The organism is Promicromonospora umidemergens (assembly GCF_024171995.1).
In the GTDB taxonomy this organism is placed as follows: Bacteria; Actinomycetota; Actinomycetes; order Actinomycetales; family Cellulomonadaceae; genus Promicromonospora; species Promicromonospora umidemergens.
Map to the genome: position 1 here is coordinate 113,732 of NZ_JAMTCT010000015.1, position 56,777 is coordinate 170,508.

50 protein-coding genes (1 of these 50 cut by a window edge) are annotated in these 56,777 nt (G+C 71.7%); 24 read left to right on the forward strand and 26 right to left on the reverse strand.

The window, feature by feature from the left end; genetic code table 11:
- The 3 genes from APR04_RS20885 to lplB form a co-directional block, all read right to left on the reverse strand.
- Positions 1–170 carry the 5' portion of a carbohydrate ABC transporter permease gene (locus tag APR04_RS20885; protein ID WP_253873975.1) on the reverse strand. 751 nt of this gene lie to the left of the window's left edge, so only the first 170 of its 921 coding nucleotides appear in the window; its start codon is at positions 168–170; the stop codon falls past the left edge of the window.
- 23 nt (positions 171–193) lie between these two features.
- Positions 194–1,489 carry a sugar ABC transporter substrate-binding protein gene (locus tag APR04_RS20890; protein ID WP_372496149.1) on the reverse strand — a complete coding sequence of 432 codons (1,296 nt, stop codon included), beginning with the start codon at positions 1,487–1,489 and terminating at the stop codon, positions 194–196.
- 180 nt (positions 1,490–1,669) lie between these two features.
- A complete protein-coding gene (gene lplB, locus APR04_RS20895; protein WP_253873873.1) occupies positions 1,670–2,731 on the reverse strand; it encodes a lipoate-protein ligase small subunit in 1,062 nt (353 codons plus the stop codon).
- A gap of 177 nt (positions 2,732–2,908) precedes the next feature.
- Between lplB and APR04_RS20900 the strand changes: the two genes are divergently transcribed.
- Positions 2,909–4,039, forward strand: coding sequence for an N-acetylglucosamine kinase (locus tag APR04_RS20900; protein WP_253873875.1), 1,131 nt, complete (start codon positions 2,909–2,911; stop codon positions 4,037–4,039).
- A 111-nt stretch (positions 4,040–4,150) separates the two neighbouring features.
- On the forward strand, positions 4,151–5,059 hold the full coding sequence (locus tag APR04_RS20905) for a MurR/RpiR family transcriptional regulator (protein ID WP_301312771.1): 909 nt from the start codon (positions 4,151–4,153) through the stop codon (positions 5,057–5,059).
- Positions 5,060–5,110: 51 nt separating this feature from the next.
- On the opposite strand, the gene cimA is transcribed toward APR04_RS20905, so the two are convergent.
- The gene (gene cimA, locus APR04_RS20910; RefSeq protein WP_253873879.1) at positions 5,111–6,742 is read right to left on the reverse strand and encodes a citramalate synthase; all 1,632 of its coding nucleotides are present in this window, start codon (positions 6,740–6,742) and stop codon (positions 5,111–5,113) included.
- A 301-nt stretch (positions 6,743–7,043) separates the two neighbouring features.
- Between cimA and APR04_RS20915 the strand changes: the two genes are divergently transcribed.
- From APR04_RS20915 to APR04_RS20965, 11 genes are all read left to right on the forward strand, one after another.
- Entirely contained in the window at positions 7,044–7,643 is a 600-nt protein-coding gene (locus APR04_RS20915; RefSeq protein ID WP_253873881.1) for a PadR family transcriptional regulator, read from the forward strand.
- Positions 7,640–8,362, forward strand: coding sequence for an ABC transporter ATP-binding protein (locus APR04_RS20920; protein ID WP_253873883.1), 723 nt, complete (start codon positions 7,640–7,642; stop codon positions 8,360–8,362). The genes APR04_RS20915 and APR04_RS20920 overlap by 4 nt, the downstream gene beginning before the upstream one ends.
- Positions 8,359–11,154, forward strand: a complete 2,796-nt coding sequence (locus APR04_RS20925) for an FtsX-like permease family protein (protein WP_253873885.1) — start codon at positions 8,359–8,361, stop codon at positions 11,152–11,154. The genes APR04_RS20920 and APR04_RS20925 overlap by 4 nt, the downstream gene beginning before the upstream one ends.
- 327 nt (positions 11,155–11,481) lie before the next feature.
- Complete coding sequence (locus tag APR04_RS20930; RefSeq protein ID WP_253873887.1) at positions 11,482–12,681, forward strand: inositol-3-phosphate synthase; 1,200 nt, start codon at positions 11,482–11,484, stop codon at positions 12,679–12,681.
- Complete coding sequence (locus tag APR04_RS20935; RefSeq protein WP_253873890.1) at positions 12,678–13,682, forward strand: SCO3242 family prenyltransferase; 1,005 nt, start codon at positions 12,678–12,680, stop codon at positions 13,680–13,682. The genes APR04_RS20930 and APR04_RS20935 overlap by 4 nt, the downstream gene beginning before the upstream one ends.
- Positions 13,679–14,560, forward strand: a complete 882-nt coding sequence (locus APR04_RS20940; RefSeq protein ID WP_253873893.1) for a sugar phosphate isomerase/epimerase family protein — start codon at positions 13,679–13,681, stop codon at positions 14,558–14,560. The genes APR04_RS20935 and APR04_RS20940 overlap by 4 nt, the downstream gene beginning before the upstream one ends.
- Before the next feature lie 3 nt (positions 14,561–14,563).
- On the forward strand, positions 14,564–15,283 hold the full coding sequence (locus APR04_RS20945; RefSeq protein ID WP_253873895.1) for an EboA domain-containing protein: 720 nt from the start codon (positions 14,564–14,566) through the stop codon (positions 15,281–15,283).
- A 2-nt stretch (positions 15,284–15,285) separates the two neighbouring features.
- Positions 15,286–16,164, forward strand: a complete 879-nt coding sequence (locus tag APR04_RS20950; protein ID WP_253873898.1) for a TatD family hydrolase — start codon at positions 15,286–15,288, stop codon at positions 16,162–16,164.
- A gap of 12 nt (positions 16,165–16,176) precedes the next feature.
- Positions 16,177–17,418, forward strand: coding sequence for a metabolite traffic protein EboE (gene eboE, locus APR04_RS20955; RefSeq protein WP_253873900.1), 1,242 nt, complete (start codon positions 16,177–16,179; stop codon positions 17,416–17,418).
- On the forward strand, positions 17,415–18,815 hold the full coding sequence (locus APR04_RS20960; RefSeq protein WP_253873902.1) for an alkaline phosphatase family protein: 1,401 nt from the start codon (positions 17,415–17,417) through the stop codon (positions 18,813–18,815). Before eboE ends, APR04_RS20960 begins: the two co-directional genes overlap by 4 nt.
- 138 nt (positions 18,816–18,953) lie before the next feature.
- Complete coding sequence (locus tag APR04_RS20965; RefSeq protein WP_253873904.1) at positions 18,954–19,535, forward strand: DUF6069 family protein; 582 nt, start codon at positions 18,954–18,956, stop codon at positions 19,533–19,535.
- A gap of 92 nt (positions 19,536–19,627) precedes the next feature.
- On the opposite strand, the gene APR04_RS20970 is transcribed toward APR04_RS20965, so the two are convergent.
- On the reverse strand, positions 19,628–21,397 hold the full coding sequence (locus APR04_RS20970; RefSeq protein WP_253873906.1) for a cellulase family glycosylhydrolase: 1,770 nt from the start codon (positions 21,395–21,397) through the stop codon (positions 19,628–19,630).
- Between the two features lie 278 nt (positions 21,398–21,675).
- Here APR04_RS20970 and APR04_RS20975 point away from each other — a divergent pair, with 278 nt between their 5' ends.
- Positions 21,676–23,538, forward strand: a complete 1,863-nt coding sequence (locus APR04_RS20975; RefSeq protein ID WP_253873908.1) for an HNH endonuclease signature motif containing protein — start codon at positions 21,676–21,678, stop codon at positions 23,536–23,538.
- Here APR04_RS20975 and APR04_RS20980 read toward each other — a convergent pair.
- Positions 23,535–24,194, reverse strand: coding sequence for a response regulator (locus APR04_RS20980; RefSeq protein WP_253873910.1), 660 nt, complete (start codon positions 24,192–24,194; stop codon positions 23,535–23,537). The genes APR04_RS20975 and APR04_RS20980 overlap by 4 nt on opposite strands.
- Positions 24,191–25,594 carry a sensor histidine kinase gene (locus APR04_RS20985; protein WP_253873912.1) on the reverse strand — a complete coding sequence of 468 codons (1,404 nt, stop codon included), beginning with the start codon at positions 25,592–25,594 and terminating at the stop codon, positions 24,191–24,193. The genes APR04_RS20980 and APR04_RS20985 overlap by 4 nt, the downstream gene beginning before the upstream one ends.
- Before the next feature lie 106 nt (positions 25,595–25,700).
- On the opposite strand from APR04_RS20985, the gene APR04_RS20990 reads away from it, so the two are divergent.
- Positions 25,701–26,525, forward strand: coding sequence for a GAP family protein (locus tag APR04_RS20990; protein ID WP_253873914.1), 825 nt, complete (start codon positions 25,701–25,703; stop codon positions 26,523–26,525).
- Between the two features lie 29 nt (positions 26,526–26,554).
- On the opposite strand, the gene APR04_RS20995 is transcribed toward APR04_RS20990, so the two are convergent.
- The 3 genes from APR04_RS20995 to APR04_RS21005 form a co-directional block, all read right to left on the reverse strand.
- Positions 26,555–27,685 carry a branched-chain amino acid aminotransferase gene (locus APR04_RS20995; RefSeq protein WP_253873916.1) on the reverse strand — a complete coding sequence of 377 codons (1,131 nt, stop codon included), beginning with the start codon at positions 27,683–27,685 and terminating at the stop codon, positions 26,555–26,557.
- 158 nt (positions 27,686–27,843) lie between these two features.
- Positions 27,844–28,917, reverse strand: coding sequence for a 3-isopropylmalate dehydrogenase (locus tag APR04_RS21000; RefSeq protein WP_253873918.1), 1,074 nt, complete (start codon positions 28,915–28,917; stop codon positions 27,844–27,846).
- Between the two features lie 65 nt (positions 28,918–28,982).
- The gene (locus APR04_RS21005; protein WP_253873920.1) at positions 28,983–29,381 is read right to left on the reverse strand and encodes a VOC family protein; all 399 of its coding nucleotides are present in this window, start codon (positions 29,379–29,381) and stop codon (positions 28,983–28,985) included.
- Between the two features lie 114 nt (positions 29,382–29,495).
- On the opposite strand from APR04_RS21005, the gene APR04_RS21010 reads away from it, so the two are divergent.
- Together APR04_RS21010 and APR04_RS21015 are read left to right on the forward strand one after the other, a co-directional pair.
- Entirely contained in the window at positions 29,496–29,981 is a 486-nt protein-coding gene (locus APR04_RS21010; protein WP_253873921.1) for a pyridoxamine 5'-phosphate oxidase family protein, read from the forward strand.
- A gap of 50 nt (positions 29,982–30,031) precedes the next feature.
- A complete protein-coding gene (locus APR04_RS21015; RefSeq protein WP_253873922.1) occupies positions 30,032–30,751 on the forward strand; it encodes an SAM-dependent methyltransferase in 720 nt (239 codons plus the stop codon).
- A gap of 52 nt (positions 30,752–30,803) precedes the next feature.
- Here APR04_RS21015 and APR04_RS21020 read toward each other — a convergent pair whose 3' ends face one another.
- A complete protein-coding gene (locus tag APR04_RS21020) occupies positions 30,804–31,433 on the reverse strand; it encodes an ASCH domain-containing protein (RefSeq protein WP_253873923.1) in 630 nt (209 codons plus the stop codon).
- 186 nt (positions 31,434–31,619) lie between these two features.
- Between APR04_RS21020 and APR04_RS21025 the strand changes: the two genes are divergently transcribed.
- The 4 genes from APR04_RS21025 to APR04_RS21040 all read left to right on the forward strand — a co-directional run bounded on the left by APR04_RS21025 (position 31,620) and on the right by APR04_RS21040 (position 35,887).
- The gene (locus APR04_RS21025) at positions 31,620–32,876 is read left to right on the forward strand and encodes a quaternary amine ABC transporter ATP-binding protein (RefSeq protein WP_253873924.1); all 1,257 of its coding nucleotides are present in this window, start codon (positions 31,620–31,622) and stop codon (positions 32,874–32,876) included.
- Positions 32,869–33,786: an ABC transporter permease gene (locus APR04_RS21030; RefSeq protein ID WP_253873925.1), complete on the forward strand. Its 918-nt coding sequence runs from the start codon at positions 32,869–32,871 to the stop codon at positions 33,784–33,786. Before APR04_RS21025 ends, APR04_RS21030 begins: the two co-directional genes overlap by 8 nt.
- Before the next feature lie 70 nt (positions 33,787–33,856).
- Complete coding sequence (locus APR04_RS21035; RefSeq protein ID WP_253873926.1) at positions 33,857–34,765, forward strand: glycine betaine ABC transporter substrate-binding protein; 909 nt, start codon at positions 33,857–33,859, stop codon at positions 34,763–34,765.
- A gap of 120 nt (positions 34,766–34,885) precedes the next feature.
- Positions 34,886–35,887 carry a DMT family transporter gene (locus APR04_RS21040; protein WP_253873927.1) on the forward strand — a complete coding sequence of 334 codons (1,002 nt, stop codon included), beginning with the start codon at positions 34,886–34,888 and terminating at the stop codon, positions 35,885–35,887.
- Positions 35,888–35,992: 105 nt separating this feature from the next.
- Here APR04_RS21040 and ilvC read toward each other — a convergent pair whose 3' ends face one another.
- From ilvC to APR04_RS21090, 10 genes are all read right to left on the reverse strand, one after another.
- The gene (gene ilvC / locus APR04_RS21045) at positions 35,993–37,021 is read right to left on the reverse strand and encodes a ketol-acid reductoisomerase (RefSeq protein WP_253873928.1); all 1,029 of its coding nucleotides are present in this window, start codon (positions 37,019–37,021) and stop codon (positions 35,993–35,995) included.
- A gap of 68 nt (positions 37,022–37,089) precedes the next feature.
- Positions 37,090–37,614, reverse strand: a complete 525-nt coding sequence (ilvN, locus tag APR04_RS21050; RefSeq protein WP_253873929.1) for an acetolactate synthase small subunit — start codon at positions 37,612–37,614, stop codon at positions 37,090–37,092.
- A 15-nt stretch (positions 37,615–37,629) separates the two neighbouring features.
- Positions 37,630–39,510 carry an acetolactate synthase large subunit gene (locus tag APR04_RS21055; protein WP_253873930.1) on the reverse strand — a complete coding sequence of 627 codons (1,881 nt, stop codon included), beginning with the start codon at positions 39,508–39,510 and terminating at the stop codon, positions 37,630–37,632.
- A gap of 292 nt (positions 39,511–39,802) precedes the next feature.
- Positions 39,803–40,561: a hypothetical protein gene (locus tag APR04_RS21060; RefSeq protein WP_253873931.1), complete on the reverse strand. Its 759-nt coding sequence runs from the start codon at positions 40,559–40,561 to the stop codon at positions 39,803–39,805.
- On the reverse strand, positions 40,558–41,922 hold the full coding sequence (locus APR04_RS21065) for an ATP-binding cassette domain-containing protein (protein WP_253873933.1): 1,365 nt from the start codon (positions 41,920–41,922) through the stop codon (positions 40,558–40,560). Before APR04_RS21065 ends, APR04_RS21060 begins: the two co-directional genes overlap by 4 nt.
- Positions 41,923–41,989: 67 nt before the next feature.
- Entirely contained in the window at positions 41,990–42,964 is a 975-nt protein-coding gene (locus APR04_RS21070; protein WP_253873935.1) for an NAD-dependent epimerase/dehydratase family protein, read from the reverse strand.
- Entirely contained in the window at positions 42,961–44,667 is a 1,707-nt protein-coding gene (locus tag APR04_RS21075) for a class I adenylate-forming enzyme family protein (protein ID WP_253873937.1), read from the reverse strand. The genes APR04_RS21070 and APR04_RS21075 overlap by 4 nt, the downstream gene beginning before the upstream one ends.
- Positions 44,664–45,938, reverse strand: a complete 1,275-nt coding sequence (locus APR04_RS21080; protein WP_253873939.1) for a cytochrome P450 — start codon at positions 45,936–45,938, stop codon at positions 44,664–44,666. Before APR04_RS21080 ends, APR04_RS21075 begins: the two co-directional genes overlap by 4 nt.
- On the reverse strand, positions 45,935–46,723 hold the full coding sequence (locus APR04_RS21085; protein ID WP_253873941.1) for a glycosyltransferase family 2 protein: 789 nt from the start codon (positions 46,721–46,723) through the stop codon (positions 45,935–45,937). The genes APR04_RS21080 and APR04_RS21085 overlap by 4 nt, the downstream gene beginning before the upstream one ends.
- Complete coding sequence (locus APR04_RS21090; RefSeq protein ID WP_253873943.1) at positions 46,720–47,904, reverse strand: 3-oxoacyl-ACP synthase III family protein; 1,185 nt, start codon at positions 47,902–47,904, stop codon at positions 46,720–46,722. The genes APR04_RS21085 and APR04_RS21090 overlap by 4 nt, the downstream gene beginning before the upstream one ends.
- Before the next feature lie 127 nt (positions 47,905–48,031).
- Here APR04_RS21090 and APR04_RS21095 point away from each other — a divergent pair, with 127 nt between their 5' ends.
- Positions 48,032–48,607, forward strand: a complete 576-nt coding sequence (locus APR04_RS21095) for a Uma2 family endonuclease (RefSeq protein WP_253873945.1) — start codon at positions 48,032–48,034, stop codon at positions 48,605–48,607.
- A gap of 50 nt (positions 48,608–48,657) precedes the next feature.
- Entirely contained in the window at positions 48,658–49,971 is a 1,314-nt protein-coding gene (locus APR04_RS30655; protein WP_308292378.1) for a cytochrome P450, read from the forward strand.
- 16 nt (positions 49,972–49,987) lie between these two features.
- Here the strand turns inward: APR04_RS30655 and APR04_RS21105 are convergent, their stop codons facing one another.
- From APR04_RS21105 to ilvD, 5 genes are all read right to left on the reverse strand, one after another.
- Positions 49,988–50,953 carry an ABC transporter ATP-binding protein gene (locus tag APR04_RS21105; protein ID WP_253873947.1) on the reverse strand — a complete coding sequence of 322 codons (966 nt, stop codon included), beginning with the start codon at positions 50,951–50,953 and terminating at the stop codon, positions 49,988–49,990.
- Positions 50,950–51,807, reverse strand: coding sequence for an ABC transporter permease (locus APR04_RS21110; protein ID WP_253873949.1), 858 nt, complete (start codon positions 51,805–51,807; stop codon positions 50,950–50,952). Before APR04_RS21110 ends, APR04_RS21105 begins: the two co-directional genes overlap by 4 nt.
- Entirely contained in the window at positions 51,800–52,531 is a 732-nt protein-coding gene (locus tag APR04_RS21115; RefSeq protein ID WP_253873951.1) for an ABC transporter permease, read from the reverse strand. Before APR04_RS21115 ends, APR04_RS21110 begins: the two co-directional genes overlap by 8 nt.
- A gap of 158 nt (positions 52,532–52,689) precedes the next feature.
- Positions 52,690–53,361, reverse strand: coding sequence for a 4a-hydroxytetrahydrobiopterin dehydratase (locus APR04_RS21120; RefSeq protein ID WP_253873953.1), 672 nt, complete (start codon positions 53,359–53,361; stop codon positions 52,690–52,692).
- 144 nt (positions 53,362–53,505) lie between these two features.
- On the reverse strand, positions 53,506–55,368 hold the full coding sequence (gene ilvD, locus APR04_RS21125; protein ID WP_253873955.1) for a dihydroxy-acid dehydratase: 1,863 nt from the start codon (positions 55,366–55,368) through the stop codon (positions 53,506–53,508).
- Between the two features lie 409 nt (positions 55,369–55,777).
- Here ilvD and APR04_RS21130 point away from each other — a divergent pair, with 409 nt between their 5' ends.
- A complete protein-coding gene (locus APR04_RS21130; protein WP_301312773.1) occupies positions 55,778–56,677 on the forward strand; it encodes a glycoside hydrolase family 11 protein in 900 nt (299 codons plus the stop codon).
- Positions 56,678–56,777: the final 100 nt, after the last annotated feature.

Consider the following 56,777-nt stretch of genomic DNA (forward strand, 5'->3'; position numbering starts at 1 on the left):
TCGCCCGTCGTGATCTCCCGCAGCCCGTAGTCCTGCAGGGAGAAGAGGAACACCCGCACCAGCGGCCACAGCAGCAGCACCGCCAGGACCGCCAGCGCGGGGGCGAGCAGCAGCCAGGGCCGCACGGTGGCGGCCCTGGCCCGGCTGAGCCGCGGCAGTGTCTTTCGCAGACGGGTCTCCGTCAGCTGCTGAGTCACTCAGACCCGTTCAGCACGCTGGTCATCTCCTCGGCGGCGGCCTTGCTCGCTTCCGCGACGGTCGCGTCCCCAGAGAGGATCGACTGCATCATGGTGCTCGTCGTGAGCTTGGCCTGCACGTTCCCGTAGGTGGGCGCCGCGGGCACCGAGGCGCCGCCCTCGACGAACTGCCTCGCGAACGGCGCCACGAGCGGGTCGGTGCTCTCGAGCGTCTCGTCCAGCAGCGAGACCTGGCCGGGGAAGTACCCGGACTGCTCGCTCCACTGCTGCGCGAACTCACCGGTGGTCATCATCTCGATGAACGTGAAGGCCAGGTCCTTGTCCTCGGCCGTCTCGAACATGCTCAGGTGCGAGCCGCCCAGGACCGACGGGGCGATGCCGCCGTCCTGGCCCGGGATCGGCACGGCGGCGAACTTGCCCTCCATGTCCGCGTTCGCGTCGACGATCGCACCGGGCGTCCAGGAGCCCATGACCGCCATGCCGACGTCGCCGGCGGCGAACGCGTCGAGCACGTCGGTCTCGCGCCAGGTGGTGGCACCGGTCGACGAGTAGCCGCCCTCGGTGGCCAGGCCGGTCCAGAACTCGAGGCCCTCCTGCGACTCGGGGCTGTCGAGGCCGGAGGTCCAGGTGTCGCCCTCGAGCGTGGCGACCTCGCCGCCCGCTCCCCACACCCACGGGTAGACCGTGAACTCGGCGTCGCCGGGGACCGCTACCGCGATCTTGTCCGGGTACTCCTCCTTGAGCCCCGCTGCGGCCTCCTCGAGCTCCTCCCACGTGGTGGGCGGCTCGACGCCGGCCTTCTCGAACATCTCCGTGTTGTAGACCAGCGAGCGCACCCCGGCGTACCAGGGCATGCCGTAGAGCTGCTCGTCGTAGGTCCCTGCCTCGACCAGCCCCTCGACCAGGTCGTCGCCGATCCCTGCGCCCTCCACGTGCTCGTCGAGCGACGCGAGCGCGCCGGCGTCGGCGAACTCGGGGGTCCAGGTGGTGCCGGTCTCCGCGACGTCGGGGGTGGTGCCGCCGGCGATCGAGGTGACGAACCGGTCGTGGGCGTCGCCCCACTCGACGAACTCGACGTTGAGCGTCGCGCCGGTCTCCTCCTCGAACGCCGTCGAGACGTCGGCGAAGAAGCCGTCGGCGTCGGGGTTCGTTCCCTGCATGATCCAGACGTCGAGGGTGCCGTCACCCTCGCTGTCGCCGCCGTCGCCCCCGCCGCCGCAGGCGGCCGTCGTGGCAGCGAGAAGCAGTGCACCGGTGGCCGCAGCTATGGGCCGTCGCATCGCTCGAGTCATCGTTCGGCTTCCTTCCGCTCGGTGCCGCGAGAGGAGCCAGGTGGTATTCCTGAGAAATGAAATTTCCTATACGCGGCATTGCGTGGAGATTACTAACGGGATGGACTATCTGCTAGGGGTGTTACCAAACCGTGATTGCCCATGATGGCACGCGATCCGGAGCGGGGCCCGTGCCTCGTTCTACAGAACGCGCGCGGTCCATTTCGGCGTGCCGAACTTCGACTCCACCAGCTCGCCGGCGAGCCCCCACTCCGTGGGGGTGATCTCGCCGGTCACGGTGCGGTACCGCCCACGGAAGGACGCCTCGAGCGCGTCGATCACCGCTGCCCTGCCGAGCCCGGTCTGGGAGCGCAGCGGGTCGACCCGCTTGTTCGCGCTGCGCGTGCCCTTGTCGCTGAGCTTCTCGCGCCCGATCCGCAGGACGTCGGTCATCTTGTCCGCGTTCAGGTCGTAGGCCATCGTCGCGTGGTGCAGGACGGCGCCCCCGGCGAGCCGCTTCTGGGCGGCGCCGGCGATCTTCCCCGCGGGCGAGGCGATGTCGTTGAGCGGCACGTAGGCGGCGTCGATGCCGAGATCGTGCAGGGCGCCGATCACCCAGTCGTCCAGGAAGGCGTAGGACCGTTCGAAGCTCAGGCCGTCCACGAGCGAGCCCGGCACGTACAGGGAGTACGAGATCGTGTTGCCGGGCTCCATGAACATGGCGCCGCCCCCGGTGATCCGCCGGATCACGCGGGCCCCGTGCCGCGCGGCACCCTCGACGTCGACCTCGTTGCGCAGGGACTGGAACGATCCGATGATCACCGCGGACTCGTCCCACTCCCAGAAGCGGAGGGTCGGCCCACGCCGCCCCGCGCCGAGCTCCTCGGTCAGGACCTGGTCGAGCGCGACGTTGAGCAGCGGCGACACCGCCGGGGTGCGGACCACCTGGAACTCGTGGTCCTCCCAGGCGGTCGCGTGGCCCAGCGCGCGCCGGGCGGCCACGGCCACGGCGTCGGCGTCGAAACCGACGGCGGTGGCGTCCTTCAGCGCTCCCCGCACCGCCTCGGCGAGCTGGGTCTTCGAGGAGTCGGCGGGCATGCCGTCGAGGGCCTCCCCCATCGCCTCCAGCGCCTCGTCGGGCTCGAGGAAGAAGTCCCCGCTCACCCTCGTACCCACCAGCCGCCCCGGGGGTTCACCCGCCTCGACCACGTCGGTCTCGACACGAACCAGCTTTCCGAGTGGAACCTTGTACTCTCCGCGCACGTGTTCACAGTAGGCGACGGTGCCTGCGGTGTCCGACGTCGGGCCGCGCCTCAGGTACGGAAGGTGCGGCCCGACGTCGGGCACATCCGCTATTTGGCGAGAAGGCGTGTCAGAACAGACCAGAATTTCCTCCTTTCTTTAGACAACCTTGCCCTGGTTTCGTGTCAGAATGACCGGGTGTCCGAACTCGCACAGGGTATTGATGAAGCGGCGGTCGACGCCTGGGTCGTCGCTCTCGACGTAGGCGGCAGTGGCTCGCGCCTTGTCGCCGAATTCGGCAGTTCCACACACCCTGAGCGCATCAGCCTGAGTGGTCGCGCCGTCAAGGTGAACCACCACGGCAGCGACGCTCCCGCGGTCGTCGCCTCGCTCTGCCAGTCCTTCAACGCGTGGGCCGCACGCATGGGCCACGACGGGATGAGCGACGGCAGCACCGCACCGGTCGCCTCCGCCGCCGTCGGCATCACCGGCCTGACGTCGCTGGTCGAGAAGCCGACCGACGTACACGACATCCTGGCGCGCGAGCTGCGGACCAACCGCACCGCCGTCGCCGGTGACGCGCTCACCGCCCACCTCGGCGCCCTCAAGGGGCGTGCCGGGGCAGTGCTCTCCGTGGGTACCGGCGCCGTCGCGTTCGGCTACGACGGCGTGAGCCGCTGGCGTCGCGCGGACGGCTGGGGCCACCTGCTCGGTGACCTCGGAGCCGGCGTCTGGGTCGGTGGCGAGGCGCTGCGCGCCGCCGGTCGCTACCACGACGGCGCATCTCGCGGCGCCTCGAAGCGCCTTCTGGACGCGGCGGTCGCCAAGTTCGGCCTGATCGAGAGCTGGCCCAACCAGTTCTACAAGAACGCGGAGCGCGCCCGGCAGCTCGCCTCGATGGCCCCCGAGGTCATCATCGCGGCGGCCGAGGGCGACTCCACCTCGATCCGCATCCTCGACGAAGCCGGCCGGCACCTCGCCGACACGCTCTCCAGCGCGCTCGGGCGCGGCATCCCACCGCTCGCCTCCACGACCGGCCGCCTGGTGCAGGAGGAGTCGCCGCTCACGGTGTCGCTCACCAAGCACCTCTCCGAGGACCGGCCCGACGTCTCGCTCGTGCCGAGCGACGGATCGCCGCTCGACGGCGCACTCCGCCTGGCCCAGCGCCTGCGTGACGCACCACAGTCCGTCGCCGGTTTCCGCCCGTGGCTCACCATCCGCGCGGACGGCCACCACACCCTCCCCGAGGCCGTCGAGGACGTGGGCGCCGCGGACACCCTTGCCGCGAAGCTCTCGGCCACCGACCTGCCCGGTGACGAGCTTCAGTGACCGGCTGTCGTTCACTGACACGTTCCTTCACTACTGCGTCACGCCCGGATCCCCGGTACGGGTGTATGTTCTCGACCCCTAGACCCCCCACCACATCCCGGGAGATGCGACATGACAGGTGACGTCCTCGTCCGACTCAGGCGCGCACTACCAACGCTGCGACCAGCGGAGGCGAGGGTGGCGCAGACGGTCCTCGACGACCCGAACACTGTCGTCCAGTCCACCATCACTGAGCTCGCAGGCCACGCGGACACGTCACAGGCCACGGTCGTGCGCTTCTGCCGCGCCGTGGGCTATGCGGGCTACCCCGAGTTCCGGATCGATCTCGCCCAGGCGACCAGCCGGCGCGAGGTCGAGATGGAACGCTCCGGCATCGCCGAGGGCGAGATCAACCAGACCGACGACATCGAGGCCGTCGTCTCGAAGATCGCCTTCCACGAGGCTCGCACCATCGAAGAGACCGCCCGCATGATCGACACCGATGCGATCGAGCAGGTCGCCACGGCCATCTCCGAGGCCAAGCGGGTCGACGTCTACGGTGTCGGCTCGTCCAACCTCGCTGCCGCCGACCTCGCGATGAAGCTGCAGCGCATCGGTGTGTTCGTGTTCACCTCCCCCGACCCGCACCAGCAGCTCGCCTCGTCGGCCCTGCTCGAGCCGGGCAACGTCGCGATCGCCGTCTCGCACTCCGGCCAGACACGGGAGACGAACCAGGCTCTGGAGAACGCCCGCAAGCGCGGCGCGCTCACCGCGGCGATCACGAACTTCCCGGACGCTCCGATCGGCCTCGTGTCCGACGTCGTCCTGGCGACCACGGCACGCGAGACCCAGTTCCGGGTCGGGGCCATGTCGAGCCGCATCGCTCAGCTCACGGTCGTGGACTACCTGTTCGTCCGCGTCGCCCAGCGCACGTACGACCGCTCGTCCATCGCCATCAAGGCGACGTACGAAGCCGTCCGCGACCAGCGCCTCGACCTCGGCAGCCCGAGGCCGGACCGGTCGGCGGCACCGGTCGTCTGACCCAGGCAGCTGGGCCGGGACGGACCTCTGGCGAGGTCCGTCCCGGCGCCCTCAGGGGCGGGGTTCCACGCCCGACTTCAGGAGGCCGTACACGTACGCCTCGGTAACCGCCTCCCAGGCCGCCTCGACGACGTTGGGGCCCACGCCGACCGTGGACCAGGAGTGCTCCCCGTCGGAGGTGTCGATAAGGACCCGGGTGATCGCGTCGGTGCCGAGCTCCGTGTCGAGGATGCGCACCTTGAAGTCGATGAGCTCGAACCGGGCGAGCTCCGGGTAGACCCGGGACAGGGCCGTGCGCAAGGCCTGGTCCAGCGCGTTGACCGGGCCGTTCCCCTCCCCCGTCGTCACGATGCGCTCGCCGCCCGCCCGGATCTTGACGGTCGCCTCGGCCACGGCGACCGCGTCGGGCGCGTGGACCGACGGCGGCGCCGCGCCCGCTGGGACGGTCTCGATGATGGTCCGCCACGACTCGACCGTGTAGAACTCCGGCCGGCGACCCAGCTCGGACCGCAGCAGGAGCTCGAACGACGCGTCGGCCGCCTCGTAGGTGTAGCCGGCGGCCTCGTCGTCCTTCACCCGGTTCGTGACCCGCGACAGCAGCTCGCCCTGGCCGGCGAGGTCGAAGCCCAGCTCCCGGCCCTTGAGCTCGATCGAGGCGCGGCCCGCCATGTCCGAGACCAGCATCCGCATGTCGTTGCCGACCAGGGTGGGGTCGGTGTGCTGGTACATGTCCGGGTCCACGCGGATGGCGCTGGCGTGCAGCCCGCCCTTGTGCGCGAACGCGCTCGCCCCGACGTACGGCTGGCGCGCGAACGGCGAGATGTTCGTGATCTCGCTGATCGCGTGCGAGATCCGCGCGGCTTCCCGCAGGCCGCCGTCGGCCAGGAGGGACATGCCGCCCTTCAGCTCGAGGTTGGCGACGACCGTGACGAGGTCGGCGTTGCCGGTGCGCTCGCCGTACCCGTTGATCGTGCCCTGCACGTGCGTGGCGCCCGCCTCGACGGCGGCGAGCGAGTTCGCGACGGCGCAGCCGCTGTCGTTGTGCGCGTGCACGCCGAGCAGCTGTCCTGACCCGACCGGGACCGCGGCCCGCAGCTCGTGCACGATCTCGCCGACCCACGCCGGCAGCATGCCCCCGTTGGTGTCGCAGAGCGTGACCACCTCTGCGCCCGCGTCGAACGCGGCGGTGACGGCGCTCCGCGCGTACTCGGCGTCGTGCCGGTAGCCGTCGAAGAAGTGCTCGGCGTCGAGGACGACGCGACGGCCCTCCGCGACGAGGAAGCCGACGGTGTCGGCGATCATCGCGAGGTTCTCGGCGCGGGTCGTCTTCAGCGCGCGCTCCACGTGCCGCGCGTCCGACTTGGCCACGAGCGTCACGACGGGTGTCGCGGCGTCGAGCAGGGCGCGCACCTGCGGGTCGTCGCCCGCGCGGACGCCCGCACGCCGGGTCGCCCCGAACGCGGTGAGCACCGCGTTCTTGAGGGTGAGCTCGGTGGCGGCGCGGGCGAAGAAGTCGGTGTCCTTGGGGACCGCGCCCGGCCAGCCGCCCTCGATGTAGCCGACGCCGAGCTCGTCGAGGAGAGCCGCGATCGCGAGCTTGTCGGAGACGGAGAGGCTCATGCCCTCCTGCTGCGCGCCGTCGCGCAACGTCGTGTCGTACACCTGGAACGAGGCGGTGGTCATCGATGCTCCCAACGATGTGTCTGGCGATGTGGCCGAGGCCGGGGCTTCAGCCAACAAAAAAAGACCTTCCGAGTGTGGAAGGTCTGCGCGTCCGGTGGGGTGTCGCCGGACGCGCTAAGAAATGATGATCACCTGTCGCGGGGTGGAGCGCGGGGTCGTCATGCCGGTCATCGTGCCACAGCGGGGCGGCTCACGGTAGTGGTGTCCAGATCCGCTGCCGTTGACAAGACGTACTTACTCGGTAAGTATTCGGTCGAACGTAGTTACCCAGTAACCAATCGATCGCTGGAAGCGGGGCCGCATGTCGATCCGTCAAGGGTTCCTCGCACTGCTCAGCGAGCAGCCGATGCACGGCTACCAGCTGCGTCAGGAGTTCGAACGTCGCACGGGCGGCGCGTGGCCGCTCAACATCGGGCAGGCGTACACCACGCTCGCGCGCCTGCAGCGGGACGGTCTCGTCGCTCCTGTCACGGGCAGCACCGAGGACTCGCCCGAGCAGTTCCGCCTCACCAACGACGGCGCTGCCCAGGCTCGGGTCTGGTGGGACACCGCCGTCGGGCGCGAGAAGCCGGGTCGCGACGAGCTGGCCATCAAGCTCGCCCTCGCGGTCACGGTCGCAGGGGTGGACGTCGCCGCCGTCGTGCGACGGCAGCGCGACGAGACGCTCCGCGCCCTCAGGGCCCTCACGAGGCAGAAGCGAGACCTCGACCCACGTACCGACCTGGCCCACTCCCTCGTGCTGGAGTCCCAGGTCTTCGCCGCGGAGGCAGAGGTGCGGTGGCTGGACCACGTCGAGGCCTCGGTCGCGGCGTACGCACCGGTGCCGACCGATGCGGCGACCCGCAGGAGCGGCACGACGACGAAGCCCACCCGGGCACTGACGAAGGAGAACGAGCGATGACCGTCCCGCTAGAGCTGAAGGGCGTCACCCGTGTCCATGGACGCGGCGCGGGCGAGGTGCATGCCCTGCGCGGCATCGACCTGACGGTCCGCGAAGGCGAGCTGGTGGCGGTCATGGGGCCGTCCGGGTCGGGCAAGTCCAGCCTGCTGAACGTCGCGGGCGGCCTGGACACCCCGACGTCGGGCAGCGTGCGCGTGGCCGGTACGGACATCGCACGCCTGGGGGCGCGCGAGCGCGCCGCCGTACGGCGGCGCGACGTCGGCTTCGTGTTCCAGGACCTCAACCTCGTACCCGCGCTCACCGCGGTGGAGAACGTGGCGCTCCCCCTGGAGCTGGACGGCGTGCGTCCGGGCGCCGCTCGGGCCGACGCCGAGGCCGCGCTCGCCGAGGTCGGGCTGTCCGAGGCGGCGAACCGGTTCCCGGAGGACCTGTCGGGCGGTCAGCAGCAGCGCGTCGCGATCGCGCGCGCCCTGGTGGGGCGGCGGCGGCTGGTGCTGGCGGACGAGCCGACCGGAGCGCTCGACTCCGTGACCGGCGAAGCCGTGATGCGCCTCCTTCGCGCGCGCGTCGACGCCGGTGCAGCGGGACTGCTCGTCACGCACGACGCGCGGTACGCGGCGTGGGCGGACCGTACGGTGCACCTGCGCGACGGCTTTGTGGCGGGGACCGACGGCGGGCTCGGCGCGGACCTCGACGAGCTGCAGGGAGCTGGCGCATGAGCGGCCGGGTCCCCGGCACGGACCGGCCGACCGCCGGAGTCCGGTACCGGCAGGCGCTCGGCCGCTGGCGGCTCGCGTTCCGGCTGGCACGACGCGACCTGCGGCGGCACACCGGCCGGGCCGTGCTCATCGCGGTGATGGTGGCGCTGCCGGTGGCAGCCGGGTCGTTCCTGGTGACCGCGCTGGAGTCGAACGAGCCCTACGCGCCGGCCGACGCCGAGGCAGAGCTCGGGCCCGGGCTGCAGGCGAAGATCGAGGGCATCGGCGGGCCGATCGAGCAGTTCCGGCGCGTGGACGGCGGGCAGTGGCTCTGGGGGCCCGTGGGCTGGAACACCTCCTACGAGGACGGTCTGACCTCCACGCCGTACGCCGACCTCGAGCACGACCTCGAACGTCTCCTGCCCGACGGTGACCGACTGGTGCGAGCGCTCAAGGGCGACGTCCGCCTGAAGGACGGCGAGGACGCCGCCATGTCCGTCGCCGTGCAGACCGACTTCACCGCACCCGACGTCGCGTCCCGGTTCCCGGTCCTCGAGGGCCGGCTCCCCCGCGACGGTGAGATCGCGGTCACCGAGCAGCACCGGGACCTGGGGTTCGACCTCGGTGACACCGTCGAGGTCACGTTCCAGGACGGCACGACGACCACCGCGACCATCAGTGGTGTCGCACCCCGGTACATCGACATGATCTCGCCGGTCCTCCTGCCGGAGCCCGGCCCGCTCGTCCCGCCGGAGGAGGTCACCTCGGCCGGCATCGACCTCCCGCTCTGGTACGTGACCGGTGACGAGCCCGTCACGTGGTCCGACGTCCAGGACCTCAATGCCGCCGGGGCGTTCGTGACCAGCCGCGACGTGCTCCTCGACCCGCCGGCGCCCGTGGCCGCCGAGCGAACATGGTCCGGCTACGTCGACTGGCAGTCCATCTCCGTGCTCGTCGCGCTGGTCCTGGTCGGGCTCCTGGAGGCGATCTGGCTCATCGGTCCGGCGTTCGCCGTCGGGGCGCGGCGCGACACGCGGTCGCTCGCCCTGCTGGCCGTCAACGGAGCACCCGCGGCGACCCTGCGCGCCGTCATGCTCGCCCGCGGCCTGCTGACCGGGGCGGTCGGGGCCGTGGTCGGCCTGGGCCTCGGGATCGCGGCGGCGGCGGTACTCGTCCAGGCGCTCCCCGACCGGCTGCCCGCGCTACGCCTGCCCGGAGCCTCGCTCGCCGTCGTTCTCCTGATCGGCGTCCTGCTCGCCGTCGCCTCCGCCTGGCCGCCCGCCCGGCGCGCGGCCCGCGCCGACGTCGTCACGGTGCTGGACGGGCGGCGGCCCGCGGTCTCGACCCCGCGCTGGCCCACCGTCGTCGGCGCGGCGGCAGCGGTCGGCGGCGTCGTCCTGGCCGTGGTCGCCGGCGCCCAGAAGTGGGTCATCGGGCTGGCCGCCGGCATCGTGGTCGCCGACCTCGGCCTCATCCTCGCCTGCGGCGGCATCGTCGCCCTGCTCGGCCGGGTCGCCCACCGGCTGCCCTGGACGTGGCGCTTCGCCCTGCGCGACGCCGCCCGGTACCGGACCCGTACCGTACCGGCCATCGCAGCCGTGCTGGTCGCCATGGCCGGAGCGTCCGCGGCACTGACCTACCTGGACGCCGAGGAGGTGGTCCTGGAGCTCCCGCAGTACCAGCCGTGGGCCTCGACCGGGACGGTGGCGCTGACGCCGGGCTACGGGCAGATCCCCGCCGAGGACGAGTCCGATCGGCTGCAGGGGGTCGTCGACGGGGCGCTCCCTGACGCAGGTCCGGTCCTGGCCGTCCCGGTGGCGGTGAACCCTGCCGACGCCACTGGCGGCGGAGGGGCAGACTCTCGCCGGGGCCTGATCGACGTGTCCGTCCACCCGGTCGATGCCGCCGACAGCGGCAGCCACCTGTTCGTCGACCTCGGCCGCTGGCCGGGCCCTGTCGTCACCGACGGGTCGGACCGGGAGCTGCTGCACGCGCTCGGCATCCCCGAGAACCACCTGGACGAGGTCGCAGAGGCGCTCGCCGACGGACGCCTCCCGCTGCCGTCCTCGCACGTCGACGAGAACGGGAACGCGAACGTGAGCGTGCGGGAGGCAGCCGGCGACGTCTCGCCCTCGAAGGACGTAGTGCTCCCCGCGGTTGTCGTCGGCAGCCCCGGGGAACAGATCCCGAACCTCCCGATCCTGCCCGAGGCTCTCCTCGACGAGCTCGGCGCAGAGTCCGCGACGGGTGCGTACCTGGTCGAGAACCCGGCGGTTCCGTCGGACGAACAGGTGACGCTCCTGCAGGCCCGGGCCGACGCCGAGCTCGTCGGCTTCGACGCGGACAGGGCCCTCAGGGTCGATGTCGAATCAGGCGAGCACCCGGATCAGTACGTCTCGAACCTGGTGGGAACGTTCGCCACACCGTGGAGCAACGACGCACGACCGGTCATGGGCCTGGCCATAGCGCTCGCCGCGGTGTTCCTGGCGCTCGTCGGAACCTGGTCGGCGGTGGCGCTGTCCGCTGTCGACGCCCGGCCCGACCTGGCGACGCTCGCCGCGGTGGGTGCTGGGCCGTCGGCCCGGCGGCGGGTGGTAGCCGCGCAGGCGGCGACGATCTCGGTGATCGGGTCGGTGCTCGGTCTCGTGGCGGGCACGCTGATCGGCGTCGGGTGGACGCTGCTGACCGCATACCCGCTCGCAGTCCCCTGGCGGCAGCTCGCCGCGCTCGCCGTCGCCGTCCCCCTCCTGGCCGCGGTCGCGGCCTGGACGGTGACCCGCTCCGGCGTCACCCTGACCCGCCGCCGTTCCTGACCTGCCACCATCCCCGCATCCGAGGGCCCGAGCGTGCACGCCATGTCCGGCGTGCACGCGGCGCGGCGCGTCCTGGCCCGAACGCGGCGCAACCCTCGTGAACAGCCTTCGTGACAACATTGGTGAACAGCGTCGGTGAGCAGAGCTCCTGAGCAGTGCTCCTGAGAGCGACCCGGACTTCTCCGTTGCGCGCCCTCCGGCAGCGGAGATATTCCGGCCGATGTCGCTTATCTCGCTTCTTCCGATGATGTTTGAACTTTTGTTTGCTAATCGGCATAAGTCCGGGATAGGTTGCTTGGGACGACGATGTCGATCCGGGGAGCGATGATGCACGAAGCCACTGCAAGCCACCATGCCGCCGAACGCACGGGAATCTGGTTCGTCGGAGCCCGTGGCTCCGTGGCCAGTACCGCAACACTAGGCCTAGCCGCCATTGCCGACGGACAGTCACCGCCGACAGGCTGTGTCACCGCACGAGAGCCGTTCGCCTCCGCGGGCCTGCCAGGGTTCGCGGACCTCGTGGTGGGTGGACACGACATCTCCTCCGTCACCATGACCAAGCGCGCGGAGTGCCTGGTCGAGACCGGGATGGTCCCACCGCTGCTGTTCGCCGCCGCCCACGACGCGCTCGAACGGGCGGACGCCGAGGTACGCCCCGGGTACGACCCGCACGGCGGCCCGGACGGCACCTCCCAGCAGGCCGCCGCCGAGCGCCTCGCCGCCGACATCACCTCGTTCCGCGAGCGGCACGCGCTGGCCCGCGTCGTGATGGTCGACCTCTCCTCGACCGAGGCGCCGGTGGTTCCCGCGCCCGAGCACGACGACCCCGAGGCCCTGCTCGTCGCCCTGGCCGACCCGGCACGCGCGGTGCTCCCGGCGTCGTCGGTCTCCGCCTACGCGGCGATCCTTGCCGGAGCCTCGTACGCCGCCTTCACGCCGTCCGCCGGGATGAGCCTGCCCGCCCTGGCCCGGCTCGCCCGCGAGCGCGGCGTCCCCGTCGCCGGACAGGACGGCAAGACCGGACAGACCTGGCTCCGCACGGTGCTGGCTCCCGCGTTCGCCGCGCGCAACCTGAAGGTGCTGTCCTGGTCCGGCACCAACCTGCTGGGCGGCGGCGACGGCGCCACGCTCGCCGACCCGGACGCCGTGCGCAGCAAGCTGGCCACCAAGTCCCGGGGCCTGACAGCGCTGACGGGGAGCGACACGACTCCGCTGCACATCGACAACGTGCCCGATCTCGGCGACATCAAGGTGGCCTGGGACCACGTGCACGTCGAGGGCTTCCTCGGTTCGCGGCTCACGCTGCAGACCACCTGGAGCGCCCACGACTCGATGCTCGCCGCGCCCCTCGTGCTGGACCTGGCGCGCCTGCTCGCGCTCGCCCACGCCGCGGGGATCAGCGGCGCGGTGCCGGAGCTGGGCTTCTTCTTCAAGGACCCGTGGCACTCCGACGTGCACGACGCGGCCGACCAGCACCGCGCACTCGAGGAATGGGTCCGCAGCGCCTCGGCGCAGGTCGAGCCATGACCTCGGTGTCCGGACAACCCCGGTTCAGACCCCGGTTCGACCCCCCGCTGCGGGAACCGTCGTCCGCCGAGCCGCAGGCCCGGAGCCTGACCCGCACCCCGGGGCCCAGCCTCGGCGACCTCGCCGAGCTGGTCCGCGCACCCGCCGCCCTGAGCGTCGTCGGCGACTCCCTGGCGGGCCTGGCCGCCGCGCGGGCCGGCACACCGACGCCGCTCCGCGGCCGCCACGCCCTGCTGCCGGTCGCGTCGGCCTGCCTCTACCTCGGCGGCATGGCCCTGAACGACTACGCCGACCGGCACCTCGACGCCGTCGAGCGCCCGGAACGGCCCATCCCCTCGGGCCGGGTGACACCACGCGGCGCGCTCGCGGTCGGTGCGGCGCTGACCGCCGGTGGCGTGGCAGCGGCGGGCATCGCCGGCGGCCGACGAGCGCTCGCGATAGCGGTGCCGCTCGCCGCCTGCGTCTGGACCTACGACCTGGTCGCCAAGGACCATCCGACCGGACCGGTCGTCATGGCCGCGTGCCGCGGGCTGGACGTGCTGCTCGGTGCAACGCCCGGGGACCTGCGGTCCGCGCTCCCCGCCGCCGCCGGCCTCGCCGCCCACACGCTCGGCGTCACCGTGCTCTCGCGTGGCGAGGTGCACGGCACGACGACGCGGGTCGCGGGCAGTGTCGCCGCCGGAACGGTCGTTGGCGCGGTCGCCGCGGCCGCCACGGGCAACCAGCGCGCCGTCGCCCGCTGGACGGCCGTCGCCGCCGCCGGTGCCTACGCCGCCGCGTGCCTGCCCGCACAGGTCCGCGCCGCGGCCCGGCCGACCGCGGCGAACGCCCGCACCGCCACCAGGTCCGGCATCCAGGCGATGGTGCCGCTCCAGGCCGCGTGGGCGGCACGCTCGGGGAGCCTCGGGACCACCGCGCTCCTGGCCGGCGTCGCCGCCGTCGGACACGGGCTGCGGCTGCTGGGCCGCGCACGCGGCCGGGCGGGGGTGAGCATCACGTGAGGCCGCCGTTCCTGCTGGGCTACGGCACCAACGGCTTCGGTGACCACCCTCTGCACACGGCGCTCGACGTGCTCGACGACGTCGGCTACGACGCCGTCGCGCTCACCCTCGGCTTCCCGCACCTCGACCCGTTCGCGCCCCTCGCGGGCGACGACGTCACGGCGCTGCGCGCCCACCTCGGGCGGATGCGCGGGGGTACCGGCGCCGCGGTGGTCGTGGAGACGGGCACCCGGTACCTGCTCGACCCGCTGCACAAGCACCGGCCCACGCTCGTGGACCGGGACGCCGCCCTGCGCATGCGCTTCCTCGAGCGGGCCATCGAGATCGCCGCGGAGCTCGACGCCCGCTGCGTCTCGTTCTTCTCGGGGATCCTGCCGTCCGACGCCGACCCCGCCGACGGCTGGGCCAGGCTGCGCGACCGCCTCCCGGCCCTGGTCGAGTACGCAGGCGAGCGTGGTGTGCGGCTCGCGGTAGAACCCGAGCCGGGCATGCTGGTCGAGACGGTCGACGACGCCCTGCGGCTCCTCTCCGACGTCGGCATGCCGCCCGAGCTGGGGATCACCGTGGACGTCGGGCACTGCCTGGTCGTGGAGCCGGAGGGGGTCGAGGGGGCGCTCCGTGCCGCCGCGCCCTACCTGAGCAACGTGCAGCTCGACGACATGCCCCGTACGCACCACGAGCACCGGCCCTTCGGCGAGGGCAGCATCGACCTGCCGATGGTGCTCGCCACGCTCGCCGACGTCGGCTACACGGGGGTCGCCGCCGTCGAGCTGCCCCGCCACTCGCACGACGCCCCCCGGCTCGCCCTCGACAGCCGCACCGCCCTGATGCGGGCGTGGGCCACCGTGACCGGCGGACCGACAGGTGAAAGGACCTAGGTCTTGAACACTGACAGCCACGTCGACCCCACCGGCGAACCGGGCGACCAGCCCGGCTCGGGCTGGCTCACGGAGGCCCTCACCGACGTCGCCCGTGACCCGGACAGCATCAGCCGGGCCTTCGCGTTCGCCGCCCGCCGGGTGGGCCGAGCGCCACGGCGGCCCGGCGCCGACCCGTCCGGCGTCGTCCACGGCACGGTCGACGACGCCGCCCGGGCAGCCCTCGTCGTCGCGCTCGCCGACGCCGTAGGTACGGGCCAGGACTGCGCGGAGCGCCTGGTGTCCCTCTACCGCCAGGGCGACGCGGCCGAGCGGCGCGGGGTGCTGCGAGGCCTGGACGCGCTGACGGAACGGGGCGACCTCGACCGCGCCGATACCGATACCGATACCGGCTCTGCCCGGCTCGTCGCCGCCGGCCTCGACCTCGCCGCGGACGCGCTGCGTACCAACGATCCGAGCCTCGTCGCGGCCGCCGTCGGCCCGTTCGGGTCCCGGTACCTCGACCAGCACACGTGGCGGCACGCGATCCTCAAGCTCGTCTTCCAGGGCGTGAGCCTTGACGCCGCGAGCAGCCTCGAGGCCCGGGCCGACGACGAGCTCGACCGCATGGCCCGCGACTTCGCGACCGAGCGCCGGGCGGCCGGACGCCCGGTACCCACCGATCTCGACCGCCTCACGAGTACCCCGCACAGCAGCACCCCGCTCAGCCGCACGAAGGAGTGACGATGCGCATCCTCGACCCGCACATCCACATGACGAGCCGTACCACCGACGACTACGAGGCCATGTACGCCTCGGGGGTGCGCGTCGTCGTCGAGCCCGCGTTCTGGCTGGGCCAGCCCCGCACCGGCGTGGGCTCGTTCACCGACTACTTCGACTCGCTGCTCGGCTGGGAGCGGTTCCGGGCCGCGCAGTTCGGCATCCGGCACCACGCGACCATCGCGCTCAACCCCAAGGAGGCGAACGACCCGCGCTGCCGCGAGGTGCTCGCCGAGATCCCGCGCTACCTGCTCAAGGACGGCGTGGTCGCCGTTGGCGAAGTCGGCTACGACTCGATGACCCCCGAGGAGGACGAGGTGTTCGCCGCGCAGCTGCAGATGGCCCGCGACGCCGAGCTCCCCGTGCTGGTGCACACCCCGCACCGCGACAAGCTCGCCGGAACGCGCCGCACCCTCGACGTCGTGGTCGAGTCAGGGCTGCCGCCCGAGCGGGTCCTGGTGGACCACCTCAACGAGACCAACGTCGCCCTGGTGCGCGACGCCGGGGCGTGGGCCGGGTTCTCGATCTACCCCGACACCAAGATGGACGAGGACCGCATGGTCGCCATCCTGCAGGAGTACGGGACCGAGCGGATGATCGTGAACTCCGCCGCCGACTGGGGCCGGTCCGACCCGCTCAAGACGGCCAAGACCGGGCACGCGATGCTCGCGGCGGGCTTCAGCGAGGACGACGTCGACAAGGTGCTGTGGCGCAACCCCGTCGCCTTCTACGGACAGTCGGGCAACCTCGTGCTGGACGCGGTACCGGGATTCACCGAGGGGGCCCCGCCCACCCCGGGCGTCGAGTTCGAGGGCTCGTCCGTGCTCCGCGGTGCGAGAGCCTGAGGGGACCTGACCATGCTGCTCTCCTACTGCACCAACGTGCACCCCGCCGAGGACCTCGACGGCGTGATCGACCAGCTCGCCCGCTACTCCGGCCCGGTGCGCGAGGCCGCAGGCCTCGACACGCTCGGCGTCGGCCTGTGGCTGCCCGCCGAGGTGGCGCACCGCCTGGACAGCTCTGCGGAGGACCGTGCGCGACTGCGCGCGGCGCTCGCCGAGCACCGGCTCCAGGTGCACACGCTCAACGCCTTCCCGTACGGCGGCTTCCACCGCGAGGTCGTCAAGCTCGCGGTGTACTCCCCCACCTGGGCCGAGCGGGCCCGCCTCGACTACGTGCTGGCGTGCGCCCGGGTGCTGGCCGATCTGCTGCCCGACGGCGCCACCGGGTCGATCTCGACCCTGCCGCTGGCGTGGCGCGCCCCCTGGACCCGCGCGGACGACGACGAGGCGACCAAGGCCTTCGCCACGCTGTCCGCCGAGCTGCGTGAGCTGGCGGTGCGCACCGGCCGGACCGTGCGCATCGCCGTCGAGCCCGAGCCCGGCTGCGTGCTCGACACGGTGGAGGACGTCGTCTCGTGGCTCGCCACGCGCACCGGGCCCGAATGGCCGGCCGACCGGCGGATCGACCCCGAGTACATCGGCGTCTGCCTGGACACCTGCCACCTGGCCGTCTCGTTCGCCGACCCGGCGGGCGCCGTCCGCCGGATCACGGACGCCGGCCTGCGCGTGGTCAAGGTACAGGCGTCCGCGGCGCTGGAGGTCGCGGACCTGTCCGCGCCGGGCGCGCGGGACGCCGTCGGCCGGTTCGTCGAGCAGCGCTACCTGCACCAGGTGCGCGAGCTCACGCCGTCGGGCGACGTCCTGGCCTCGGACGACCTGCCAGTGGCGCTCGGGAACGCCGACCGCCGTCCTGGCCTGCCGGGCGAGGGCCCGTGGCGCGTGCACTTCCACGTGCCCCTGCACCACGAGCCGGCAGCGCCGCTGGCGGCGACGACCGAGGTGCTGCGCGACGCCGTCGCAGCGGTCCAGGCCGCACCGCACGGCGGTGAGGCGCACCTCGACGTCGAGACGTACACCTGGTCGGTGCTGCCGGACGGCGTCGACGGGGGTCCGAAGGGCGGCGTGCAGGGCGAGGCCGGCCTGGTCGCCGGGATCGCGGCGGAGCTGCGGTGGGCCAGGAAGCACCTGCTGGGCGACCCCGCGGAGGGCGCTGCCTCCACCACACCTGTCACCACCACGGAAGGAGTCGACGCATGAGGCCTGTCCTGCTGCTCGACGTCGTCGGGCTCACCGCCCGTGCCCTCGCCCACATGCCGCGCCTGCGCCGGCTCGCCACGTCGGGCTGGCAGTCCGAGCTCGCCACCGTGCTGCCCGCCGTGACGTGCAGCGTGCAGTCGACGATGCTCACCGGCCTGATGCCCGCACAGCACGGGATCGTCGGCAACGGGTGGTACTTCCGCGAGCTGGGCGACGTGTACCTCTGGCGCCAGCACAACAAGCTCGTGGCGGGCGAGAAGGTCTGGGAGACCGCCCGCCACCGCGACCCGGCCTACCAGGCCGACAACGTGTGCTGGTGGTACGCGATGGGCATGACCACAGATCTCACGATCACCCCCCGTCCGATCTACCACGCCGACGGGCGCAAGTCGCCGGACGGGTACATCCGGCCGGCCGCGATGCACGACGACCTGGTGGGCCGGTTCGGCGACTTCCCGCTGTTCCAGTACTGGGGGCCGACGGCGTCGATCGCGTCCACGCAGTGGATAGTGAACGTGACCCGGCACCTGCTGCGCACCCGGAAGTCCCAGCTCACCACGGCGTACGTGCCGCACCTCGACTACGACCTGCAGCGCTTCGGGCCGACCTCGCCAGAGGCCGACCGGGCGGCGGCCGACCTCGACGCCGCGCTGACGCCCCTGCTGGACGACGCCGAGGCGGCGGGCGTCACCGTCGTGGCGGTCTCGGAGTACGGCATCGGGCCAGCGAACCAGCCGGTGGACATCAACCGGCTGCTGCGGCGCGAGGGCTTCCTCGAGGTCTACACGCAGGACGGTCGCGAACAGCTCGACCCGTGGACGTCACGCGCGTTCGCCGTCGCCGACCACCAGGTGGCGCACGTGTACGTCGACGACCCGTCGGACGTGACCCGCGTGGCGGACCTCCTGCGGGGCGTGCCCGGCGTCGACGATGTGCTCGACCGCGAGGCGCAGGCGAAGTACGGCCTGGACCACGAGCGGGCGGGCGAGCTGGTCGTCGTGGCCGAGCCAGGTGCCTGGTTCACGTACTACTACTGGCTCGACGACGACCGCGCGCCCGAGTTCGCGCGCGGCGTCGACATCCACCGCAAGCCGGGCTACGACCCCGCCGAGCTGTTCTTCAACCCCGCCGACCCGCTCGCCAAGGCGAAGGCCGGCATGAACCTGGTGCGCAAGAAGCTGGGCCTGCGGTATGCGATGGGCACCACCCCGCTCGACGCGTCGTACGTCCGCGGGACGCACGGCCGCCTGCCCGACTCGTCGGCGGACACGCCGCTCGTGCTGTGCTCGGACTCGGAGGTGCCGTCGTCCGTCGCGTCCTGGGTCGACGACGACACCGGCCAGGTCCCCGCCACCGCCGTCAAGAACCTGGTGCTGGACCTCCAGGGGATGCGGTAGCCGTTCGGGAGTGGCAGCGTTCAGATCAGTGGGGTGACCTGAGCACCTGCCACTCTCCAGTCCTTTAGCCGCCTGCCGTGCGGTCAGAGCCGATCCGTGGTGGAGTGGACATAGGGCTCACAACCGGGAGGTACCACGATGAGTGACCCGAACCGCCCGTATAGCGCCGACTACGGTGAGCAGCCGCAGCCGGTCCGTCCACCGCCGGCCCAGACGCCTGGCACCCCGACCCAACCAGTGGGCCAGCTGCCCGACGGCGCTGCCGTCCAGCCCGTCACGTCCGGCACCGAGAACCCTCGCCTCGGCCTCGAGGTAGGCCGGTTCTGGGCCGGGGCGCTGGCGACGACGCTCGTTGCGGCCCTCATCGGGGTGGCCGCGCACTTCATCCTCGAGGCGGTCCTGAACCTCGACGTCCGTGCGCAGGCCGACCTGTTCGGCACCGGCTCCGAGCTGCTGGGCTGGGTGGTGGCGGGCGTGCTCTTCGCACTCGCGGCGGCAGCCGTGCTCTATCTGCTCGTGATGAGCACACCGCGTCCCCGCTCGTTCTTCGGCTGGGTGGTCACGATAGGCACCGTCGTCCTCGCCGCCGCGCCGTTCGCGGGCCAGTTCGAGCTCGTGCCGTCCATCCTCGCCGCGATCGTCTGGATCATCATCGGCTCTGCGGTCTGGTCGCTCCTCACGGGCACCCTGAGCCGAACGGTCGTCCGCCGCACCTCCTGACCGCCCGTCCCGGTCGTCGAGTGCTGGGTATCTGCAGGTCTGCCGCGCAGAGTCACAGATACCCAGCACTCGACGGCTCGGGAACCGTCAGGTCAGGTGCCTGTGACCGTGCTTCCCGTTCTGGTCAGCGTGTACTGGACCGTGTCCCCGCTCCAGAAGTGGAACGTCAGGTGGACCGTCCCGTCGTGCACCTCGGCGAAGAACTCCGGGGTGAGGGTGATGGTCCCTGCGCCGTAGTCCGGCGCGAACGTCACGTCGAACTCCTTGTACGAGGTCCAGCTCTGCGGCCCCGCGACCGACCCGTCCGCGTACCGCGCCTCCATCGTCGCGAGCAGGTCGCCCGTGAACGACGTCGGGATCGCGAACGCCGCCGTCGTGCCCGAGGCGTCCCGCAGCACAGGCGTCTCCTGGTTGATGACGCGAACCGTCCAGGGCACACCGCCGGAGAACCGGACCACCAGCTCTCCGGCCGGTCCCGGCGTCCGGTCGCCCGCGAGCCGCTGCAGCAGCGCGGCGGACAGCGTGAGCCGGTCGCCGGTGACGGTGTAGTCGGTCCCGGCGGCCAGCTCCTCGCCGTCGTGCAGGAGGGCCTCGAAGCTGGTCCCGTTCGGGCTGAGCGTCAGGCTCTGGGCGCCGACGGCGCCCGAGGCGGGCACGAACACCAGGTCCGACGACGCCGTCCCGGAGCGCTCGGTCCAGCTCGACTCGATCTGCTCGAACAGCGCGGTGTCCTGCCACGTGTGGGCGGTACGGTCGAAGTGCTGCCCGTTGTCCCAGAGCATCGTCGTGATGCCGCGCTCGCGCGCCGCGTACCCGAGGTACTCGAAGAACTTGAGCTTCTCGCCCTGCTCAACGGTCCCTGTGTGCCGGTCGAACCCGAGCAGCCCGTACTCCCCCAGGAGCACCGGCACGCCGCGGGCGACGAACGCCGTGTGCACCCGGTCGAAGGTGTCCGTGACGTCCTGCTGCACCTCGGCGTCGAACCGGGTGTACCCGGCGATGTTCACGCTGAACGGCCAGAACCCGTAGTAGTGCACCGTCGCGATGAGGTTCGGGTCGTCCAGCGCCGCGATCTGGGTGGCCAGCGCGTCGATCTTGGCCGGCTCGGACCCGGTGTTCAGCGTGGGGAGCACCAGCGGCCGGGTGGCGTTCCCGCCGCCGGAACCACGCACGACGCCGTGGAACACGTCGTTGAGCTCAGCCAGCAGCTCAAGGTTCGCGGCCTCTCCCGAGCTGCCGGTGAACTGGGGCTCGTTGACGCTCTCGAACAGCAGCCGCCCGTCGGCGCCCCGGAACCGGTCGGCGATCTGGGTCCAGGTGTCGGTGTAGCGGTCGAGCACCGCGTCGTGGTTCGTGGGCATGGTGTTCACCCACTGCCAGGAGTCGTGGTGGATGTTGATCAGCACGTAGAAGCCGTCCTCCAGCGCCCAGCCCACCACCTCCTCGACCCGGTCGAGGTACGCCTGGTCGATGGTGTGGTCCGGCGCCCCGCCCTGGTGCTGGCCCCAGGTGACGGGGATCCGGATGCTGTTGAAGCCCTGGGCGCGGACCTGGTCCAGGAGCTCCTCGGTCACTCGCGGGTTGCCCCACGACGTCTCGTCGGCGCCGGTCGCGTCGAAGCTGTTGCCCAGGTTCCAGCCCGGCTGCATGTCGGCGGCGACGTCCGCGACCGTGTCCTTGTCCTTGTGCTTGCACCTGTGGTGGTGCCGGTGGTCGTGCGGCTCCGGGAGCGCGGCCCGCGAGGCGACGCTGCCGGGTTCGGGACCGCTGGCCGTTCCGGCCCCGGCCGCCGGAGCGACCGAGGCGAGCGTGAGTGCGAGGCCGGCGACGATGCCGGCCAGGGTGCGCGCAGTTCTCTGCATGACGAGGCCCTTCTCGTGTGCACCTGTGGGAACGCTCCCATGGTCGGGGCGACCCTGGGTGAAGTCAAGGCTTATGAGTAACCGGTTTCCGCTGGCTGCCGCGTGAGCGGGCCGGTGTCCAGCGGCAGACAGCCGTGCTCGCTCGTTCTTGCGCGGAGGGCGCAGGCGCGGGCGCGTGTCAGTGGTGCGAAGTAGGGTGGTAGTCGAACAAGAGTTCGTTACGTTGGCGCCGTCGATCAGCATTATTGATTGAGGGATAAGACTGGGGGTGTGGTGGTATGGGTGAGGGACTGCACGACGACAGCGTGGCCAGCGGGCTCCTGGACTACCCCTTCCGGCATGATGGATGGCGGTCGCCTCACGATGTCGCACCGGACGATCTGGCTGATGCCGTCGGGCCGGACTGGCCGCCGGACGCGGTGCCGATCGCACTGTGGCCGGTTGAGACTCTGCGGCGAGCACTGACCGAGGCACCAGGTGCGCAGCTGGCTCGCGTGGTCGCCGAGACCGTGGACCGGGCGACCGAGCTGGATCCCGACCGGCTGGCCGAGCTGTCCGATGACGCGTTGGGTGATCTGGTCACGGCGTGTGGGCGGCTGCAGTCCTGGGCCGCGGGTGTGCAGGCCCGGGTCGTGGCCGAACGCGCCGCCCGGGAGTCCCACGCGCTCGCGCACGCCTCGCTGGTCGGACAGGTCACCAGCGAGCTCGTGATCACCGAGAGCGAAGCCGCCGAGGTCGTGATCCGCGGGGAGTCCGGTGCCCAGCACCCCACCGTGATCACCGCACTGATCACCGGCCGTATCGATGTCCGTAAAGCGCACACCCTGCTGCGCTCGGCGTCGCAGCTGACCTTGGCCGAGCGGGCCGAGGCGATCGAGCGGTTCCTTCCCCAGGCACCCCGCCGGACGTGGAAGTGGCTACAGACCCGGATGCTCGCATTCGCCAAGGACCGCCACGGCGCAGCACAGACCGCGAAAGCCGCAGCAGAACAACGGTGTGTCCAGCTCGACCGCGCCGAGAACGACATGGGCTGGCTCTCCGCCTACCTGCCCGCCACGGACGCCGCCGCCGTGTGGGGTGTCCTGGACGACATGGCCCACCAGCTACGCCACACCACAGGCGAGGACCGCACCCTCGGGCAGCTGCGCGCCGACTCCCTGACCGGGATCATCACCGGCCGACTCCTACCCGCCGACCGCTTCACCCAACCCGAGACCGAACCTGAGACCGACGCAGAGCCATCTACCAAGCCCGCGACCGAGCCCACTACCAAGCCCGCTACCGAGACTCGTGCGAACGCCGCAGACAGCGACTCGAACGACCACACCAAGGGCGGAACGAGCAGCAGTGGAACGAATGATGGACCCGCGTGCACGTGTGGTGGCCGCGCGCCCGTGCAGCAGGTCGTAGTCCAGGAGATCGTGCAGCCCGTGCGGATCGCGCCGACCCGCCCGGTCGTGCGAGTCACCCTCCCCGCCAGTGCGCTGCTCGGCCTGGACCAGGCACCCGGACACCTGGACGGCTACGGCCCCATCCCCGCCGAGACCGCCCGCATCATCGCGACCGACGCCACCTGGCAACGCCTGCTGACCGACCCCGTCACCGGGATCCTGACCGACTACTCCACCACGACCTATCAACCGGGCAAGGTGCTGCGGGCCGCGGTCGAGGCCAGGGACGGGACCTGCACCTTCCTGTGGGGCTGCGACAGACCCGCGAGCCGCTGCGACCTCGACCACATCCAGCCTTTCGACCACGACCACGACCACGAGAACAACCACGGAAGCGAGAACAGGAGCAGGAACGGAGACGACCGGCGGGGACAGACCAACGCCCACAACCTGCACGCCCTGTGCCGCAAGCACCACCTGCTCAAGACCCATGCCGGCTGGGGCATCGTCCGCGACCCCGAGACCGGGATCACGACCTGGACCACTCCGACGGGCCGCGTCCACACCCGGCCGCCCACCGTCCTGGACACCCACACCGACCTCGACCAGATCGACCCCGACACCAGCCACGACCTGTCCCTGCGCGCCCTGACCGGTCAACGGCTCCCACGCCAGTACGTCACCACCGAACCCGGCACAACACCCACCAACCCGACCAGCCCGCCCGACCTCGACGAACCACCCTTCTAAGCGAGCCCCGCGTCGCGTGCCGCGATCGCCGCCTGGACGCGGGACGTCACGCCCAGCTTGGCGAGCACGCGCGAGACGTGAGTCTTCGCGGTGGCCTCGCTGATCATCAGCTCGGCGGCGAGCTGAGCGTTCGACAGGCCGCAGCCGAGGCCTGCGAGCACGTCGCGCTCCCTCGGCGTCAGGTCAGCGGGCAGGGGCCGCACCGGGCCGTCCCGGCGACCGCCGCCGTTCCGTTCCGGCGGCGCCGACAGCTCCGCGATGAGCCGCCGGGTGACCTCGGGCGCCACCACGCCGTCACCGGCCGCGACATGCCGGACGGCGTCCACCAGCGCCGTCGTCTCGGCGGTCTTCAGGAGGAACCCCGCTGCTCCGGCCCGCAGGGCGCCGAACACGTACTCGTCCAGGTCGAACGTGGTCAGCACCAGGACCTCCGACAACCCCTCCTCGACGATCTGCCGGGTTGCGGTCACGCCGTCCGTCCCGGGCATCCGGACGTCCATGAGCACGACGTCGGGGCGCAGCGCCCGCGCGTTCGCGACCGCTACCGCGCCGTCACCGGCTTCGCCAACCACCTCGATGTCGTCGGCCGTAGCGAGCAGCATGCGCAGGCCCGCACGGATCGCCGCGTGGTCGTCGGCGAGCAGGACGCGGATCATGCGCGCAGCCCCGGTGCCCGGCCGTCCGACGGCACCCGGTCGAGCGGCCCGGGATCCGCGTCAGCATCCGAGTCAGCACGGTCGGGCAGCGGCAGAGCCGCGCGCACGCGCCAGCCTCCGGCCGCAGGACCGGGCTCAGGCCCGGCCGCGAACGTCCCGCCGAGGGACTCGACGCGCTCGCGCATCGACAGGAGCCCGAGGCCGGTACCGCCGCCGACGTCGGCCGGGTCGGGAGCGCTGCCGGGACGCACCCCGTCGTCGTGCACCCCGAGCTCGAGGCTGTCGCCCGCCGCGACACGAAGCTCCGCGCGGGCACCGCCGTGCTTGAGCACGTTGGTGAGCGACTCCCGCACGACCCGGTACACCGCGTGGTCCACCGCTGCGGGCAGCACGGTGCCACCGGTCAGGACACCGTCGGGATCGGTCACCACCAGCTCCAGTCCCGCGAGCCGCACCTGCTCCAGCACGGGGGCCAGCTGAGCGACGCGCGGCGCGGCCAGCAGGTTCGAGCCGCCCGCGCCGGACGCCGGCCCGTCGTCCGCTGCCGCACCACCGTGCGCCTGCCCGCCCTGCCCGCCCTGCCCGGTCTCGGCGGCCAGCACCCGGATCATGGCCTGCATGTCCTGCAGGGAGGCCAGGCTCTCGGCCCGGATGCTGCGCAGCGCCGCACGGTCGCGCTCCGCCTCGGCAGGGCCCGCGAGCGCCGCGCCCGAGGTGATGGTGATCGCGGACAGGTGCGAGGCGACGACGTCGTGCAGGTCGCGGGCGACGGTGGTGCGCTCGGCGCGGACGGCGTCGTGCCTGGCCGCCTCGGCGAGGCTGAGGAGCGCGGTGCTGCGCTCCCGCTCGAGCCGTCCGCGCTCGTGCGCCGCCGCAGTCAGCTCGCGGCCCTGCCGCACGTTCCCGCCCCACCACATGGGCATGACGAGAAGTGCCGTCACCTGGAGTCCGGAGAGCACCGCCGCCCGCAGGTCGCCCGTCATCGTGCCGACGACGATCAGCAGTGCGAGCGAGGCGAGGGCGACCCCGATGGCCGTGATCCGCCGCGCCACCGGCCGGCCGTGCAGGTGGACCGCGTACAGGGACTCCCACACGATCACGAACAGGCCGACGCTCCCACCGAGCGCGATGTCGGCGCCGAGAGCGAGCGTTGCGACCGCGAGCGCCCCGAGGGGCCGCGTCCGGCGCCAGACCAGTGCGGTGCAGCCGACGACGGCGGGCACGGCGAACCACCAGGACGGCATGTTCGCCGGTCCGTCCCAGGTGATCCTGACGAGGCCCAGCGCGTCGAGCGCGAGCGCGACGAGGAGCAGGCCGGCAGCCGTCATGACATCGCCGCGCCGGTTCTCGGCCGTGTAGACCTTGGAGACGGACGCGAACAGGTCGGACGCACGGAGCATGCCCCATCTCAGCACGACGGGGCGCGGCCCGGGTCATCCGAAAGATGTACCGGGACTCGGCGGTTCGGCCGATGTACCCGGCCGGGGCCTGCCCCAGGCTTGTCGCATGGACTTCCTCTCCGCCGAGCTCACTGGCACCGCACTGGTCGGCGCCCTGGCCGTGCTCGCGCTCATCGACTCCACGAGCTTCGGGACCCTGCTCATCCCCGTGTGGCTGCTCATGTCGCCCGGACGCGTGCGCGTGGGGCGGATGCTGGTGTATCTGGGGTCGATCGCGGGGTTCTACGCGCTGATCGGGCTGGCGATCCTGCTGGGGGCCGGTGCGCTGAGCGACACGCTCACGACCCTGTCCAGCACCCTCCCGTTCCTGGTCGTGCAGCTGGTGATCGGCGTGGGGCTGTTCGCATGGAGCTTCAAGCTGGAACCGGTCGGTGGCCGCAAGCCCGTCGGCACGGGCGCGGTGACCGGGGCCGGGGCGGAGAGCGGGGCCGTCGCCGAGAGCGGGGCTGCGGCAGGAGCCGGTGCTGGAGCGAGCGAGCCGGCGGCGCGGGCGGGACGGCTGGGACGCTGGCGCGAGCGGGTCCTCGGGAGCGAGAGCGGCAGCAGAAGCGCACTGGCCCTGCTCGCCGTCGGAGCCGGGCTGGTCGAGGTCGCGACGATGCTTCCGTACCTGGCGGCGCTCGGGCTGATCGGGACACAGGGCCCGGGCTGGCCGACGTCGGGCCTGTGGATCCTGGCGTACTGCCTGGTGATGATCGCGCCGGCTCTCGTGCTGACGGCGGCGCGGGTGTTCGCGGCGCGGCTCGTGGAGCGTCCGCTCGGACGGCTGGACACCTGGCTCACCAAGAACGCGGCGAGCACCACCGCATGGGTGGTGGGGATCGTGGGCTTCCTCGTCGCGCGCGACGCGATCGGCCGGCTCTGGGGCTGAGCGGCGCTCAGCCCCAGAGCGAGGGACGCTCAGGCCAGGCGGCGCATCCAGCCGTGCCGGTCCTCTGCGCGGCCGTACTGGATGTCCGTGAGCTCCTGGCGGATCGCCATCGTCAGCTCACCCGGCTCACCACCGTTGAGCTCGTGGTCGAACGTCGCCCCGGCGAGGCGCCCCACCGGCGTCACGACGGCGGCGGTGCCGCAGGCGAAGAACTCCTTGACCTTCCCGGACTCCAGGCCGGACGCGACCTCCGCGAGCGGGATCCGCCGCTCCACCACGTCGTACCCGCGGTCGGCTGCGAGCTGCAGCACCGACGTGCGCGTGATGCCCTCGAGGATCGAGCCGAGCTCCGGCGTGTGCAGGGTTCCGTCGTCCATCACGAGGAACACGTTCATGCCGCCGAGCTCTTCGAGGTAGGTGCTGGTGGCCGCGTCGAGGAAGCACACCTGGTCGAAGCCCTTCTTCTGCGCCTCGAGCTGCGGCAGCAAGCTGGCGGCGTAGTTGCCCCCGAACTTCGCGTCGCCGGTGCCTCCGGGCGGCCCTGCCCGGTGGTACTCCTCCGACACGTAGATGGACACCGGCCGCACGCCGCCCGCGAAGTACGGGCCGACCGGCGAGGCGATCACCAGGTACTCGGCCGCGAGCGCGGGGCGCACCCCGAGGAACACCTCCGACGCGAACATGAAGGGCCGCAGGTAGAGGGAGGAGTCCTCGCCGTCGGGCACCCAGTCGATGTCCGTGCGGACGAGGGCCGCCAGCGACCCGATGAAGTCGTCCACGCTGAGCGAGGGCAGCGCCAGGCGGTGCGCCGATCGGGCGAACCGTGCGGCGTTCTGGTCGGCACGGAACGTCCAGACCGAGCCGTCCGCGTGCTTGTAGGCCTTGAGGCCCTCGAAGATCTCCTGCGCGTAGTGCAGCACTGCCGTCGCGGGGTCGAGCTGCAGCGGACCGTACTTCTCGATCCGCCGGTCTTTCCAGCCGTCGGCGCTGGTCCAGGAGACCCGCGCCATGTGGTCCGTGAACACCGTCCCGAACCTCGGCGCACGGAGCGCCTCGGCGCGCTCTGCGTCCGGCGTCGGCACGTCGGTGGGTCGCACGTCGAAGAGCGCCACCAGGTCTTCGAGCCGGGTCGGGAGGATGGGATCCGTCGTTGTCGTCATGTCGATGCCTTTCACCGGAATGCTGTTGTCAGTCTTCCACGCCCGGCAAGGCAGGAGGAGCATTCCGTGCCGGGCGCCTGCCCGGACGGCCATCGACGTACGACGGCGGCGCCCGGGTTAGGTCTGCGTGACCCGGGCGCCGCCGTCGTACAGCAGGCTTACTCGGTCACGCGGGCCGCAATATCGCGGCCTACCTGGTCGGTCGTACGTACGGCGCTGCCGCCGTGGGCCGCCGGTCGATCGGCAAGGTCCGCTTCGACGGCGTCCTGGACTCGCGCGGACTCGGCCGCGAAGCCGAGGTGGTCCAGCAGGAGAGCGACCGAGAGGATGGTCGCCGTCGGGTCGGCCTTGCCCTGGCCCGCGATGTCGGGGGCCGAGCCGTGCACCGGCTCGAACATCGACGGCGCGGTCCGGTCCGGGTTGATGTTGGCCGACGCCGCCAGACCGATGCCGCCGCTGATCGCTGCGGCCTGGTCGGTGAGGATGTCGCCGAAGAGGTTGTCCGTCACGATGACGTCGAACCGGCTCGGGTCGGTCGTCAGGTAGATGGTCGCGGCGTCCACGTGCGCGTAGTCGGTGGTGACGTCGGGGAACTCCGCGTTAACGGCCTCGACCGTGCGGCGCCACAGGTGGCCCGCGTGCACCAGCACGTTGTGCTTGTGCACGAGCGTGAGGTGCTTGCGCGGCCGGGCGGCGGCGCGGGCGAACGCGTCCCTGACCACGCGCTCGACGCCGAACGCGGTGTTGACGCTCACCTCGGTGGCGATCTCGTGCGGCGTGCCCACACGGAGCGCGCCGCCGTTACCGACGTACGGGCCCTCTGTGCCCTCCCGGACCACGACGAAGTCGATCTCGCCCGGGTTCGCCAGCGGGCTGGAGACGCCCTGGAAGAGCTTGGTCGGGCGCAGGTTCACGTAGTGGTCGAGCGCGAAGCGCAGCTTGAGCAGCAGCCCACGCTCCAGCACCCCGCTCGGGACCGACGGGTCGCCGATGGCGCCCAGCAGGATCGCGTCCTGCGCCTTGATCTTCTCGAGGTCCTCGTCGGTGAGGGTCTCGCCCGTCGCGTGCCACCGGCGCGCACCCAGGTCGAACTCGGTGGTGGTGAGCTTGGTGCCCGACGGCGCCAGCGCCGCCTCGAGCACGGCGAGCCCCTGCTCCACGACCTCGGTACCGATGCCGTCACCTGCGACCACTGCGAGGTCGATGCCCTCTGTCCTGCCCACCTGTGCCATGTCCGGAGCCTACGCGCGCGACCGGCCGAATGAGACGCGGGTCTCACGGAATGGACGCCGGGCGGCTACTGGTCCCTGGCCGAGAGCACGCAGAACTCGTTGCCGTCCGGGTCCGTCAGGACGGCCCAGCTCGCGTCGTCCGGCTGCCCGACGTCGATCACCGTCGCCCCCAGCTCGACCAGCCGGTCGATCTCCGCGTCCCGGTCGTCGCTCGTGTGCGGCGCGAAGTCCCAGTGCAGCCGGTTCTTGCCGATCTTCTTGTGCTCGACCGGGACGAACACCATGCCGGGTGGCACCTGGTGAAAGTCCAGGTTCTCCGAGAGCTCGAGCGCCCACGGCGGCACCAGCACGGACTCCGAGTCCATCTCGAACCTGATCTCCCAGCCCAGGGCCTCGGCCCACCAGCGGGCCAGCTTCTTGTGGTCGGTGGACTCCACCACCGTCGAGTACCAGCGCAGCGTCATCGCCATCACCTCACGTCGGATCGGGTGGCCCGTGGCTCCGGGCCGCTGTACACACCGTAGGACGAGACACCCACACTCCCGATGACTTCCCGGCGCACCGCCCGTCCACCAGGTATGGAACCCAGGGACATCGCACGGCGCGTCATCGACGACAACCACTTCATGGTGCTCGGCACGGCTCAACCCGACGGCACGCCCCGCGTCTCGCCGGTCTTCTACCGCCACGCGGGTTACCGCGACTTCTACTGGATCTCGTCACCCCGCGCGCAGCACTCGCGCAACGTCGCCGCGCAGGCCCGCGTCGAGCTGGTCATCTTCAGCTCGCAGGTGGATCCCGGCCCGGACGTCGCCGCCGTCTACGTCGGCGCCACCGCGAGCCAGGTGCCCGACACGGAGCTCGCAGAGGCCGTCGCCGCCGCCTTCTCGTCCTCGAGCAACGGAGTGCGGGCATACGGCGTGGAAGAGCTCAGCGGTACCGCTGAGCTGCGGCTGTACCGGGCGGCCGCCCAGAGCGTCGAGATCCACGTGCGCGGGAGCGACCCGGAACGCGGGACGGGAATCGACCGGCGCCTGCCGGCGGAGATGTCCCCGCCGCGGTGACCGTCGAAAAACCGTGGCCCCGGCTCCCCACCCGCCCACACAATCGCCGGGTGACCGCTACCGATGACGACCTCCGCCCGTACTTCGACGCCGCCGCCACCGGGCTGACGTTCAACTCGCCCCTGAGCGAGGCGCGAGCAACGGCGCTGCTCGACCGGATCCAGCCCCTGACCGCGAGCTCCCACGCCCTGGACCTGGGCTGCGGCACCGGCGAGCTGCTGCTCCGCCTCTGCGCCCACCACGGCATCGCCGGCGACGGCGTCGACAGGCACGCCGCCGACGCGGGCACCGCGCGCCGTCGGGCCGTCGACCTCGGGCTCGCTGACCGGGTGGCGTTCCACACGGCCGACGCGACGACCTGGGACCGCCCGGCGGACATCGTGCTGAACGTCGGCGCGAGCCACATCTGGGGTGACTCCCCGGCACCCGCCCTGACGGCCCTGCACCGGCTCACCGCGCCGTCGGGCACGCTCCTGTTCGGCGACGGCGTCTACGAGACCGAACCGGACGCGACGGTGCGCGAGGCCTTCGGCGATCTCCCCGACCTGGCCGGCCTGGCGCGTACGGCGACCGACGCGGGGTTCCGCGTGCTGCACGCCGCCACGTCGACGCAAGGTGAGTGGGACGACTTCGAGTCGGACTGGCGGGCGGGCGTCGAACGGCTGGCCACACCCGGCGCTCGCGCGTTCGCCGACCGCCGTCGCGAGGAATACCTGGGCGGCTACCGCGGCGTGGTCGGCTTCGCCTGGCTGGTCCTCACGCCCGCGTGAGCCGGACGGCGCCCCGCTCACGCCTGCGTGAGCCGGACGGCGTCCCGGGCGGTCAGCGCTTCGGGTAGAGGAGCTGGAACCGCTCGCACACCACCGGCATGTCCGGCGCGAACTCCCGGCCCTCCTGCAGGTTGCGACGGAAGTACGCCTCGTGGCCCGCGCGCCACGACTCGAGCGTGCGGTCGTCCTCGCCCTCCGCCGCCGCGAAGTCCTCGTCGACCTCCTCGAAGGTGGTGGTCTCGACGCTCGTGGTGCGGATCAGGGCCCGCGGGTGGCTCTCGCCGTCCAGGAGGATCGACAGCTCGCCGACGACCGGCAGTGGGGCGCCCTCGTCGTCGTAGTCCCACAGGGCCGACGACGTCGCCGTCTTGTCACCGGTCAGCACGGCGTCGAGCAGGCGTTCGGCGAGCTCCGGCTCGTCCCCGAACGACCAGGCCTGCGGCGGCACGGTCTCACCGACGGTCGGGCCCACCACGATGCTCGCGCTCGCCATGCCCGCGTACTGGCGCGTGGCCGTCCAGAAGTCGAGGACCTCCGCGGCGACCTCCGCCTCCTCGTCCGACACGGCCTCGGGCTCGAACGTCGCGGGGTCGAACGTCGCAGGGTCGAAGGGCTCGGCCGGGGCCTCTGCGTCGGTCGGCTCGTTGTCGTCCGCTGCCTGCGGGTTCACGTCTTGGGTCACGAGGACATCCTGCCCTACCCACCGATGCCGGACGCGAGCCGGGGCAGCATTACGAACGCTGAACGATCCGATAACGAACGCTTACCGAGTTTGCATGTGCGTGACCGGCCATGATCTGGTAATCGACGGTCCACGTCGCACCAACGTGCCGCCCCACATCATTTCCTGCCGAGGCAAGGAGGCTATGTGCCAGCCATCGAGGCACATCATCTGTACAAGGTGTTCGGCCGTAAGGCTCACGACGGCGTAAAGCGCCTCGAGGCCGGCGCCGACACCGACGAGCTGAAGAGAGCTGGGCTGACGCCGGCTGTCATCGACGCGTCGTTCACCGTGGAAGAGGGCGAGATCTTCGTCGTCATGGGCCTGTCCGGGTCCGGCAAGTCGACGCTGATCCGCATGATCAACGGGCTCCACCCGCCGACCGCCGGTCACGTCGAGCTCCACGGCGAGAACATCACCGCGGCGACCGGCAAGGATCTGCGCCGGCTGCGCCGCGAGCGCATCAGCATGGTGTTCCAGCACTTCGCGCTGTTTCCCCACCGCTCGGTCATCGACAACGCCGCCTACGGCCTCGAGACCCAGGGCGTCGCCAAGGAGGAACGGCGCAGGCGTGCCCACGAGGCCCTGGAGCTGTGCGGCCTGACCGGCTGGGACGACCACCTGCCCAGCGAGCTGTCCGGTGGCATGCAGCAGCGTGTCGGCCTGGCCCGCGCGCTCGCCGCCGACACCGACATCCTGCTGATGGACGAGGCGTTCAGCGCCCTCGACCCGCTGATCCGGCGCGACATGCAGGACCAGCTGATCGAGCTGCAGCAGAAGCTGGGCAAGACGATCCTGTTCATCACCCACGACCTCAACGAGGCCATGCGCATCGGTGACCGCATCGCGATGATGCGCAACGGGCGGATCGTCCAGGTCGGCACGGCAGAGGAGATCCTCACCGACCCGGCCAACGACTACGTCGCCCAGTTCGTCGCCGACGTCGACCGCACGCGCGTGCTGACGGCGTCGTCCGTCATGGAGCCGCCGGTCGCCGTCCTCGGGGCGGAGCAAGGGCCGCGCGCCGCGCACAAGCTGATGCGCGAGCACCAGGTCTCGGCGCTGTTCGTCACCGCGCGCGACCGCACCCTGCAGGGCTACGTCAGTGAGAACGAGGTGAGCATGCGCCTCGAGCAGAAGAACCTCGACGGCCTCCTGAGGCCGGTGCCGGACTTCGCCAGCGTCTCCCCCGACACCTCGCTCGCCGACCTGTTCGGCCCGGCGGCCGAGACCCCCGCCATCGCGGTGGTCGACGACGCCGGCCGGCTCAGCGGCGTCATCCCGCGCGTCACGCTGCTCTCGGCCCTGTCCACCCAGACCGACGCCGAGATGGAGGCCGCGGTCCTGGGCACGAGCACCTCGGCGTCCGATACCGATGAGACGAAGGAGGCTGTCCGTGGCTGAGGGCGCCGTTCCCCTGACGATCGTGCCACCGCTGCCGATCGGCGAGCTCTTCGAGACGGGGTTCGACTGGTTCAAGGACACCTTCGACGCCTTCTTCGACGGTGTCGGTGACTTCCTCGACGCCACGATCGACGGGTTCGCAGGCCTTCTCCAGACGCCGGATCCGCTCGTGCTGGCAGTCGTCCTGGCGCTGCTCGCCTGGCTCGTGCGCGACTGGAAGCTCGCGGGCGGGTCGCTGGTCGGCATGGTCGTCATCATCGGCATGGGCATGTGGGAGCCGGCCATGGAGACGCTCGCCCTCGTAGTGATAGCGACGCTGTTCGCGCTGCTGGTCGGCGTGCCGCTGGGCATCTGGGCGGCGCGCTCGGCCGTCGTCAGCCGCGTCCTGCGGCCCGTCATGGACTTCATGCAGACGATGCCCGGATTCGTCTGGCTCGTGCCGGTGGTCATCCTGTTCAGCATCGGTGTCGCCGGTGCCATGATCGCCACGGTGATCTTCGCGCTCCCGCCTGCCGTCCGGCTCACCGAGCTCGGCATCCGCCAGGTCGACAGCGAGGTGGTCGAGGCCGGGCAGGCGTTCGGCGCCGGACCCCGGCAGATCCTCAAGGACATCCAGCTGCCGCTGGCCATGCCGACCGTGATGGCCGGCGTCAACCAGGTGATCATGCTTGCTCTGTCGATGGCCGTGATCGCGGGCCTGGTCGGGGGCGGCGGCCTCGGGAACGAGGTGGTCAGCGCCATCTCGACCCTCGACCTCGCGCTCGGCTTCGACGCCGGCATCTCCGTGGTGATCCTGGCGATCTTCCTGGACCGGCTCACCGGTTCGATCGGCTCGCGTCGGCCGGGGCACGGCCGGCTCCGCGAGCTGCGGCAGCGGTTCACGCGCACCCCCGCCACGAGCCCCGCCTGACCCACGGCATCTCCGCAGACCAACACCTCCCATACATCACTAGCTCTGCATACGAAACGGAAGGACACCGATGATCGGCACGACCGGCAAGCGAATCGGAGCTGCTACCGCGGCTCTCACCCTGACCCTCGGCATGACGGCATGCGCCTCTGAGGACGGGGCGACCGGGGGCAGCGAGAGCGAGACCGACAAGACGATCACGATGGGCATCATCCCCTCGTGGACGGACGGCCTGAGCACCGCCTACCTGTGGAAGAACATCCTCGAGGAGGATGGCTACACGGTCGAGATCGAGGAGATCAACGACGCCGCGCCGCTGTACACCGGGCTCGCCGAGGGCGACATCGACGTGTATCCCTCCGCGTGGCCGGAGGTCACGCACAAGTCCTACATGGACGAGTACGGCGACGACATCGAGGACCTCGGCGCGTACTACGACAACGCCAAGCTGACCGTGGCGGTCCCGGAGTACTCGGACCTCAAGTCGATCGAGGACCTCGTCGGCAAGTCGGCGGACTACGACGGCAAGATCGTCGGCATCGAGGCGGGCGCAGGCCTCACCAAGGCCGTCCAGGACAGCGTCATCCCGGAGTACGGCCTGGACGAGGACGGCTGGGAGCTCCAGACCTCCTCGACGCCCGCCATGCTGAACGCCCTCGAGGAGGCCGTCGCCTCCGAGGAGGACATCGTCGTCACGCTGTGGCGTCCGTTCTGGGCGAACAACGAGTTCCCCGTCCGCGACCTCGAGGACCCGAAGGGCGCCCTCGGCGAGGCGGAGGGGCTCCACGAGCTCGCGACCGCCGGGTTCAGCGAGGAGTTCCCCGAGGTCGCAGAGATGATGGGGAACGCGAAGCTGGACGACGAGCAGTACGGCACCCTGGAGGACCAGGTCGTCAACAAGAACGAGGGCGACCCGGCCGCAGGTGTCGAGGCCTGGATCGCGGACAACCAGGACTGGGTGGACGCCCTGAAGGGCTGACCAGCTCTGGTCGATGGTCGGCATCCGGCGGCGCCCCACCTGGGGCGCCGCCGTTGTGCTGTGACGAGGTCGACAGCCCGCACCGGTGCCCTGGGCAAGCGTCGTTCCTAGACTTGTCAGATGCCCCAGGACCTCTCGCTCGACGGCCCCGCGCCCGTTGCCGACGCCGCCCCGCCCGCCGCTCGCCCTGGCCGGCGCGCGGCGGCGGGCGTCGCGCTCGCCGTCGTCGGTGGAGCAGGGATCGCCGTGCAGAGCCGGGTCAACGGCTCCCTGGCGGACCACGTCGGCAGCGGCTATCTCGCGGCGGTCGTGTCCTTCGGGTCCGGGCTGGTGCTGCTGACCCTGGCCCTGCTGGTCTCCCGCCGTAGCCGAGCCGGTATGCGCCGGATCTCCACGGCGCTGCGCGAGGGCGGCCTGCGCCCCTGGCAGGTCCTCGGTGGCGCGGCGGGCGCGTTCTTCGTCGCGACCCAGGGCCTCACCGTGGGAGTGCTGGGGGTCGCGACCTTCATCGTCGCCTTCGTCACCGGCCAGTCGCTCGGGTCCGTCGTCATCGACCGGCTCGGCCTCGGTCCGGGCGGGGTCCGGCTCGTGACGTTCCCGCGCGCCGTCGGCCCGGTGCTGACCGTCGCCGCCGTCGCCATCGCGATGTCGGGGGGCACGGCGTCGCCGTCGGCCCTGGCGCTGGCCGTGCTCCCGCTGCTCGCGGGGATCGGGTCCGCCTGGCAGCAGGCGGTCAACGGCCACGTACGCGCGGCCGCCGAAGACGTGCTCGCCGCCACCCTCGTGAACTTCGTGGTGGGCACCGTCGTGCTGGCGGCCGCCCTGGGGGTGTCGGTGCTGGCCGAGGGCCTGCCCGACGGCGCCTTCCCGACCGACCCGCTGCTGTACACCGGCGGGATCATCGGCATCGCGTTCATCGCGCTGTCGGCGACCGTGGTGCACAGGATCGGGGTGCTGCTGCTCAGTCTTGGCATGATCGCCGGACAGATCGTCATGGCGCTGGTGCTCGATGCGGTGACACCCGGCGCCACACCACCAGGACCGGCGACCTACGTGGGCGGCGCCCTGACGCTGGTAGGTGTAGCCGTGCCGCTCCTCGCGGAGCGGCGCCGCCACACCTGACGCAACGGCGCCCCGCTCTCCGTGCGGAGAGCGGGGCGCTGTGTGCTGCGGTCAGTGAGCTCGGCGACCGGCCTGCCCCCTACCTCGTCAGCGCGACGCTACGCCTTACCGACCAGCCTGGCCCTCGACGTAGTCGGAGTCGGACGGCTTGATCCATGAGAACATCTTGCGCAGCTCGCGGCCCGTCGTCTCGATCGGGTGCTGCTCGCCCTTGGCGCGCAGCTCCTTGAACTCGGGGGCGCCTGCGTCCTGGTCGGCGATGAACCGCTCCGCGAAGGCGCCGTTCTGGATGTCGGCCAGCACGGCCTTCATGTTCTCCTTCACGCTCGGGTCGATGACCCGCGGACCGGAGACGTAGTCGCCGTACTCAGCGGTGTCCGAGACGGACCAGCGCTGCTTGGCGATGCCGCCCTCGACCATGAGGTCCACGATCAGCTTGAGCTCGTGCAGCACCTCGAAGTACGCGACCTCCGGCTGGTAGCCGGCCTCGGTCAGCGTCTCGAACCCGTACTGGACCAGCTGCGAGGCGCCGCCGCAGAGCACTGCCTGCTCACCGAACAGGTCGGTCTCGGTCTCCTCGGTGAACGTCGTCCTGATACCGCCGGCGCGCAGGCCACCGATGCCCTTGGCGTACGAGAGGGCGATGTCCCAGGCCGTGCCCGAGGCGTCCTGCTCGACCGCGACGATCACGGGCACACCGCGGCCGTCGGCGAACTCGCGGCGCACGATGTGGCCGGGGCCCTTGGGGGCGACCATCAGCACGTCGTGGCCGGCCTCTGGCTTGATGTAGCCGTAGCGGATGTTGAAGCCGTGCCCGAAGACGAGCGCCGCGCCCTCCTTGAGGTTCGGCGCGATGTCGTCGGCGTACACGTGCCGCTGCACCTGGTCGGGCGCGAGGATGACGACGACGTCGGCATCCCGGACGGCGTCCGGCACGGTCGCGATGGCGAGGCCCTCGTTCTCGGCCTTCGTGCGGGACGCCGAGCCCTCGCGCAGGCCCACGGTCACCTGCACGCCGGAGTCACGCAGGTTCAGGGCGTGCGCGTGGCCCTGGCTGCCGTAGCCGATCACAGCAACCTTCTTCTGCTGGATGATCGACAGATCGGCGTCGTCGTCGTAGAACAGCTCAGCCACGGTTCTTGCTCCTTGAGTTGATATCTCGGGGTGGAAAGTAAGTCAGTTGGTTTCGCGTGAACGCATTTTCACGCGGACCGGACCGTGCGCTCGAACGCCCGGTCGGTGATGGACCGGGCGCCGCGGCCGATGGCCAGGGTCCCGGACTTGACGATCTCACGGACGCCGTACGGTTCCAGCGCCGCGAGCAGCGAGTCGAGCTTCGCCGCGGGGCCCGTGGCCTCGATGACCACGGACTCCGGCACGACGTCGACGACGCGCGCCCGGAACATCTCGACGACTTCCAGCACCCCGGTTCGGGTGGTGGCGTCGGCCCGCACCTTGACGAGCAGCAGCTCGCGATGCACTGACGACTCGGGTTCGAGCTCGACGATCTTGATCACGTGGATCAGCTTGTTGAGCTGCTTGGTGACCTGTTCCAGAGGGTGTTCCTCGACGTCGACCACCACGGTGATGCGCGAGATCTCCGCATGCTCGGTGGGGCCTACCGCCAGGGAGTGGATGTTGAACGCTCGACGGGCGAAAAGTCCGGCGACGCGCGTGAGCACGCCGGGCTTGTCTTCCACGAGCACCGACAGGGTGTGCCTCGACATGGGGTCAGTCCTCGCTCAGTCTTCTCGGTCCCACGCCGGCGAGATGCCGCGTGCGTACTGGATGTCATCGTTGCTCACACCTGCGGCGACCATGGGCCACACCATCGCGTCCCGCGAGACGGTGAAGTCCACGACCACTGGCCGGTCGTCGATCTCGTTGGCCCGCTTGATCGCGGCGTCGACGTCGGAGGCCCGCTCCACCCGGATGCCCTCGCAGCCGTACGCGTCGGCGAGCTTCACGAAGTCGGGCACGCGCATGGTGCCGTGGCCGGTGTGCAGGTCGGTGTTGGAGTAGCGCGACTCGTAGAAGAGCGTCTGCCACTGCCGCACCATGCCCAGCGAGCTGTTGTTGATCACCGCCACCTTGATGGGGATGTCGTTGATCGTGCAGGTGGCGAGCTCCTGGTTGGTCATCTGGAAGCAGCCGTCACCGTCGATCGCCCACACGGTCCGGTCGGGCATGCCCACCTTGGCGCCCATCGCGGCGGGGACGGAGTAGCCCATGGTGCCGAGGCCGCCGGAGTTGATCCAGGTGTTGGGCCGCTCGTAGCTGATGAACTGGGCTGCCCACATCTGGTGCTGCCCCACGCCCGCGACATAGATCCCGTTGGGCCCGGTCAGGTCCCCGATCCGCTGGATCACGTGCTGCGGCGAGAGGTGGCCGTCCTCCGGCTGGGTGAAGCCGCGCGGGTAGGTGCGACGCCACTCGTCGAGCTGACGCCACCAGCCCTCGACGTCCGGCTTGCCGTGTGCCTCGTGCTCCCGCGCCAGCTCGGGCAGCAGGTCACCGATGACCTCACGGAGGTCGCCGACGATCGGGACGTCGGCCTCGCGGTTCTTGCCGATCTCCGCCGGGTCGATGTCCGCGTGGATGATCGACGCGAGCGGCGCGAAGCTCGAGAGCTTGCCCGTCACACGGTCGTCGAACCGGGCGCCGAGCGCGAAGACGAGGTCCGCCTTCTGCAGGGCGGCCACCGCGGGCACCGTGCCGTGCATGCCGGGCATGCCGAGGTGCTGCGGGTGGCTGTCCGGCACCGCGCCGCGAGCCATCAGCGTCGTCACGACGGGCGCCCCGGACAGGTCCACGAGCTTGCGCAGCAGGTCCGCCGCGCCCGACCGGATGACGCCGCCGCCCACGTACAGCACCGGGCGCTTGGCCGTGGCCAGCAGCTTCGCGGCCTCCCGGATCTGCTTCGAGTGCGGCTTCGTCACCGGGTGGTAGCCGGGCAGCTGCAGCTCCTGCGGCCAGGAGAACGTCGTGCGTGCCTGCATCGCCGACTTCGAGATGTCGACGAGCACCGGTCCCGGCCGCCCCGTCGAGGCGATGTGGAACGCCTCCGCGATCGTGCGCGGGATGTCGGCCGGGTCGGTGACCAGGAAGTTGTGCTTGGTGATCGGCAGCGTGATGCCGACGATGTCGGCCTCCTGGAACGCGTCGGTCCCGATCGACGAGGACGCCACCTGGCCGGTGATCGCCACGAGCGGGATCGAGTCCATGTGCGCGTCCGCGATGGGGGTCACCAGGTTGGTCGCGCCGGGGCCCGACGTCGCCATCGTCACCCCGACCCTGCCGGTCGCGTGGGCGTAGCCCGACGCCGCGTGTCCGCCACCCTGCTCGTGCCGCACGAGGATGTGGCGCAGCTTGGCGGAGTCCATCAGCGGGTCGTACAGCGGCAGGATCGCGCCACCCGGGATGCCGAAGACGGTGTCGACGCCGACCTCCTCGAGCGAACGGACGATGGACTGCGCGCCCGTGACTGCTTCCGGCCCGACGCGAGGCGCGGCTGCCTCGGGCTCGGTCCTGCCGCCTACCGTGCGGGACCGAAGCTCGGTGCGCACCTGGTCACGCGCCTCGGCGCGCGCAGCGATCTGTGCGGGTGTCGGTGTGCCGGTCATACGGATCTCCTGCCGTCGCGCCCCGTCCCGGGGCGAAAGCGAGCGTTCGTGACAACAAAAAAACCCCGGGTCCTTGATGAGCAAGGACTGCCAGGGTGAGCGCGCGGACGATGCCTGTGCTGGGGCTTAGGCCGCGCGCTCAGGAAGTACTACAAGAATGATCGTCTGCACGTGACGCACGTTACGCCGAATCTTCGCCGGTGTCACCCAGCGGGCCGAAGGTCCCACGATTCGAGACGCCGGGGTCGCTCAGCCGCGGGATCCCGCGGTTCGCGGAGGAACCGCCACACCGTCAGCGCACGTCCCGGTACCGGAAGACCACCCAGCCGAGCAGGGTCAGCGCCGCGGTGACACCCAGCAGGAGGAGCGCGCTGTGCAGGAGCGGCACCGCCAGGAGCCCGTCGCCGGACAGAGCGGTCTCGGTGCCACGGACCCAGGCGTCCGCGTTCGCGAGCAGGGACCAGTGCCGGGCAGGGGACGACGCGCCGAGCACCCTCTCGTCGATCAGGAACCACGCCGCGGCGAGAGGTACTGCCCACCAGCGCCGCACCAGCACGCCGAGGGCCGCTCCCCCTGCCGCTGCGCAGGCCGCGAGCACCAGCGCCCGCACCCCGGTCCACGTCAGCACGAGCGCCAGCTCCGACGGCGGGCCGCCGAGCATGTCCGCGCGAGCGTGCAGCCCGTACATCCCGAGACCCAGCACCGCACAGGCGACCGCGACTCCCGGCAGCACAGCCACCCCCGCGGCCACGACCTTGCTCCAGTACACACGGCCGCGGCGCGGTTCGACGGTCAGCAGGGCCCGCGTCCCGCCCGACGCCGCGTCCCCCGTCACGAGCAGCACGCCCGCCACGTAGGCCAGGAACACCGGGGTCATCGCGTAGAACGAGATGTCACCGTCCGCGAGCAGACCGGCGAGCGTCGACGCGTCCGCCTCGAAGGCCTCCAGCCCGAGCACGAGCACGACGTACAGCAGCATCCCTGCGGCGATCCACCGGATCGCTGGTCGCACGCCGAACCGGCGCAGCTCGGCCCACAACAGGCCCGTCATCGGCTCCCCTTGGCACGGTTGTCGCTCTGGCTCTGGCTCTGGCCCTTGGACGGAGCCTTCTTGGCCGGACCCTGGTCCTTCTGCGGGCCCGGCTCCACGGGGTCAGCCTTCGCGGTGTCCGCGTCCGCCGTCCCCTGCCCGTCCGACGCGCTCGACGGCTCCGAGGCGCGCCGGCTCAGGAGCGCCTTGGCACCCGTCTTCTGAGCCTCCCGCCGGGCAGCGCGCGCGTCGACCGCCTCCTGCTTCCTGGCGGCCTTGTCGTCGGCAGCTGCCTGCTTCGCAGCCGCCTTCTCGGCGGCCTCCACGTCGGCCGCAGCCCGCTCGTCCGCAGCTTCCTTGGCAGCCTTGCGCTGGTCGGCGGCCTTCTTCCGGTCCGCCGTCTGCTGCTCGGCCGCCTTGCGGGCGGCTCGCCCCTCGGCGCGACTGGGCACCTTCGGCGTCTGCGGTACGACCGGCCGCAGCCGGCCGACGACCGCCGCCAGGTCCTCGCGCTGCGGCGCGAGCTCACCCGGGAAGAGCTTCTGCTTCGCCAGCGCCCGCGAGATGTCTGCCGGTTCGGCGACGCCGTCGACGTGCAGCAGCTCGCCGTCGGCCCGGACCTTGAACCCCGCGGCCCGCAGTGTCGTTGCCGCCTTGCCCGGCTCGTCGAGGCGGACCCGGACGCTGACCCTGGCGTCGCCGAGCAGGTCGGCGACGGTGCCCTGCGCGAGGACGCGGCCGTCGTCGAGCACCGTGACCGTGTCCGCGATCTGCTGTGCCTCGGTGAGGACACCGGTCGCCACGAGCACGGTCACGCCCCGGTCCGCGAGGCGCCGCAGGGCCTGCCGGATCTCGCGGGTGCCGACGGCGTCGAGCCCTTCGCTCGGCTCGTCGACGACGAGCAGGTCCGGGTCGTGCAGGAGTGCGGCCGCGAGCGCGAGGCGTCGCCGCTCGTCGACCGAGCAGGAGCCGTAGGCCAGCCTGGCGCGGTCGGTGAGGAGCACGCGCGCCAGCACCTCGTCGACGCGGGTGCGCGGCACGCCGGCCGCGCTCGCGAGGAGGGCCAGGTTGCGGCGTCCGCTCAGCCCGGCCTGGAACCCCGGTTCACCGACGACGGCGCCGATGCGGCCGGCGAGGTCGGGCAGACCGTCCGGTACGGGGACGCCGAAGATCTTGATGGCACCGGCGTCGGCGTGCGCCAGGCCGGTGAGCAGGCGGAGCGTGGTGGTCTTACCGGACCCCGGGAGCCCGAGCAGCGCGTGCACCCCGCCGGCCGGCATGCGCAGGTCCAGCCCGTCGACGCCCACGACACGCCCGCGCACCGACCGGTACGTCTTGCGCAGCCCAAGTGTCTCGACCGCGGTGTCGCTCCCTGGGATCACCCGCACAGGGTAGGGCATTCGGTACACATCACCCGGCCCTGTCGGACATGGCCTGAGCCGCAGGAGCTCACCAGCTCATCGCGCCGTGCAGCGACGTCGGCGCCGGGTCGACGCCGAGCCGCTCGCGCAGCACCGTGAGGTCGTAGGTGCGCTCCATCGCGAGGTGGCTGATGGTGTACCGCGACAGCCGGGGCTCGCGGCCGGTCCACCGGGAGACCCGCTCCCCCGCCCAGGCCAGGGCGTTCGCCAGCCGGATCGGGATGCCGACCACCTGCACCGGCCGGAACCTGGCGAACATCAGCAGCTCGAGCGTCTCGTGGAGGTCGACGGGCCGGGCGTCCGCCACATTGGCCACGAGCGGCCGGCCGGCGGCTGCCTCGGGCTCGACGTCGGCCACCAGCGCCGCGCGTATCGCGAGCACCAGGGTGTCGACGTGCGTGAGGTGCTGGCGCACCTTGCCCCCACCGGGGATCGGCAGCCAGGCGCCTACCGCCGCCGACTCGAGGCGGGGCAGCAGGGTCGTGTCGCCGGGGCCGTAGACCGCGTGCGGCCGCAGCACGACGACAGGGCCACGATCGTCCCGTGCGGCGTCCGCCGTCAGGTACCGCTCTGCGGCCGCCTTGGTGGAGCCGTACGGGTTGACGTAACCGTGCGACGGCGCCTCCGCCTCGGTGACGGCGACGCTCGGCGTACGCGGGTCGTACACGCTGCCAGAGGACACGTGCACGAACCGCGCCTCCGGGAACGTCTCGCGCACCGCGCGGGTGCCCTCGACGTTGACCACCCAGGCGCGGGCGTGGCTGCCGCCGTCTCGCACCGCGGCACCGCAGTGCACGACGGCGTCGACGTGCTCCGGTCGGTCCTCCTTGGCCAGCGGCCCGTCCCGGAGGTCCCAGATCTGGTGCGAGACCTGATGCGGCGAGCCGACCGGCAGGCACGGAACCCGGCGCGAGAACGCGATCACCTCATGTCCACGCGCCGCCAGATCGCGCACCACAGCACCACCAACAAAACCAGACGAACCGGTCACAGCCACCTTCATGCGCGCACTGTACCGGCCAGCGGTGTCACCAAGTTGACCAGCGCACGACGATCAGGCTTCCGGGAGCGGCCCGCGAGCGGCAGGTGCGACGCCTCGACCACCAGGTCGGGCAGTGCACCATGGTCCAGGACCCGCACCACCTGGTCGGCAACCGACCGGGCCAGCTCCGTGCCGGCCTGGATCTCCGGGTCGCCCCCTGGCCGGGTCCCGCCCTCGGCCGTGACCACGAGCACCACCCGCTCGTCGCCGTCGGGCACCGGAACACCGACCAGCACGGCGTCAGCAACACCCGGCAGCTCCCGCAGCCGGGGCTCGAACAGGCCCGGATAGATGTTCACCGTCCCGCGGATGATCATGTCCCGGTTGCGACCGACGAGCACGATCCGCCCCTCGGCGTCCTGGTAGGCGAGGTCGCCGGTGCGGTGCTCGACCGCCCGCGCCCTGCCCGCGTCGAGGTCGGAGAGGTAGCCGGCCATCAGGGACGGTCCCGTCAGCACGAGCTCGCCCACCTCGCGCGCGTCGTCCGGGTCGGCGGAGTCCGTCGGATGCTCCCGGTCCGTCCGGTCCTCCGAGTCCTCCGACGTCGCCCTGTCGATCCGCACGCCTATGCCGCCGAGCGGACGGCCGACGAGATCACCGGCCGCGGCGGCCGCGATCTTCTCGTCCGCGTCGGTCACCGCCGCCGGCAGGATCTCGGTGGCGCCGTAGACGGCAAGCCAGCGCGTGCCCGGCAGGATGCGGCGGCCACGTTCGAGCAGCGCGACGGTGACGGGCGCCGCGCCGACCGCGAGCACGGCCGGACCCGCTGCGCTCGCGGCGGGCCCTGCCTTGCTCCCGGCTTTGCTCCCTGCTTCGAGGACGTCGAGCAGAGCGGTCACGTCGGCGGGCACGAGGAACGAGGAGTCGGCCCCAGCGACCCCGCGCGCGAACGCCTCCGGCGCATCCTTCGGGGCCTTCGCGGGGATCTCCCACGTACCGCCCGCGATGATCGCCGGCAGCCCGAGGAACATCTGGTCCGTATGCGCCCGTTGCCCCGGCTTCAGGTCTCCGACCTGCCCGAACAGCTCGAGCATGCCGCCGAGCGTGCGTACGGTGTGCACCACCGCCTTGGGGTCCGAGGTCGTCCCGGACGTGAAGACGACCAGCGCCTCCCGGTCCGCCTCCGCCGCCTCGAGCGCCCGAACCGTCCCGGGAAGCGCCCGCCCCAGCCTCGCCACCCGGTGAGCGCCTCGCGGCACACCCGGGAGCCACCGGCCGGTGTACAGGTGCCGCACCGGCAGCTGCCCGTAGTCCGGGAGCAGCAGGCCGCGAGACCGCGCGATCCCCCGCAACGGGCCCGAGGACGCCGCGTGCAGCAGCGCCTCCGTCGCGGCCCAGCGCGGCCTCGCCGCCGCGATCCGCGCCGCGAACAGCTCCGGCGTCGAACCCGGGTCCACGAACACCACGGCGCCACCCGCACGCAGGACCGCGAGGCACAGGACCACACCCTCCGGGCGGGGCCGGATGCTGAACAGCACTCGGTCGCCGGGCTCCATGCCCTGCGCTCGCAGCCCGGTCGCCGTCCGCTCCACCCGTTCGGCAAGGCCGCCGAACGTCACCTCCTCGCGGACCCGCCCGCCGTCGCGGCCGCCGAACCAGCGGAGCGCGACGACGTCGGGCGTGCTTCGCGCGACGACCAGCAGCTCGTCGACGAGGTGCTTCACGACGCCTCCCACGTCCGGGCCGACGCCTGGACGAGGTTCGGGGACCCGTCCGCGCTCCGCAGGCCGATCTCCAGCGAGCTGTACGAGGGGACCAGCACGGCACGTGCGGCACGGCGTCGTCCCACCACCGGCACAAGCCCGTCCGTCGCCGCCGCCGCTAGCGCGTCGAGCACCGCGTCGACCTGCGCCATCGCGAGCGGCATGCCCAGGCAGAAGTGCGGGCCCGCCCCGAACCAGAGGTGTCGCACAGCGGGTTCGATCGAGCGGTCGGGATCGAAGCCGCCACCCGCGCGACAGCAGTTCACGGTAGCGATCACCACGCGGTCGCCTGCCGAGACCGGCACGCCACCCACCGACGTGTCGGCCCGCACCGAACGCAGCATCGCGGGGGTCGGCACGGTGACGCGCAGCCCCTCCTCGACGGCACGCCGCCGCAGCCGGGCGTCGTCCGCCAGCAGGCGCGCGGTCCACCCGGTGTCGTGCGCGATGGCCACGAGCCGCGGCACCAACGACTGGATGGTCTCCGTCCCGGTGAGCACGAACGCCCCGACGGCCCCCATCGCCTCACGCTCGGACAGCCCAAGGTCGCGCATCCGTCCCGGGACCGTCGCCGGGTCTCCCGCGCGATAGGCCGCTCGCGCGGGCGCCGTCAGCCGCTCCAGCACGCTGCGCGCCTGCGCCACCTGAGGCCGGGTGAGCCCGTGCCGGTGCAGCCGCACCATCCCGGTGATCGTCTGGGCGGCAGCCATCGACGAGCGCACCGCCTCGTCGGTCGGCGGCAGCCCCACCATCCCGCAGATCACCGCGCCGGCCTGTGCGCTGACCGCCTCCGCCAGGTCGACGGTCTCCCCGGCGGCGAGCCGCCGCGTGAGGTCGGGCAGCACGCCCGCGCCGCGGTCGCCGTCCGCGGCCACGAGCTCGCGGACCGCCCGGGGCGAGAACAGCGGCCCGAGCGCGCGCCGGAGCACGGCGTGCTCGGCGCCCTCCATGTTGAGCAGCACCGACGGTCCGAGCACCGGCGTCCACAGGTCCGACGGCGCCCCCGGGCCCACCTTCGAGAAGTGGTCCAGGTCGAGCAGCACCTCGCGGGCGAGCTCCGCGTCGCTCACCACCACGCCGATCCGGGGCACCCGCACCACCGGCCGGTTCCGCGCGGACCGTAGCGCCGGGTAGGCGACTGGATGCGCGGCCCGCTGCACCCTCTCCTCCCAGAGCGCCTCGGGAGCGGGCGCGTCCGGGTCGGCGCGGCGTGCTGGCACAGCAACACTCATCGGATGTCCACTATCTCTGGCCGGTACCGGTGGTCGGCGTACCAGCCGAGCGTGCGCACCAGGCCCCAGGCGTGCACGCGGCGCGTCGAGGCGCGCACCCACACCGCCCGGTGCTCGGCGTACCGGGTGGTCAGCCGCCGCACCGCGTTGACCAGCGCGCGGTCCTCGTGCACGTCCTCGATCCGGGTGCGCGGGAATCCGCCCGCCCGCTCGTACAGGGACGCCGTGATGGCCATGTTGCAGCCGGGTGTCATGACGTACGGCCCGAGGTACCCCTCGTCCTGGTTTCCCGGGCGGAACTTGCCGAACGTGCTCGATGCCCACAGCGCGAACGACAGGACGCCCTGCTGGAGCCGCGACACGGGCAGGTCGTCGTCGCGCGGCACGAGGCGCCCCGCGACGAGCTCGTCGCCCGACGCGAACGCCTCCCGTACCGAGCGGATCCAGCTCGGCGGCGGCAAGCAGTCGGCGTCCGTCCGGGCCAGCAGCTCGGCGCCGAGCGCGATAGCGGCACGCATGCCGGTGTCGGCGGCGGCACCGGTCCCCTTCTGGTCCTCGGTGACCACCTGCCAGCGCAACCGCCCCCACTCCGCGATCGCCTTGCGCACGACGTCGGGAGTGCCGTCGGTGGAGCCGTTGTCCACGACCACCAGGTCGAAGTCGTCGTCGTCCTGCGCGTGCAGCGCCTCGAGCGTGCGCAGGATGCCGTGCTCGTGCGCCTCGTTCAGCGCCGGCACGACGACGGCGAGGCGGCGGCGCCCGGCCGGTTCGGGAGCGCGGGTCACCACCGGACCACCATCGCGCCCATGCTGATCCCGCCGGCAAGGCCGAGCAGCAGCACGACGTCGCCGCGCCGCAGGCGGCCCGACTCCAGCGCGGTGGCCAGCTGCAGCGGCAGCGTCGCCGAGGCGATGTTGCCGTGGTCGGCCACGGTGACGATCGTGCGGTCGGCCGGCACGCCGAGCGCACGGTGCACGTCCTCGAGATAGCCGACCGCCACCTGGTGCACTGCGACGAGGGCTACGTCGTCCATGGTCACGCCCGCCTGGTCCAGGGCCTGGCCGACCGGTCCCGGCCCGAGCGCGAGGAATGCCTCGCGCAGCCGTGAACCGTCGATCTCGAAGTAGCTCCGCTCCGGGTCGCGCGGGTTCACCGTGCCACCACTCGGCAGCATCCCGACGTCCCAGTGCTGCGACTCGGCGGTGAACGCCGAGGCGAGGATGCCCGACGGCCGGTCGGTAGGCTCGACCAGCCTCGCGAGCTCCGCGGCCAGGTCGTCCTCGAAGGCGTCGGCGCCACCCGTGCCGCTCCCCGCGCCGGTCGCCTCGACGAGCACCGCCGCCCCGGCGTCGGACATCGTGTAGCCGGCCGCCGACATCGCGTACGTGCGGCGGTCGGGCACGTCCCACCGGACGCCACGTGTCGGCATCTCGCCGCAGGCGACGAGCACGCGGCGGTACCGGCCGGTGCCGATGAGCGCCTCGGCCACCTCGATGCCGTTGAGCACGGAGTTGCAGGCGTTCTTGACGTCCATCACCGGCGCACGGACACCGAGCTTGGCGGCGGTGATGTGGCTCGTGGCGGGCTCGATCATGTCCTGGGTGGCGGACGCGAAGATCAGCAGGTCGACGTCCTGGGGGCGCAGCCCGGCACGGTCGAGGACGGTGCGGGACGCTGCGACGGCGAGGTCCGAGGCCTGCTGGTCGTCGTCGGCCACATGGACGCGGCGCACGCCGGTCAGCCGCGACACCATCGGGAGCCGCGGCGCGACCTTCGGGTTCCTGCGGTGCAGGTCGCGCTCGGCGTCGGCCACGTCCCGGGTGCGCTCGGGGAGGTGCACGGCGACGTCGACGATGCGGGCGACGGGGCGGGGAGAGTGCTGGTGCGGCGCCGGCTGGGGCGACGCGGACGGTTCGGTGGGTCGGGCGGGTGCCGGGTTCAGCACAGCGGCCGGTTCGGGGAGCACTCGGCACAGAGTAGGGCAATCCCACGACGCGCCGATGACGCCTAGACGTATTAACGTCTAGGCATGCGATCGACAGGAGCAACGATGAGCCATGCCAACACGGCTGTGCGTTGTCACCGTGTTTCCCATGACTGAGCTTCCCGGCTGGATGCGCCCACCGCGCCCGGAGGGCTGGCTCGCCGAGGACCTGGACAATCTGCCGGAAGCTCCCAGCAACACGGAGTTGATCGACGGAGCCCTCGTCTTCAGGATGTTCCCTCAACGTAACTGGCACCGACGTGTCATCAAAGCCCTTGATCGTGACCTCGACGCCCAGGCTCCGGATGGGATTGAGGTCAACAGCGAGATGACCGTCCGCCTGGACAAGCACAACCGGCCCGAGCCAGATGTGCTCGCCTCGACCGTGTCAATCGCTCACGACGCGACCTGGTACGAGGCCAAGGACATCCTGCTGGCGGTCGAGGTGGTCTCGCCCGAGTCGAAGCACCGTGACCGGGCAGTCAAGCCTCACAAGTACGCAGAGGCCGGGATCCGCCACTTCTGGCGGGTCGAGGACGCGGACGGTAACGCCACGACCACGATCCACGTCTACGAGCTCGACGACCTGACCAGGACCTACGTCCCGATCGGCATCTTCCGCGACACCCTCAAGGTCGACCTGCCTTTCCCGATCGAGCTGGACGTCCAGAGCCTGTACGGCTGAGCGGCCGAACCGGCGCCGCGCCGGGAGCCGTTGCCCATAGGGTGACGGCCGTGAACCAGACCCTCCCCACCACCCGGCACGAGCTGGGCCTCCTCTACCGTGCCCGGCCGGCGATGGCAGGCCTGCTCCTGGCGGGCACCGCCGCCCAGCGGTGGCCGGCCAAGGGTTCGCCGGTACGCAAGGTGCCGGGCATCGGGTGGGTCACGGCGGATCCGGTGGTGGCTCGCGCGGTCCTGCAGGACCACCGTTCGTTCACCATCCTCGGGGAGGGCGGGGTGGGGAACCTGTGGGCGCAGATCCTCGGCGACTGGGTGCTCGACCTGTTCGACGGCGCAGGCCACCACGACCTGCGCACCCGCACGCGCGAGCTCTTCACGGAGGCCGTCTCCCGCGACCTCGTGCACACCGCGTGGGGCGAGCGGGTCGCTGCTGCGGGCGAGGTGCTGCGCTCGGGCGGCACGCTCGACGTCGCGCACCTCTCCCGGGTCCTGGTGGGCCGCATGGTCATCGGCCTGCTGGGAATCCCCCGGCCCGCGGGGCACGGTGGCGCCTGGCCCGACGACGAGGGGGCGCTGCGGATCTTCGAGACCGGGGAGCGGCTGGCGACCGTCGCACTGGGCACAGCCGGGTCCACGATCCTGACGCCCGACCAGGTGGCGACCGCGCGGGGCATCGTCGCCGAGCTGACGGCGGGAGTCCCCGACGGCTGGCGGGACGCTCCGTCGGACACCCTGCTCGGCCGGTGCAGGGAGCTCGGGCTCGGGCTGACCGAGACCTCTGGCCTGGCCTGTCTGCTCATGGTCGCGGGGACCGAGACCGCCGCGAGCGCCATGGGCCGTACCACCGCGCTGCTGGTCGACACGGGTGAGCAGCACCGGATGCTCGCGGCGATCCGGGCGAGCACCACGACGGGTGCGGCTGGCCCCTCCCCCGAGGCCTCCGGCGGCGGCATGCGCACCGCACGCCTGCTGAACCCGGGTGAGGCCGATCCGGTCGAGAACGTGGTGCGCGAGGGGCTGCGGGTGACGAGCCCTGCGTCGGTGATCGGGCGGGGTGTGGCTGCCGACGTCGAGGTGGGTGGCGCACGGCTGCGTGCCGGCGAGCGGATCATGCTGCTGGTGTGGTCGGCGAACGCCGCGGCAGGTCCGTTCCGGGCCGATCGGCCGTACGTTCGGGAGTCCCGCCAGCTCTGGTTCGGCGCCGGTCGCCACCTCTGCCTGGGAGCGGCACTGGCCCGGGCCGAGATCGGCACCCTGCTGCGGATGCTGTGGTCGGAGGACCGTCCGCTGCGCGTCGTCCGCCGTCGGGCCGCTCGGGGTGTGCTGATCCCGGCCTGGTCGGAGCTGGTCGTCTCGCGCCCCTGAGCACGCCTCGGCTGGGCTATCTCCGGGTGGCGCGGTAGATCTCGCGCACCACGTCCTCGATGTCGGGCTCGGTGATCGACAGGTCCACGACCTCGGCCCGCTCGGAGACCGCGGCGAGCACGCGCGCCGCCGTCGTGCGCTGCGGGTCGAAGGCGAGGCGTTGCCGCAGGCCGTCGGACTCGCTGCGCACGTGCTCGGCACCGGCCACGTCCACCAGGTCCGGGCTCGCCGTGGCGAGGTCGACCACGAGCTCGCGCCGCGCACCCACGGTGCGGCCCAGCCCGTCGAGCGTGCCGTCGAACGCGAGCCGGCCGTGGTCCACCACGAGGATCCGGTCGCAGAGCCGCTCGACGTCGCCCATGTCGTGGGTCGTCAGCAGCAGGGTCGTGCCGTGCTCGCGCCGCTGGGTCACGAGGAACTCGCGCAGGCGCTGCTTGGACAGGACGTCGAGGCCGATCGTCGGCTCGTCGAGGATCAGCAGCTCCGGCCGGTGCAGCAGGGCCGCGGCGACCTCGGCGCGCATGCGCTGCCCCAGGGACAGCTGCCGCACGGGGGTGCCCAGGAACCCGCCCATCTCGAGCGTGTCCACCAGCTCGGCTGTCCGGCTGCGCTCGTCGGCCGCGGACAGGGAGTGGATCGCCGACAGGATCGAGAACGACTCCCGCACCGGCAGGTCCCACCAGAGCTGCGAGCGCTGCCCGAAGACCACACCGATGCGGCGCGCGAGTGCGCGCCGCTGCTTCAGCGGGTGCAGCCCGACGGTGGTCACGGCGCCGCTGGTGGGGACGAGGATGCCGACGAGCATCTTGATGGTGGTCGACTTCCCGGCGCCGTTCGCCCCGATGTAACCCACCGACTCGCCGGCCTCGACGGTCAGGTCGAGGCGGTCGACCGCGACGTGCCGACGCCGCCGCAGCTTGTTCTTCGGGTCCGGCCGCCCGGTGAACACCCGGGTCAGTCCCTCGGTCTCGATGACGTTCATCCGCCCGCTCCTCGGTAGTGACGAAGGCCCCAGCGCCAGCACAGGCCCGCGACGACCACCGCCCAGAGGGCGGCGACCGGCGCGCACCAGCCCAGCCACGTGGGCAGCCCGGCCAGGCCGGGCATGCCGAGCAGCGTGGACACCGGCAGGTACGCCGCGAAGGCCACCGGGAAGACGCCCGCGAAGACGACCAGCAGGCCACGCGGCCACACGCTCGCGGGCTGCGTGGCCGCGTACCGCCCGCCGTAGACGAACGCGTTGGTCATCTCGGCGCCGTTGACCAGGAAGAACTGCAGCCCGGCGGCGGTGACGAACTGTGCGGTGAAGATGACGAACCCGCAGACCAGGGCGAGCAGCAGCAGGCCGACCGTGCCGACGCTCCAGTCGATGTCGTTGATCACGAGCCCCACGGTCAGCGCGGTCGCGCCCACCAGACAGCGTCCGATCCGGCGCAGGCTGAGATCGCTCGTCATCAGCTGCGCGAGCAGCGGCTGCGGCCGCAGGAAGAACACGTCGAGCGTGCCGGCGCGCACGTAGACCGGCAGGTTGTCGCAGTGTCCCGCCGCCAGGTCCGCCAGGGAGAACGCGAGGTCGGACAGGCCGAACACGAGCATGATCTGCGCCAGCGTGAACCCGCCGATCTGGTCCGTCGCCGAGTACAGCACCCAGAGCTCGGTGAACTCGATGGTCCCGACCAGCACCGCACCGACCAGGTCCATGCGGAAGCTGGCCCGGTGGCTCGCCTGCGAGCGCCCACGGCTCGCGAGGACGGCCCGGTAGGCGCGGAACCTCCCGCGCGTGTCAACCAGCGCCTGCCAGTGGCTGAGTCTGCGGTTCCGCTCCGGCTCAGCCACCCTGCACCTCCAGCCTGCGGCGCCCGGCCCGCGTCGTCAGGTGCCCGACGCCGAGCACCACCGCGAGCCACAGCAGCTGCACCCCGACGTGCTGCCAGGCTGCAGTCCCGGTGACCTGCCCGGAGAGCACGTCGATCGGGAGCTGCATCATCGACGGGAACGGGGTGAGCAGCGCGACGGTCAGCAGCCAGTCCGGGAACAGGTAGATCGGCGTGAACAGGCCCGCGAAGAATCCGGAGAACGCCATGTAGAACACGCTGATGCCGCGGCTCTCCACCAGCCAGAACCCCGTGGTGGCCACCGCGTACATGGAGGCGTGCGAGACCGCGATGCCGATCAGCAGGCTGAGCAGGCCGAGCGCGAACGCGCCGGCAGAAGGCGGCAGGGCCATGCTCGACACCAGGATCCCGATGACCACGCTCGGCAGCCCGCGCGGCAGCAGGGCGAACAGGCCTTTGCCGATGTCGGTCAGGACGTGCGCCGCCTGGACGCTCACCGGCCGCAGGAAGTCGACGGCGACGTCACCCGACTTGATCCGGGTCTGCAGGTCGCTGCCGCCCCACAGGTTCACCGACCCGAGCATCCCCTGACCCAGCCAGACGAACGCCGCCATGGTGGCCGCGGAGTACCCGGCCAGCTCACCGCCGGCGCTCTCGACCGCCGCACCCATGATTCCGCCCTTGAGCAGGCCGAACGTCGCGTTCGCCACCAGGCCGGCGAGCATCGCCAGAGGGTAGGCCGACTGCCCGCGGAAGCCCGCTACCAGGAACCGCCAGTAGGGGTTCCGGGCGGGAGACGGGAGCGGGCGCACAAGCGCGAGACTCTACTCGGCCTGCGGCCAGATCTCACCCGTTTATCGACGGGAGGATCCGATCGCAGCGGTCAGAACTCGCCCTGCCACGTGCACACGCACGCCTCGTTGCCCTCGGCGTCGGCCAGCACCCACCACGACGGCGCGTACTCGTCGGTGACGAGCCGGCCACCCGCCGCGACCACCGCGGCCACCCGCTGCTCGGCCTCGTCGTACGGCACCCACACGTCCAGGTGGATGCGGCCCCGCTGCTCGCGTCGCTCGTCGGACTGCTGGAACCAGATCACGGGCAGCCGCCCGTCCGGGTCGCTCAGCCGCGGGGCGGCGTCGTTGCCCTCGCTGTCCGGCTGGGCGTCGTACCCCAGCAGCGCCTGCCAGAACGGCTGGACCTCGGGGCCGACGATCGCGTCGATGCCTATCGTGACGTCCCGGACGCCCACCGTGTCCGCCGCGACGTCGAGCTCGCGGGCGGCCATCGAGATGTCCCGCGCCAGCGCGACATCCCGCGCGGACAGCCCTCCGACGTCGTGCGACCAGGTCCGCACCGTGACAGCCCCGTACCGCAGGTCGACGTCAGGATGGTGGTTCGCGGCCTCCGCGAGGGCACCGATGCGGTTGACCAGCCGCACGCCCCGCGTGAACGAACCGGTGGCGAACCGCGCGAGCGCAGATCTTCGCACCACCCGCCAGTCACCGGTACCGGCGTCCGCGGTGAACTCGGCGGCGGTGATCGCATCGGTCATGAGTCGCTCCCTGTGTCGGGTGGTCCGGGTCTCACCACCATGGCACGAGGCACTGACACTCGAACGTCGTCGTCCGCCACGGCAGGTGCGGGGGATGCAGGAGGTCGGGCGCGGCACCCGGTCCGGGTGCCGCGCCCGTTCAGGTCAGCTCCGCTTGAGCCGTGCCACGTCCCGGACCGCACCCCGGTCGGCCGACGTCGCCAGGGCCGCGTAGGCCTGCAGCGCCGGCGACACGTACCGGTCGCGCGCGACAGGCTCCCACGGACGCTCCGAGGACTCCATCTTGGCGCGGCGCTCCGCGAGTACATCGTCGGGCACGTTGATCCGGATCTTGCGGGTCTCGACGTCGATCTCGATCTCGTCGCCGTCCTCGACCAGCCCGATCGTGCCTCCCGCGGCGGCCTCCGGAGAGACGTGCCCCACCGAGATGCCGCTGGACCCGCCCGAGAACCGGCCGTCGGTGATGAGCGCGACGACCTTGCCCAGGCCACGGCCCTTGATGTAGGAGGTCGGATAGAGCATCTCCTGCATGCCCGGTCCGCCGGCAGGGCCCTCGTAACGCACGACCACGACGTGGCCGGGCTCGACCTGCTTGGTCAGGATCTTCTCGACGGCCTCGTCCTGCGACTCGCAGACCAGCGCCTTGCCCACGAAGTGGAACACGTCGGGGTCGACGCCCGCCGTCTTGAAGACGGCGCCGTCCTCGGCGAGGTTGCCGCGCAGCACCGCGAGCCCGCCCTCCACGGTGTAGGCGTGCTCGACGGCGCGGATGCAGCCGCCCGCACCGTCCGTGTCGAGCGACTCCCACTGGTTGTTCGTGGAGAACGCCTTGGTGGTGCGCACGCCGCCGGGTGCCGCGTGGAACAGGCCGAGAGCCCGCTCGGTGGCCTTGCCACCGCGCACGTCCCAGTCGTCGAGCCACGCGCGCAGCGTGGGCGTGTGCACAGAGGTGACGTCGTGGTCCAGCAGACCGCCCCGGTCGAGCTCGCCGAGCAGCGCGGGGATGCCGCCCGCCCGGTGGACGTCCTCCATGTGGTAGTCCGGGTGGTTGGGCGCGACCTTCGACAGGCACGGCACCCGGCGGCTGATGCCCTCGATGTCGGCGAGCGTGAAGTCGACCTCCGCCTCCTGGGCCGCCGCGAGGACGTGCAGCACCGTGTTGGTGGAGCCACCCATGGCGACGTCGAGCGTCATCGCGTTGGCGAACGCGGCCTTGGTCGCGATCCCGCGGGGCGCTGCGCTGTCGTCCTCGTTCTCGTAGTACCGGCGAGCGAGGTCGACGACGGTGCGGCCGGCCTCGAGGAACAGCTCCTTGCGGGCGACATGCGTCGCGAGCGTCGAGCCGTTGCCCGGGAGCGACAGCCCCAGCGCCTCGGTGAGGCAGTTCATCGAGTTCGCGGTGAACATCCCGGAGCACGAGCCGCAGGTGGGGCAGGCGTTCTCCTCGACCAGGCCGAGCGCAGCGTCGTCGACGTTCTCGTCGGCCGAGTAGTTGATCGCGTTGATCAGGTTGAGCGGGGTCTTCGCGACGCCGTCGGCCACCACCGCCTTGCCTGCCTCCATGGGGCCGCCGGACACGAAGACCACCGGGATGTTGAGCCGCAGCGCGGCGTTCAGCATGCCGGGCGTGATCTTGTCGCAGTTCGAGATGCACACGAGGGCGTCGGCCGTGTGCGCCTGCACCATGTACTCGACCGAGTCGGCGATGAGGTCGCGGCTGGGCAGCGAGTAGAGCATCCCGGCGTGGCCCATCGCGATGCCGTCGTCGACGGCGATCGTGTTGAACTCCTTGGCGACGCCGCCCGCCTCACGGATCGCCGACGCCACGAGGTCGCCCATGTCCTTGAGGTGGACGTGCCCTGGCACGAACTGCGTGTACGAGTTCGCGATCGCGATGATCGGCTTCCCGAAGTCGTCGGCACCCATGCCCGTGGCGCGCCACAGCGCGCGGGCTCCGGCCATGTTGCGACCGTGGGTGGACGTCCGGGAGCGCAGGGGACGACTCATGACAGTTCAGCTCCTTCGATGCTGGGTGGCCGCGCTCTGTGCAAGGCAAGCGGCCTCCGCACGCTACCTCCGGCATGCCGCCCACGGCAGCGGACGTCCACAGGGTGGCCCTCCGCTGACATTGCGGCAAAAATGAGCAAAGCGCCACCCTTGACCTGGCCATGGGGCATGTGCAGACTTGGTTCTCGGCAGGTTGCTGACGTCGAGACATCGCAGCCCGCCCGCACGGATGCCGGCCACCTGGACGCCGCTGTTCAGGACCCGGCCCGCTCCCGCACGTATCCGCTCACTGCTACGTACAACGAGGTGCGACATGGCGAAAACGTTTACTACGGAGAAATCGTTTACTACTCGACCGGCACCGCCGCGTGGGCGCCTGCTCCGGACGCTGGCAGGCATCGGCGCCACGATGGCCCTGGTGGCAGCAGGCATGGTGGCCACCTCCGCTCCCGCGGCGGCGGTGGACCGCAACGAGACCGGCAACCACGGCGGCTACTTCTACTCGTTCTGGACGGATGCCCCGGGCACCGTCTCGATGAACCTCGGGTCGGGCGGCAACTACTCCACCCAGTGGAGCAACACGGGCAACTTCGTGGCCGGCAAGGGCTGGGCGACGGGCGCCCGCCGGAACGTCACCTACTCGGGCACGTTCAACCCGTCCGGCAACTCCTACCTCACGCTCTACGGGTGGACGAGGAGCCCGCTCGTCGAGTACTACGTGGTCGACAGCTGGGGCACCTACCGGCCCACCGGCGACTACCAGGGCACCGTCACCACCGACGGCGGTACGTACGACATCTACCGGACGATGCGCTACAACAAGCCGTCCATCGAGGGCGACAGCTCGACGTTCCCGCAGTACTGGAGCGTGCGCCAGCAGAAGCGCACCGGTGGCACGATCTCCGCCGGCGCCCACTTCGACGCCTGGGCCGCCCGGGGCATGAACCTCGGCAACCACGACTACCAGATCATGGCCACGGAGGGTTTCCAGAGCAGCGGGAGCTCGAACATCACGGTCGGCACGTCGGGCGGCGGTGGCGGAGGCGGAGGCGGCACCTCCTGCACCGTCGACGTGACCAGGGGTCAGGAGTGGGGCGACCGGTTCAACGTGAACCTCTCGGTCAACGGGACCAGCAGCTGGACGACGAGGATCAATCTCTCCGGCGGGCAGTCCCTGCAGAACAGCTGGAACGCCAACGTCACCGGGAGCACCGGCACGCTGACCGCCACGCCGAACGGCGCCGGCAACAGCTTCGGCATCACCGTCTACAAGAACGGCAGCAGCTCCCTGCCGACGGCCACGTGCTGATGACGTACGGGCCCCGATAGCCGGGACGGGATGCGTCAGCGGCGGCGCATCCCGTCCCCCTGCCTCCGGGCAGGCGCTCTCCCACTACCTGAACCCCGCA

What these genes read in the sequence shown, in the direction of transcription:
- APR04_RS20890 (WP_372496149.1), bottom strand. Translation starts at nt 1,489, where the DNA reads ATGACTCGAGCGATGCGACGGCCCATAGCTGCGGCCACCGGTGCACTG.
- APR04_RS20905 (WP_301312771.1), top strand. Translation starts at nt 4,151, where the DNA reads ATGACAGGTGACGTCCTCGTCCGACTCAGGCGCGCACTACCAACGCTG.
- cimA (WP_253873879.1), bottom strand. Translation starts at nt 6,742, where the DNA reads ATGACCACCGCCTCGTTCCAGGTGTACGACACGACGTTGCGCGACGGC.
- APR04_RS20915 (WP_253873881.1), top strand. Translation starts at nt 7,044, where the DNA reads ATGTCGATCCGTCAAGGGTTCCTCGCACTGCTCAGCGAGCAGCCGATG.
- APR04_RS20920 (WP_253873883.1), top strand. Translation starts at nt 7,640, where the DNA reads ATGACCGTCCCGCTAGAGCTGAAGGGCGTCACCCGTGTCCATGGACGC.
- APR04_RS20925 (WP_253873885.1), top strand. Translation starts at nt 8,359, where the DNA reads ATGAGCGGCCGGGTCCCCGGCACGGACCGGCCGACCGCCGGAGTCCGG.
- APR04_RS20930 (WP_253873887.1), top strand. Translation starts at nt 11,482, where the DNA reads ATGCACGAAGCCACTGCAAGCCACCATGCCGCCGAACGCACGGGAATC.
- APR04_RS20935 (WP_253873890.1), top strand. Translation starts at nt 12,678, where the DNA reads ATGACCTCGGTGTCCGGACAACCCCGGTTCAGACCCCGGTTCGACCCC.
- APR04_RS20950 (WP_253873898.1), top strand. Translation starts at nt 15,286, where the DNA reads ATGCGCATCCTCGACCCGCACATCCACATGACGAGCCGTACCACCGAC.
- eboE (WP_253873900.1), top strand. Translation starts at nt 16,177, where the DNA reads ATGCTGCTCTCCTACTGCACCAACGTGCACCCCGCCGAGGACCTCGAC.
- APR04_RS20960 (WP_253873902.1), top strand. Translation starts at nt 17,415, where the DNA reads ATGAGGCCTGTCCTGCTGCTCGACGTCGTCGGGCTCACCGCCCGTGCC.
- APR04_RS20965 (WP_253873904.1), top strand. Translation starts at nt 18,954, where the DNA reads ATGAGTGACCCGAACCGCCCGTATAGCGCCGACTACGGTGAGCAGCCG.
- APR04_RS20970 (WP_253873906.1), bottom strand. Translation starts at nt 21,397, where the DNA reads ATGCAGAGAACTGCGCGCACCCTGGCCGGCATCGTCGCCGGCCTCGCA.
- APR04_RS20975 (WP_253873908.1), top strand. Translation starts at nt 21,676, where the DNA reads ATGGGTGAGGGACTGCACGACGACAGCGTGGCCAGCGGGCTCCTGGAC.
- APR04_RS20980 (WP_253873910.1), bottom strand. Translation starts at nt 24,194, where the DNA reads ATGATCCGCGTCCTGCTCGCCGACGACCACGCGGCGATCCGTGCGGGC.
- APR04_RS20985 (WP_253873912.1), bottom strand. Translation starts at nt 25,594, where the DNA reads ATGCTCCGTGCGTCCGACCTGTTCGCGTCCGTCTCCAAGGTCTACACG.
- APR04_RS20990 (WP_253873914.1), top strand. Translation starts at nt 25,701, where the DNA reads ATGGACTTCCTCTCCGCCGAGCTCACTGGCACCGCACTGGTCGGCGCC.
- APR04_RS20995 (WP_253873916.1), bottom strand. Translation starts at nt 27,685, where the DNA reads ATGACGACAACGACGGATCCCATCCTCCCGACCCGGCTCGAAGACCTG.
- APR04_RS21000 (WP_253873918.1), bottom strand. Translation starts at nt 28,917, where the DNA reads ATGGCACAGGTGGGCAGGACAGAGGGCATCGACCTCGCAGTGGTCGCA.
- APR04_RS21005 (WP_253873920.1), bottom strand. Translation starts at nt 29,381, where the DNA reads ATGACGCTGCGCTGGTACTCGACGGTGGTGGAGTCCACCGACCACAAG.
- APR04_RS21010 (WP_253873921.1), top strand. Translation starts at nt 29,496, where the DNA reads ATGGAACCCAGGGACATCGCACGGCGCGTCATCGACGACAACCACTTC.
- APR04_RS21035 (WP_253873926.1), top strand. Translation starts at nt 33,857, where the DNA reads ATGATCGGCACGACCGGCAAGCGAATCGGAGCTGCTACCGCGGCTCTC.
- APR04_RS21040 (WP_253873927.1), top strand. Translation starts at nt 34,886, where the DNA reads ATGCCCCAGGACCTCTCGCTCGACGGCCCCGCGCCCGTTGCCGACGCC.
- ilvN (WP_253873929.1), bottom strand. Translation starts at nt 37,614, where the DNA reads ATGTCGAGGCACACCCTGTCGGTGCTCGTGGAAGACAAGCCCGGCGTG.
- APR04_RS21055 (WP_253873930.1), bottom strand. Translation starts at nt 39,510, where the DNA reads ATGACCGGCACACCGACACCCGCACAGATCGCTGCGCGCGCCGAGGCG.
- APR04_RS21060 (WP_253873931.1), bottom strand. Translation starts at nt 40,561, where the DNA reads ATGACGGGCCTGTTGTGGGCCGAGCTGCGCCGGTTCGGCGTGCGACCA.
- APR04_RS21070 (WP_253873935.1), bottom strand. Translation starts at nt 42,964, where the DNA reads ATGAAGGTGGCTGTGACCGGTTCGTCTGGTTTTGTTGGTGGTGCTGTG.
- APR04_RS21080 (WP_253873939.1), bottom strand. Translation starts at nt 45,938, where the DNA reads ATGAGTGTTGCTGTGCCAGCACGCCGCGCCGACCCGGACGCGCCCGCT.
- APR04_RS21095 (WP_253873945.1), top strand. Translation starts at nt 48,032, where the DNA reads ATGACTGAGCTTCCCGGCTGGATGCGCCCACCGCGCCCGGAGGGCTGG.
- APR04_RS21105 (WP_253873947.1), bottom strand. Translation starts at nt 50,953, where the DNA reads ATGAACGTCATCGAGACCGAGGGACTGACCCGGGTGTTCACCGGGCGG.
- APR04_RS21115 (WP_253873951.1), bottom strand. Translation starts at nt 52,531, where the DNA reads ATGCTCGCCGGCCTGGTGGCGAACGCGACGTTCGGCCTGCTCAAGGGC.
- APR04_RS21120 (WP_253873953.1), bottom strand. Translation starts at nt 53,361, where the DNA reads ATGACCGATGCGATCACCGCCGCCGAGTTCACCGCGGACGCCGGTACC.
- ilvD (WP_253873955.1), bottom strand. Translation starts at nt 55,368, where the DNA reads ATGAGTCGTCCCCTGCGCTCCCGGACGTCCACCCACGGTCGCAACATG.
- APR04_RS21130 (WP_301312773.1), top strand. Translation starts at nt 55,778, where the DNA reads ATGGCCCTGGTGGCAGCAGGCATGGTGGCCACCTCCGCTCCCGCGGCG.